Raw genomic sequence first — 57,290 nt, forward strand, 5'->3', positions numbered from 1 at the left:
TCACCGACCAAATGCACGCCGACTACCACGCGTTGCGCACGTACGCGCAGGACCACCTGAAGATCGGACCCGCCAGCCTTTAACCTCTCAAAGCCGCTGGCTATCCCTTGCATCATCCCGGCCGTAGCGCTCCCCTTGCCGTCATTCCGGCCGTAGCGGAGCGGAGAGCCGGGATCTCCACACGCGGGAACGGCCCAATGTCAGTGCCAGCTCCAAAGAAGGAGATCCCGGATAACCGCTGCGCGGTTTCCGGGATGACGAGGGCTGGGTAGTTAACCCGAGGGTTTGGTGGTCATTACAAACGTGCGTGTATCCATCCAGCCCACATCCCCTGGCCATTGTCCCAGCGGGCTACTCCCTCCCCGTCACCCCGGCCGCAGCGCTCCTCTCCCCGTCATCCCGGCCGTAGCGGAGCGGAGAGCCGGGATCTCCACACGTGTGAACACCCCGACGCTTGTGCCGGCTCCAACGACGGAGATCCCGGATAACCGCTTCGCGGTTTCCGGGATGACAAGGGCTGGGTGGTTAACCCGAGGGTTTGGTGGTCATTGCAAACGTGCGTGTATCCATCCAGCCCACATCCCCTGGCCTTTGTCCCAGCGGGCTACTCCCTCCCCGTCACCCCGGCCGCAGCGCTCCGGAGAGCCGGGATCTCCACACGTGTGAACACCCCGACGCTTGTGCCGGCTCCAACGACGGAGATCCCGGATAACCGCTGCGCGGTTTCCGGGATGACAGGTTATGGGTATTGGGGGAGCTGCAGGCAGAACGACAGGCACGACATATTCCACGGCTGGCGCGGACTAGAGCAGCCAGGTGGTGCCGATGCGGTGTTCGGGTGTGGCACCGGGGATCAGGTCCATCAGGAGCCAGCCGAATATCAGGGTGATGAAGGCGCCGCAGAAGATGGTGGCCACGAACAGGCCGATGCGGTTACCGCGGCGCAGCCCGATGATCTCGCGCAGGGACCAGTAGAGCAGCCAGAGGGAATAGAGGATCAGCAGCAACGCGATGCCGTTGCCCCAGGGCCAGGGGAACGCTGCGACCACCTTGCCGACCCAGGCGGGTAACAGCCCGACCGTGACGGCGAGCATCGCACGGTCCGGGTGCGAGTAGCCCTGGAACAGCTCGGTCAGGTAATGCGCGGACCAGGCCATCCCCAGCACCCCGATGCTCATCGCCAGCACGCTGTAGACACCAAAGCCCCAGGCATCGGGCATGGCCTCCGGCGGGAGGCCGGTCGGGATCAGCTGGTAAAGCCACTGACTCACGATCACGCTCGCCAGCAGCACCGGCAGCGCAAGCCCCAGAAACGTCTGCCACCACGGTGGGGCCGGCTCGATTGCTTGCGCATCGCGCACGGCCCTCAGGGGGTTCACGAGGGTGCGCAAGGTCATGCGGGCGGGATTGAGTCTCACGGGAACGGTCATGGCCAAAGTATGTGGCAATTACGTGACTATTCGATGACAGCTTTTACGAACTTCGAACATGCATCCTCTGGTCCTGAACGCGGAGACGCTGCATTGGCTCGATTGACGATTCGTTTGCCGGACGCCAAATAAGAACGGCTTAGGGCGCCGGCACGCGAACGGGGGACTAGCGTGAGCCGCCTTGTCGCCGAGATGGCCACGTTGATGATTGCGGAGCACGATGCGAAGACCCGGTTCCGGGTGCGCGCCCAGCGTGGCCAGGGTTGGGAAAAGGGGCGGGAACAGGAAGGTCTGGCGCTGCTGGACAAGGCGACGGGGACCGCCTCACCTGATTGAGAGGCATCTCCCTAATGCAGGGCGAGCACGAGCGCCATGGCGGTAATCGCCACCAGTTCCACCAGCTCCAGGGTGGCGCCAGCGGTATCGCCGGTAAAGCCGCCGAGCCAGCGACGCAGGAAGGCGGCGATGGCGAACACCAAGGCCAGCGCAACGGCCAGGCCGAGGATGAGGCCCCAGAGGCCAGTGATCAGTGCCATCAGGAGGATCAGCACGCCGGTGGCCACCAGCACCATCTGGGCAGGGCTGCGCGGCAGGTGTGCGGCCATCTCGGCACCCAGGCCCTGCTCCCTCACATAGGGCACCAGCAGAAACAGCCCGGTGAGCGCCGCGCGCCCCAGCACGATGGCGACCAGCAACGCGATCCAGGCACCCGTCTCCACCACGGTTACCAGGGCTGCGAACTTGATCAGCAGTACCAGGACTAGCGCTGCCACCGCCATCGGACCACTGGCCGGGTCCTTCATGATGGCCTGGGCGCGTTCCGGGTCCTGATGGCTGCCGACCCAGGCATCCACCGTGTCCGCCAGGCCGTCCAGGTGCAGCGCCCCGGTCAGGCCGACCCAGACGGTCAACACCAGTGCCGCGACCAGCAGCGGTGGCGCGCCCGGAATGGAGGACAGCGCGATTCCGACGAACACCACGATCAGGCCCAGGACCAGCCCCACCAGGGGATACGCGAGCACCGAACGGCCCAGGTCCTCGGGGCGCGGTTCCAGTTCCGGCGTGGGCAGCCGTGTGAGGAACTGGAGGGCCAGCCACAGGGGTGTCATTACAGAGATCATGCTGGTGCCCGTTCGGATTTTGCCTTCATGTGTTCGCGGCCCGGGCCGCTTCCACCGCGGAGTACCTCACCCGAATCCTCTGCCCTGCCGTAGGAGCGTGCTTGCACGCGAAGCCCCTGCCCGCGCCGGTCTCTGGCAGGGGCTTCGCGTGCAAGCACGCTCCTACAAGACCTCCCGCAAGGGCCAGGACGAGGGTTGTCACTGGGTCCTGGTGCATTGCGGGATGGAACATCATCAGTAGGGCTCCCATGGCTCGACAATATGCAGGGAGGCGAGCGGGACGTCGATCCCGAGCAGCTTCTCCAGCGGCCAGCCCTCCTGCAGGGCACGGATCAGGCGGATGACGCCGCCGTGGGCGATCACGAGTACCCGCTCGCCTTCGCTCGGCGCCAGGTCGTTCCAGCCGGCGACGACGCGGTCGCGAAACTCCTGGAGCGACTCGCCGACGGGCGGCGGGTGATTCAGCGGGTCCTGCCAGAAACGGCCCAGTGCATCAGCGTCCGTCTCCATCAGCGCCGCCGCCGTGCGGCCTTCCCAGGCGCCAAAGTCGAGTTCGGCGAGACGGTCGTCGACGGCGAGCGGTACACCGGCCTCTTCCGCAAACGCCTGTGCCGGGGCGTGGCAACGCATCAGCGGCGAGCAGACAATGCGGTCCCAGTCGCTACCCCCGGTCAGAGCATCGCGCATCGCGGTCCACCCAGCCTCGGTCAGCGGGACATCGCTGCCTCGGCCGCAAAAGCCCTGGCCGGTGGTCTCGCCGTGGCGCAGCAGACCCATGCGCGTGGGCCCGGCGCTCAAGTACCCTCTCCACTAACACCCGCCTCGGAGAAGGTGGCCATGCCGGAGTGCAGTTCGCAGGCCAGGCGCAACAGGGGCACGGCCGTGGCCGCCCCGCTCCCCTCACCCAGGCGCATGCCGAGATCGAGCAGGGGCTCGGCCTCCAGTGCCGCCAACAGGCGCTGGTGACCCGGCTCCGCCGAGGTATGTGCATAGAAGAACCAGTCCGCCGTGCCTGGGCACAGGCGCTCGGCCACCAGCGCCGCCGAGGTGCTGATGAAGCCGTCCACCAGCACCGGCAGGCCGATCTGGGCCGCGGCGATATACGCCCCGGCGAGCCCCGCAATCTCGAAGCCGCCGAGGCAGCGCAGGCTGCCGAGGGCGTCGCCCCGCACGGCCGCATGGGTCTGTAGCGCCTGTTCGATGACCTCGGCCTTGTGGCGGACGCCATTTGCGTCCAGCCCTGTGCCGGGCCCGGCCAAATCGACGGGCGGCAGGGCCAGTAGCGAACAGGCGAGTGCCGCGGCAGCGGTCGTGTTACCGATTCCCATCTCGCCGCCGATGAATATCTGCGCCCCACCCCGCCGCGCCCGTTCCGCGCACTGGCGGCCGGCGTTCAGGGCGCGTTCCAGCTGGGCCGGCGTCATGGCCGGTTCGCGTGCGAGGTTCGCGGTGCCGGCGCCCAGGTTCAGTTGCTGCACACCGCTAACGGCGGGCGGCTCCGCGACCGTGCCCAGGTTGATCACCTCGATGGAGGCGCCCAGGTGCCTCGCGAGCACGGAGATTGCCGCCCCGCCCGTGGCGAAGTTCGCGACCATCTGGGCGGTCACGGCCTGCGGAAAGCGCGAGATGCCCTCAGCCACCACGCCGTGATCGCCGGCGAACACCGCGATGTGCACCTTCTCCAGGCTGGGCTTTTCCACGCCCTGCATGCCGGCCAGGCGTTCGGCGATCGCCTCCAGTTGCCCGAGCGACCCGGGCGGCTTGGTCAGCTGGGCCTGCCGCTCCGCGGCGGCCTGGCCTGCCTCTGCATTCAGGGGCGCCGGTGGCACCTGCAGCCAGTCACAGTCTTCGGTCACTTCTTGATCCTCGTTTGTCTCTCGTGCGTGCTCTGCCACTGCCCGTCATCCCGGCCCATGACTCCTCGCCATCCCGACCGGCTACTTCCCGTCATCCCGGCCGCAGCGAAACGGAGAGCCGGGATCTCCCACGCCGGGGATACCCCCCGACGTCCGTGCCACCTTCCAACGATGGAGATCCCGGATAACCGCTGCGCGGTTTCCGGGATGACGACGTTAGGGGAAACATCCGACTGCCTGGCACACCAATCATGGCCGCCTGCCCATCTGAAATCCCAGCCAATCACTTCTCGTCATCCCGGCCGTAGCGAAGCGGAGAGCCGGGATCTCCCCACGCCAGCGATACCCCCCGACGTCCGTGCCACCTGCCAACGATGGAGATTCCGGATAACCGCTGCGCGGTTTCCGGGATGACGACGTTGGGGGCGGCATCCGACCGTCTGGAACAGGAATCCTGGCCGGCCGGTCAACTGTCATCCCAGCCCATTACTTCTCGCCCTCCCGGCTACCCATTACGCGTCATCCCGGCCGCAGCGAAGCGGAGAGCCGGGATCTCCCCACGTCGGGGATACCCCCTAACGTCCGTGCCACCTGCCAACGACGGAGATCCCGGATAACCGCTGTGCGGTTTCCGGGATGACGAGCGTTGGGTGGCCGGGATGCCAAGGGATGAGTAACGGAAATGTCGGTTGGGGCCGGAGTGTAGCGGTGGTGATGGGCGACCAGCCTCCGTGTATGCGTGCCTAGAGGGCGGAGTGTTTATATGCCGTACTGTCACAGCGGGTCTCCCTTCAGGACGTGCGGGAGGCCGGCGACGGTGAGGATAACGCGGTCCATCGTTGGCGCCAGGCGCTGGTGGAGCCAGCCGGCCTCGTCGGCGAAGCGGCGGGATAATGCGTCCATCGGCGTGATCCCCATGCCGGTTTCGTTGGAGACGAATACCAGCGTGCCCGGCAGGCGTGGAACCGTTTCGATCAGGGCCTCGCGCTCACGTTCGATCCGGCACTCGTCATCGGTACACAGGAGCTGGGTCAGCCACAGGGTCAGGCAGTCCACCAGCAGGCACTGCTCCGGTCCCGCGGCCTGCTCCAGCGCCCGGGCCAGGCCCGTGTCGGCCTCGACGAGGCCCCAGTCTGCAGGCCGGTCCGCGCGGTGGCGTTCGATCCGGCGCGCCATTTCGGCGTCATCCGCGCGCGCCGTCGCCACGTAGGTCACGGGCAGGCGGCTGGCGGCCGCCAGTTGTTCCGCCAGCCGGCTCTTGCCCGAGCGCACGCCACCCAGCACCAGGGTCTTCATGCGACCGGATCCGTCGAATCGGCTTGCAGAAGGGTCAGTATGTATTTCATATCCAGGTGTTCTTCCAGAGAATCGGCAAGGCGTTCCAGGCCGCGCTCCCGCGCCGTTGCCAGGTCTTCCCCTTTGTCCATCCCGGTACGCATTCCCGCCCAATTGAGCAAGGCCTCGGCGGCGTCCGCTGTATCGAACACGCCGTGGACATAAGTTCCGGCCACCGTGTCATCCTCGCTGCGGGCGCCATCCGGGCCGTGTTCCAGCTGCAGAACCGGACGCCCCAGGCCCGGGCCGGTCGTCACGCCCGCATGGATCTCGTAGCCTTCCACGCGGGCCTCCCGATCCAGCACGCGGTCGCCGCTCACCTGTTCCAGGTGCTTCTCCGGGGCGAGCCGGGTCTCGATATCCAGCCAGCCCAGCGCCGCGGTGGAGCCCGGCTGGCCCTCCACCCCATCGGGATCGTGCACCGCACGCCCCAGCATCTGGAAACCGCCGCAGATGCCCAGCACCTTCCCGCCATAACGCACATGCCGCTCCAGCGCGGCCTCCCAGCCCTGCTCGCGCAGCCAGGCGAGGTCACCACGCACGGCCTTCGAGCCCGGCAGGATGACCAGATCCGCCGGCTGCAGGGATTCGCCTGGACCAACAAAGCGCAGGTCCACTGCCGGGTGGAGACGCAGCGGATCGAAATCCGTGTGGTTGGAGATGCGCGGCAGTGCCGGCACGACCACCTTCAACGCATCCGCAGCCTTCTCGGGCATCGCCTCGCGCGGCAGGGCGTCCTCGGCATCCAGATAAAGCCCGTGCAGGTACGGAATCACGCCGAGCACCGGCTTTCCGGTTTCCTGTTCCAGCCAGTCCAGGCCGGGTTGCAACAGGCCGATATCGCCGCGAAAGCGGTTGATCACGAAGCCCTGTACCCGCGCGCGCTCCGTCTCGCTCAACAGCGCCAGCGTGCCCACCAGGTGCGCGAACACCCCGCCCCGGTCGATATCCGCAACCAGGATCACCGGGCAGTCCACGGCCTCGGCAAAGCCCATGTTGGCAATGTCGCCGGCACGCAGGTTGATCTCCGCCGGCGAACCGGCGCCCTCCACGAGGACGTGGTCGTACTGTGCGGTCAGTCGGCCATGCGAGGCCAGCACCGCCTCGCGCGCCACTGGCTTGTAGTCGTGGTAGGCCCGGGCATCCAGCTCCGCCGCCGGCCGGCCGTGGATGATCACCTGCGCGCCCTGGTCCGAGCTGGGTTTCAGCAGTACCGGGTTCATGTCCGTATGCGGTTCCAGGCCACAGGCCGCCGCCTGCAGGGCCTGGGCGCGCCCGATCTCGCCACCATCCATAGTGACCGCGCTGTTCAGCGCCATGTTCTGCGGCTTGAACGGCACCACCGACAGCCCGCGCCGGTACAGCACGCGCGCCAGTCCCGCCACCAGCACGCTCTTGCCGGCATCCGAGGTCGTGCCCTGCACCATCAGCGTCGTACCCATCAGGACGCCCCCAGTGCCTGTTCCAGGCGCTTCCATTCGTGTTCCTGTCCCGGCAAGCCAAAACGAAGGCTGCCCGGCTCATCAAACCGCCGAACCAGAATGCCCTGCGCGCCCAGGCGATCCTGCCAGCCCGCGGGATCGTCCACGCGGCACCACTGAAACAGCGCGGTGCCGCCGGCGGGTTCCAGCCCCTGGTCGCGCAGCAAGTCCGCCAGGCGCTGGCCACGTGCCTCGAGCATGCCGCGTGTCTCGGCCTGCCAGGCCCGGTCCGACAGCGCCTGGGTGGCGATCCAGCGAGACGGTCCGGCAAGACCCCACGGGCCCATCCGGGCGGCCAGTCGCGTGAGCAGCGTGTCCTCCGCAATGACAAATCCCACGCGCGCCCCGGCCAGGCCAAAGAACTTCCCCAGCGAGCGCAGCACCACCAGCCCCTTCCGCGGCTTTTCCTGCGCCAGGCTCGCCTCCGGTGTCACGTCCATGAAGGCCTCGTCCACGATCAGCCAGCCGCCGCGCGCGGCCAGGGCCGCATGCCACGCCAGCAGGTCCGCGCGGTCGAACCGCTGTCCGGTCGGGTTGTTGGGGTTGACCAGCACCAGCACGTCCAGGCCGGGCAATGCGGCCTCGATCGAATCCCCGTCCAGCGGGACGACGTTGTGCCCGGCCCCGTGCCAGGCGCGAGCGTGTTCGTTGTAGCTGGGCTCGAGGATGCCCACGCGCGAAGTGCCTTCCCGTAGCGCGGGCAGCAGCTGGATCGCGGCCTGGGAACCGGGCACCGGCAAAAGCGCCCCGGCCCCATAATAGGCGGCGGCCGCGGCCTCCAGGCCGTCGTCCGGTTCCGGCAGGCGCGCCCAGGCCCCTGGCGGAAGCTCGCCTGCGGGGTAGCCATGCGGGTTGATGCCCGTGGAAAGATCCAGCCAGTCGGCCTTGGGGATCCCGTAGCGCGCGGCCGCCTGGCGGATACCGCCCCCGTGCACCTGAATCAGCGCCTTCGGCTCCGGCGTCTGCATCGATTGGGCCTCAGAACAGGACAACGACAATCACCCCGGCCACAATAAAGGCCATCCAGATGGCCAGCGCACGATCCAACAGCGTAATTGCCTGGCGAATGCCTGCCGCGTCGGGCATGCGGCCCATCCCCAGGCGGGGTCGCCACTCGCGCTGCCCGCCATAGGGCGCCGCTCCGCCCAGGACCACGCCCAGCGCACCCGCCCCCGCGGCCATCACCGGCCCCGCGTTCGGGCTCTTCCAGCCGGCGGCCTGCTCGCGCCAGCACTGCAGCGCGTCCCGGCCACGCCCCGCCAGGGCATAGGCCAGTGCCGTCAGCCGGGCCGGGATCAGGTTCATGGCATCGTCCAGGCGCGCGGCGGCCCAGCCAAACGAGCGAAACCGGTCATTGCGATAGCCCCACATCGCGTCCAGCGTGTTCACCAGGCGATAGGCGACCACGCCCGGCGCGCCGGCCACCAGGAACCAGAAGATCGTGGCGAACAGCGCGTCGTTGCCGTTCTCCAGCACCGACTCGATGGTGGCGCCACTCACCCCGCGCTCATCCAGGGCCGCCGTGTCGCGACTGACCAACATGCCGACACCAGTGCGCGCCCCAGACAGGTCATCCCTTTCCAGGGCCTCGGCCACCACCTCCGCATGCTCGTCCAGACTGCGCCAGCCAATCGCCAGCGTGAGGATCACCAGCGTCAGAAGCCAGCCCCAGGCCAGCGAGGCGCCCAGTGCGGCCAGCGCCACCCAAGGCAGGACCAGCGCCGCGAGGAGAAGCGCTCCGCGTGCACGGCTCGGCGCATGCCAACGCGATTCGGCCCAGGCCGCGAGCTGGCCGAATCCGGCGAGCGGGTGGAACCACCGAGGGTCACCAAACAGTCGGTCCAGGACCAGGGCGCCCATCAGGATCAGAAAGGTACTCATGCCGGGCCGCGCCCGGATGCCCCATCCGGACCCGTGACGGATTCCCGCGCATCCGGGGACTCGACCAGCTCGCACGCCGCACCCCAGCGGTCCTGGAATACCAGGTCTTCCAGCGGGCGGCGGCTGTCCCAGCCGGCGGTCTCCAGCAGCGGCCGGTCATAGAAGCGCTCCACATGCCCCAGGCACAGCACCGCGATCGGGTACCCGCCTTCGGGCATGTCCAGCCGATCGGCCAGCCAGTCCGGATCGAACAGGGAGACCCAGCCCATGCCCAGGCCCTCGGCGCGGGCGGCCAGCCACAGGTTCTGGATCGCGCAGGCGGCGGAACACAGGTCCATCTCGGGGAGCGTCCGCCGGCCGAGCACGTAGCGCTCGCGGCCATCGGTCAGGGCCACGACCAGCAGCTCGCCCGCCTCGCGGATGCCCTCCAGCTTCAAGCGATGCACCTCCGCTGCGCGCTCGCCACAGGCTTGTGCGGTGCGGGCCTGTTCCTCCGCCGCGTGGGCATGCAGCGCCTCGCGCTCGGCCGGGTCGGTAATGCGCAGGAAGCGCCAGGGCTGCATATACCCGACGCTCGGCGCACGATGCGCCGCCTCAAGCACGCGCCGCAGCACCGCCGGATCAACCGGGTCCGGTCGAAAGTGGCGCATATCGCGGCGTTCCGCGATCACCCGGTAGACGGCCGCCAGCTCATCTTGGGCAAAGCCCGAAGCAGCCGCATCCGCATCGGGCCGGGAAGGATTCTCGTTGGCGGGCAAATCGGACTGCATCGGCTTACCGTCAGGGCGACGCGACGCGGATGCAGAAGAATCGGGGCATGGTCATGACAGATCCATGCCTACCGACCCTCGCCCACCGCGCGGTCGCAGAAAGTTCGTCCAGGCCGGTCTCCGGGCTCGCGAATCCCCGGCAATCCGGGGCGGCAAGTCGCCTTCCCGGGCCACGTGCGGCCCAGTGGCTTTCGACTTGCCGAGGTCCGCGGTGCCTGATGGAGCACCCCGCGAACCCACTCGCCTACCGTTGCGGGGGCAGCGTCGGCATGGAGCTGAGGAGGATCCCGCGCCTGCACCGACTTCCCGTTTAACCCGTGCGACCAATCACCCGGGCACCTGGCAGCGAAGCGTGAATCATACGCGGCAAGCCCACTGCCGACCAATTGACGCTCCGAGGCGCCCCAGGCTTGCTGCTATGATGCCCCGCTAGTCCAACGCCTGGTGACGGCTCACCAGCCGGCTCGAAGGCGCTTGAATAACCAATCCAATGCGACTGTAAACTCATGCAATTCTGGACTTCTCGAACTCCACTGCTCGCTTGCCTCATGGGCCTGCTCTCGACCCCGCTGCCCGCAATCGGGGACTCGATTACGGTCACCGACGACGATGACCGCGAGGTCCATCTGGAGCAGCCTGCCGAGCGCATCGTCAGCCTGGCCCCGCACATCACCGAGGTGCTGTTTGCCGTGGGTGCGGGGGACCGCATCGTGGGCGCAACGCAGTACAGCGATTATCCGCCCGAGGCGGAGGCCATCCCGCGGATTGGCGGCTACAGCCGGATTGACCTGGAACGGGTACTGGAAAGGGACCCCGATCTGGTGATCGCGTGGAAGAGCGGCAACTCCGCCTCCCAGGTCGAACGCCTGCGCGAACTGGGACTGCCGGTGTATGTATCGGAACCGCGCAGCTTCGAGGGTGTGGCCTCGAGCATGCGGCGCATGGCCACGCTGGCCGGCACGCATGACCAGGGCGAGGCCGCGGCACAGGACTTCCTGGACCGAATGGACGCGCTACGCGCCACGTACGGCGACCGGGATCCGATTCGCGTGTTCTATCAGGTGTGGGAGCAACCGTTGATGACGGTCAATGACGACCACCTGATCGCCGAGGCCATCGCCGTGTGTGGCGGCGTGAACGTGTTTGGCGATCTCGACCGCCTGGTGCCGCGCATTGGGCGCGAAGCCGTACTGGATGCCGACCCCGAGGTCATCATCGGCGGCGGCATGGGCGAGGACCGCCCCGACTGGGTGATCGCCTGGGGCCAATGGGAGGACATGACCGCGGTCCAGCGCGACAATCTCTTCTTCATTCCCCCTTCGCTCCTGCAACGCCATACCGGACGCATCGCGGAAGGCACCGCCCTGATGTGCGAAGAACTCGAACGCGCCCGCACACGCCGTCCCGCCCCATCACCATGACGGTCCGCCTCGCGGTCTCTCGCAACGGATACTGCGGGACACCAATGAAGGAGCGTTGTACGTGTGCTGAAGGCCGCGCTCCCGCCGTTCCGGCAATCCACCGCTTCGCCCGCCTGGAGCGGAGGGCTCCCGCTTGACCCGTTCGTTCCTCCTGGCCCTCGGCGTGCTGTTGCCCGCGTCTGTGCTCTCCGTCCTGGTGGCACTGGCTTACGGCAGCGTGCAGATTCCGTTCCCTGACCTGCTGAGTGTCTTCTTCGGCGAGGCCTCGCGACTGCACAGCACCCTGGTACTGGAGCTGCGCCTGCCGCGCGCGCTGGCCGCGTTCGCCGCCGGCGGGCTGCTGGGCCTGGCCGGAGCGCTCATGCAGGTGCTGCTGCGCAATCCACTGGCCGATCCCTACGTGCTGGGGCTCTCTGGCGGCGCCTCGGTGGGCGCCTTGCTGGCGATGCTGGCGGGGCTGTCTATGTTCTCGGTCTCGGCCGCGGCCTTCGTGGGTGCCCTGCTGTCCACCATTCTGGTGTTCGGCCTGGCCCACGGCACGGGCAGCTGGACCCCGACCCGCCTGCTGCTGACCGGTGTCGTGGTGGCCGCCGGCTGGGGCGCGATGATCAGTTTCATCCTCGCGGTCAGCCCCACCGCGGAGCTCCCGGGCATGCTGTACTGGCTGATGGGCGACGTCTCCCATGCCCGCAACCCCTACCCCGCCTGGGGCGTACTCGTGGTCGTCGCCCTGCTCGCCCTGCCCTTTGGGCGCACCCTGAACGTCCTGGCGCGCGGGCCAATGCAGGCCGCGGCCCTCGGAGTGGCCGTACGCCCGGTGGAATGGACGATCTATGTCGTGGCTGCCCTGATCACCGCGACTGCGGTCACCCAGGTCGGCGCGGTCGGCTTTGTCGGGCTGATCGTGCCGCACATGCTGCGTCTGATCTTTGGCAACGACCAGCGCGTGATCCTGCCGGCCTCGGCCCTGGGCGGGGGCATCCTGCTCACCCTGGCCGACACCCTGGCCCGCACGATCATCGCCCCGGAGCAATTGCCGGTGGGCGTCATCACCGCGATGCTGGGTGTCCCGGTGTTCCTGTTCCTGCTCTACCGGAGCCGCTGATGCCGCGTACACCTCCCCCAGCCCCCGCGGCGACCCAGCCACACGACACACCGGGCCTGGGCGCGCGCAGCGTCCACCAGGAACCGGGGCCCAAGACCCTGCTCGCGACGCATGACCTCGTCATCGACGTGCCCGAGCGGCCGCCCGGTTCGCCGCTGGACCTGACGGTGGATCCGGGCCAGTGCTGGGGCATCCTGGGCCCGAATGGGGCCGGCAAGAGCACCCTCCTGCAGACCCTCGCCGGCCTGCGGGCCGCGCGTGCCGGAACCATCAAGATCAAGGGACAATCCATTGCGGCCCTCGCCCGCGCGGAACTGGCCCGTCGCCTGGGCCTGGTCTTCCAGACCCACCATGACGGCTTTCCCGCCACGGTGCTGGAGACGGCCCTGATCGGACGCCACCCGTATCTGCGGCCCTGGGATATCGAGTCTTCCGAGGACTACGCCCGCGCCCGTGCGGCACTCGCGGCGATGGATCTCGCTGACCTCGAGGACCGCATGGTGGACACCTTGTCCGGCGGGGAACGCCAGCGCCTGGCGATCGCGACGGTCCTGACCCAAGATCCCAGCCTGCTCCTGCTGGACGAGCCCACCAGCCAGCTGGACCTGCATCATCAGGTGGCCGTGCTCAACCGCGTGCAGGCCATCGTCGGTCAGGAAAACCGAGGCGCAGTGCTGGTCCTGCACGACGTCAACCTCGCGGCGCGCTACTGCGATCACTTGCTTCTGCTATTCCCTGACGGACAGGCGTGCTGGGGCCCCACGGCCACCATGCTGGTGCCCAGTGCACTGGAGCGCCTGTACAACCAACGCCTGAGCGTGGGCGAGGTGGACGGCCTGCCCGTCTTCCTGCCCCGCAACGAGTAATCCCTATGGAATTCTTCCGCACCCTGCATTCCGACCTGAATGCCGAAAGCCTGCAGCGAAGCCTCACCGTGCCCGTATTACCCGACGCCAGCGGCGCGATCGATACGCTGATCGCCGACGAGGGCCCCGATGCCGGTGTCGTGTACTGCCTGTGGGGGGAGTTTCGCGTCCATCGGGAACTCATCAACGGTGGCGTTCGCTTTTCCCTGCCGGAATGCCCCAATGGCCTCGCCTGGACGCTGACCACGGGTCATCCGCCCGACCCGCAAGCCGTTGTCCTGCACCTGACCATCAGTCGCCAGGAGCACGACCCGGACTTCGTCGAGAGCCTCGAGATGTTTGCCGATTCCTGGCAGGTCCCGGCCACCTGACAGAACGCCCCATGACGGGAAACGATGCAATTTTCTTTTCGTTTCATGGTCGGTATGGTGCAGATCTGTTGCGAAGGAGAACGCCATGAACCCGACACCGCCGGACAGCGTGAAGACCTCTCATCCCACCCAGGACGGGGCCGGGGTGAAGATTCGGCGCATCCATGATTTTAGTGGCGGGCTGGATCCCTTCCTGATGCTGGACGAACTGAAGGCCAGCGCGCGCGAGGACTACATCGGTGGCTTCCCCTCGCACCCGCACCGCGGTTTCGAGACGCTTACCTACCTGGTCCACGGCGGGCTTACCCACGAGGACTCCATGGGCAACCAGGGGCGAGTGGAGGCCGGCGAGGCCCAGTGGATGAGTGCCGGGCGTGGCGTAATCCACTCCGAGATGCCGCTTTTGGACGCGGACGGCCTGCACGGCTTCCAGCTTTGGGTAAACCTGCCCGCCCGGCGCAAGATGGACCCACCGCGTTACCGCGACGTGCGCGCCGACGCGATGCGCCACCTGCCGGAAGACGACGATTCGCTGCGCTTCAAGGCCATTGCCGGCTCCTGGCAGACCAGCGCCGGGGACACCGAAGGCGCGCTGCCGCAGATCGGCGAAGGCGCCGCCATGGCCGACCTCACGCTACCGGCCGGCTATCGCCTGTCGCTTGCGGTGCAACTGGAAGATCGCGTGCTGGCCTACGTGTTCGACGGCGAGCTGACCGGCCTCGGCACGGGCCAACTGGGCGTCTGGCACGGCCACACCCAGATCCACCTGATCGCGCAGCAGGATGCCCGGGTACTGCTGTTCAAGGGGCGGCCGCTGGGCGAACCGATCGCGCACTACGGCCCGTTCGTGATGAACACCTCCGGCGAGATCGAACAGGCCATCAGCGACTACCAGTCCGGCCAGCTCGCCGCCGAACCGGCCAGCATGGACTGAGCTCGCGCCAGCGCACCATCCCACAAGTTCCGCGCGCGAATCCCCCTCTCCGTCATCCCGGAAACCGCCCAGCGGTGATCCGGGGTCTCACCGCGTGGACCAACCCCCAACCTGCCGCCTGGCACCCCCGCCAGAGATCCCGGGTCTTCGCTCCGCTGCGGCCGGGATGACGCCGAGGAAGATCACCCGACCGGTGATACTTGCACCCCCCGCCACCTACCGCTTTCGTCATCCCGGAAACCGCGCAGCGGTTATCCGGGATCTCACCGCGTGGACCAACCCCCTGACCTGCTGCCTGGCACCCGCGCCAGAGATCCCGGCTCTTCGCTCCGCTACGGCCGGGATGACGCCGAGGAAGATCACCCGACCGGTGATACTTGCATCCCCCGCCACCTATCGCTTTCGTCATCCCGGAAACCGCGCAGCGGTTATCCGGGATCTTATTGCGTGGAACGAACCCCGACCCGCTCTCTCGCACCCACGCAGATGACCCCGGCTCTTCGGTTCGCTACGGCTGCGGTGACGGGGCGCTGGGAACCCGGATCGCAATAGGCGTGGCGGGCTGCCCAGCTAGGCTTGGGAGTGGGTCCGGTGATCCCACGATCCGTTCCGTGGAGAAGGATGGCCCCGCAACGGGTGCAGGGTCGCTGGTTCTTGGCCGGCCCCCGGGTCCGGCCTCAGCCGCCTTCCTCGATCAGCTCGATGGCGTTGCCGTCGGGATCGCGCACGAATGCGGCCGGGCGCCCGGAACGACTGCGCTCCACGGGAATCCCGGCCCCTTCCAGGCGCGCCGCCAGCGCCTCCAGACCACGGACGCGCAACGCCAGATGACGGTCCTGACCGCAGCGCACGCCGCGCTCGGTCGGATCGGGGTTCGGCACCTGCAACAGATGCAGCGCCTGTCCGCTCCCCAGGTCATACCACAGGCCGGGAAAGTCGAGATCCGGGCGTTCCAGCGGCACCAGGCCGAGCTGCTCCCCGTAAAAGGCCGCCGCCACCCGTATGTCCGCAATCACCAGGCTTGCGTGATGCAGACGCAGGATGCCGGGTTCTGCCCCCTTCACCGAAGTCATACCCGCATCACCCCCGAGGCCGGTTCGAGCAACACAATAGCCTGGGCTGCCACCCCTTCCTTGCGCCCGGTAAAGCCGAGGTGCTCGGTGGTCGTCGCCTTCACGCTGACATCGGCGATATTCAGGGCGGTATCGGCTGCCAGGTTCTCACGCATCGCGCAGACATGCGGTGCAAGCTTGGGCGCCTGCGCGATCACCGTGGTGTCGATGTTGACCGGGCGCCAGCCGGACCCGGCCACTCGTTCGACCGTCTCCCGCAGCAGGACGCGGCTGTCCGCCCCTCGAAACGCCGGATCGGTATCCGGAAAGTGCAGGCCAATATCCCCCAGCGCCGCGGCGCCCAGCAGGGCGTCACACACCGCGTGGATCAGCACGTCCCCATCCGAGTGGGCCACGAATCCACGCTCGAACGGGATGCGAACGCCACCGAGCACCAAGTGGTCGCCTTCGCCGAAGGCGTGTACGTCGAAGCCCTGGCCAATCCGCAAGCCACTCATGCGCGAAACCCGCCTTCCAGGCGACCCTGCTGCATCAGATACAGGCGAGCGAGCTCAAGGTCTTCGCTGCGGGTGATCTTGATGTTCATCGCGGAGCCCTCGATCAGCCGGGGTGCCTGGCCCAGGAACTCGATGGCGCTGGCCTCGTCCGTCACCGGATGCCCCTCGGCCCGCGCCCGCGCGTTGGCCGTGCGGAGCATGCCCAGCCGGAACATCTGCGGGGTCAGGGCCCGCCAGACCCGTTCGCGATCCAGCGTCCGCTCGACCTTCCCGGCACCATCGCTCCATTTGATGGTATCGGTGCTTGGACTGGCCAGCAGCCCACCCACCGGGTCGTCACGCAACTCGTGCAGCAGTCGGTCCACATCCGCTAGCGGCAGACAAGGTCGTGCCGCGTCATGCACCAGTACCCAGTCGTCCTCGTGCGCCCGTTCGGCAAGGAAGTCGAGCCCGTTCTGGACCGAATCCGCGCGTTCCGCCCCTCCGGCCGCACGGAACAGCCGGCCGCCGGCCAGCGGCAGGTCCAGGGCATCCGGGTCGACGTCCGGACCGAGCACCAGAACCACCCCGCGAATCCGCGGGTGTTCGAGAAAGATCGACAGGGTGTGGGACAGGATCGTGTGCGATCCGAGTGTCAGGTACTGCTTCGGACGGTCAGATCCCATGCGCCGACCGATTCCAGCGGCCGGGATCAACGCCCAGAACGCTGGCTCCCGAGTCGGCACGTTTTCGGCGTTAGCCATCAAAGGGGTCCTCGGGTGGCAGGGTGTCGGTGGCGGGCTCCGCATCCTCCGGGACTTGCGCGTCCGGGCCCGGATCGGTCTCTCCAGCCGGGCCCGGTAGCGGCTCGACCTGCAGCCTCGTGGGCTCGTCCTCGCCCACCACGAAGAAGAAGATCTCGTCCTCGCGGATCATCCCCAGATCGCGCCGCGCTCGCTCCTCGACCGCCGCGGTGCCGCCGCGCAAATCGCGCACCTCGGCCTCCAGAGCCTGGTTGCGTTGTTCCAGTTCGGCATTTGCGGCTTGCTGTTGCGCGACCTGCTCGCGCAGATCGCGCACATCGCGCCAACTCCCCTCGCCCAGCCACAGGGGCCATTGCAGGGCCAGCAGCACGAGGGCCAGACCGATCAACAGGCCGCGCATCACCCGCACTCCGTATAGTTGAACAGAGAAAGCCCCCGCCCGCGCACCGCGACAGACGCGACAACGTGGAGACGAGGGCTTTCGCAAGTGGCCGGCATGCCCGGCATTCTACGAGCCCCTGACGACCGGGGACAGGAACCGCGCCGCAGGCTGAGGACTGCGTGGTGACCAAGGCCGTCCCGGGTCTCGATCAGCGCCCGAAGGTGAACGCCGACATGCCCGGATAGGTCGCTCGCGAACCCAGGTGTTCCTCGATACGGATCAGCTGGTTGTACTTGGCGACCCGATCGGAACGCGACAGCGAACCAGTCTTGATCTGGCCGGCGCGCGTGGCCACGGCCAGGTCCGCGATGGTCACGTCTTCGGTCTCGCCCGAGCGATGCGAGATCACTGCAGTGTAATTGGCCTTGCGCGCCATCTCGATGGCTTCCAGCGTCTCGGTCACGGTGCCGATCTGGTTGAGCTTGATCAGGATGGAATTCGCAACGCCCTTGTCGATACCTTCCTGCAAGATCTGAGTATTGGTCACGAACAGGTCGTCACCCACCAGCTGCACGCGATTGCCCAGGCGCTCGGTCAGCGTCTTCCAGCCGTCCCAGTCATCTTCGGCCATCCCGTCCTCGATGGTCAGGATTGGGTACTGGTCCACCCAGTGGGCGAGATACTCGGAGAACTCGTCGGCAGAGAAGGCCTTGCCTTCGGAATCGAGGTGATAGCGCCCATCACGGTAGAATTCGGAGCTGGCGCAGTCCAAGCCGATCCAGATGTCCTCGCCCGCCTTGAAGCCGGCGTTGTGAACCGCCTCAAGGATCACCTCGATCGCGGCGGAGTTGGACGGAAGGTCCGGCGCAAAGCCACCCTCGTCGCCCACCGCCGTCGCCAGCCCGCGCTTGGACAGCACCTTTTTCAGCGCGTGGAAGACCTCGGCGCCGTAGCGCACGGCCTCACGCACCGAATCCGCCCCCACTGGCAGGATCATGAACTCCTGCATGTCCACGCTGTTATCGGCGTGGGCACCACCATTGATGATGTTCATCATCGGTACCGGCAGCAGCGTGGCGTCGTCGCCGCCCAGGGTCTCGAACAGCGGCTGTTCGCGATCCGCAGCCAGGGCATGCGAAGTGGCCATGGAGACCGCCAGCAGTGCATTGGCGCCCAGGCGTGCCTTGTTGTCGGTCCCGTCCAGTTCCAGCATGCGGCGATCGACCGCGGTCTGATCCAGCTCCATCCCACGCAGGGCGTCGCGGATCTCGCCGTTCACGTGGCTGACGGCCTTCAGCACGCCCTTGCCGCCGTAACGCTTTTCGTCGTCGCGCAGTTCCAGGGCCTCGCGGGCCCCTGTGGAGGCACCGGAGGGCACCGCCGCTCGCCCCATGGCGCCGGAATCCAGGACAACATCGGCCTCGACCGTCGGGTTGCCCCGAGAATCGATGATCTCGCGGGCGTGAATCTCCGCAATCTTGGACATGCTCTCTCCTTGAAAAACATCCGCCCGGACGGGATCGCCCGGGACGTTTTATCGATTCTTTGGGTCGTTACCCGAGACCGTACTCCGCCTCCGCAAACGGCTGCGCCTTGGTCGCGGCATCCAGCGCCTTGAGCGTCTGCAACAGCTCGGCCATTTTTGGCAGCGGCCAGGCGTTGGGGCCGTCGGACAGGGCCTTCTCGGGGTCCGGATGGGTCTCCATGAACAGACCGGATACGCCAGCGGCCACCGCCGCCCGTGCCAGCACCGGCACGAACTCGCGCTGCCCGCCGGAGCACGCGCCCTGCCCGCCCGGTTGCTGCACTGAATGGGTCGCGTCGAAGACCACGGGGCAACCGGTCTGACGCATCTGGGCCAGGCCGCGCATATCGGAGATTAGCGTGTTGTAGCCAAATGAGACCCCGCGCTCGCAAACCATGATCTGATCGTTGCCGACCTCGCGGGCCTTGTCCACGACATTGCCCATGTCCCAGGGTGCAAGGAACTGGCCCTTCTTGATGTTCACCGGGCGGCCCTGGCGCGCAACGTTCTGGATGAAGTTGGTCTGCCGACAGAGGAAGGCCGGGGTCTGCAGCACATCAACGACACTGCCGACTTCGTCCAGGGCGGTGTCCTCGTGGACATCCGTCAGGATCGGCACGCCGACCTCCGACTTCACTTTGTCCAGGATGCGCAGGCCCTCTTCCATGCCCAGCCCGCGGAAGCTCTTCGTCGACGACCGGTTGGCCTTGTCGAACGAGGACTTGTAGATGAACGGGATGCCGAGATCGTCCGCCATGGTCTTCAGCGCGCCGGCCGTCTCCAGCGCCATGGCCTCGGATTCGATGACGCAGGGGCCGGCAATCAGAAAAAAGGGCCGATCAAGGCCAACTTCAAAACCGCAAAGCTGCATGCTCTGTCCTGTCTGGCGGCCGCCACCCTCCGGGTGTGACCGCATAAAACGTGAACCGGCGCTTATTCCGTCAGCGCCGTGGTGGTTTCCGGTTCGCGGGCATCCTGGTAATCCCGGGCAGCACACACGAAAGCGGTGAACAGCGGGTGGCCATCCCTCGGGGTCGAGGTGAATTCCGGGTGGAACTGGCAGCCCACAAACCACGGATGGTCGGCCAGCTCAACGGCCTCTACCAGTTCGCCGGATTCCGAGACCCCGGAGAGCCGAAGGCCGGCGGCCTCCAGGCGTTCACGATAGGCGTTGTTGAATTCGAAGCGATGACGATGACGTTCGCCCACCTCTTCGCGACCATAGGCCTCGGCAATGCGTGACCCCGGGGCCAGGCGCGCGCTCTGGGCGCCCAGACGCATGGTGCCACCAAGGTCGCTGTCGGCATCGCGCCGCTCGATGCGGCCTTCCTTGTCCTGCCACTCGGTAATCAGCGCGATGACGGGATGCGGCGTGTCGGGGGCGAACTCGGTACTGTGCGCACCTTCCAGCCCCACCACATCCCGCGCAAACTCGATGACCGCCACCTGCATACCCAGGCAGATTCCAAGATAGGGCACATCGTTCTCGCGGGCGTAGCGCACCGCGGCAATCTTGCCCTCCACGCCGCGTTCGCCGAAGCCACCCGGAACGAGGATCGCATCCAGGCCCTCGAGTTCGCGCGCGGCCTCGTTCTCGGCCCCTTCCAGCTTTTCCGAATCGAGATAGCGAATCCGGACCCGGGTACCCGCCTGGATACCCGCGTGGGTCAGGGCTTCGTTGACCGACTTGTACGACTCGGTCAGATCGACGTACTTGCCGATCATGCCGACCGTCACCTCGGACTCCGGGAACTCCATGGCATTGACCACGTGCTTCCAGTCCGAAAGATCGGCCTGCGGGACCTCGATATGGAGTTTGCGCAGCACGATCTCGTCGAGCTTCTGCGAATGCAGCCACAGCGGGATCTTGTAGATGTTGTCTACATCCACTGCAGAGATCACCGCCTTCTCCTCGACGTTGGTGAACAGCGCGATCTTGCGCCGTTCGCCCTCGGGGATCGCCTGGGTGGAGCGGCACAGCAGGATATCCGGCTGGATACCGATGGAGCGCAGTTCCTTGACCGAGTGCTGGGTCGGTTTGGTCTTGATCTCGCCGGCGGCCTCGATATACGGCACCAGCGTCAGATGCATAAACAGGGCGTTGTCATGCCCCAGCTCCACGCCCATCTGACGGATCGCCTCGAGAAACGGCAGGGATTCGATGTCACCAACCGTACCGCCGATCTCGATCAGGGCGATGTCGGCATCGCCGGCCCCCTCGTGGATCGAGCGCTTGATCTCGTCGGTGATGTGCGGGATGACCTGCACCGTACCGCCAAGATAGTCCCCACGACGCTCCTTGCGGATCACGTTCTCGTAGATCTGCCCGGCGGTGAAATTGTTGCGCCGCGAGGTGCGAATGCGCACGAAGCGTTCGTAGTGCCCGAGATCCAGGTCCGTTTCGGCGCCGTCATCGGTGACGAACACCTCGCCATGCTGAAACGGGCTCATGGTGCCCGGATCGACGTTGATGTACGGATCCAGCTTGAGCAGCGTCACCTTGAGACCGCGCGCCTCCAGGATCGCCCCCAGCGAGGCGGATGCAATACCTTTGCCCAGAGACGAGACCACGCCTCCGGTAATGAAAACAAAACGCGTCATGCGGGAAACCTGGCTGGGAGCTGACAAGCACCCTGCCCCGGGTCGCACACGCAATCCGGGGCAGGCGGAAAACCCCTGAGAGATTACCAGAGCACCCGCCCCCGCTCAATCGGAAGATGGGGGCAGTGCCTCGTTTCCAGCCTTCGATGACAACGGCCGGAACGCCACCAGGGTCATATCGTCGCGCCGCGGCTCGCCGTCGCGATAATCTTCCAGCACCCGGACCACGGCATCGATCTTGGCCGACAGATCGCGACCACTCTTGTCCGACAGCACCTGGCGCAACCGCCGCCGACCAAACAATCGCGGCGGCTCTCCGCCGACATGATCGTGCACGCCATCGGTGATCAGGAAGAATTCCGTGCCCGGCTCCACGTCGACCTCGTGGTCCACGGGCTGGGCCGGTTCCAGGCTGCGGTAGCCAAGGCCGCCGCGTACGCCCCGGATCTCCTCGACCTCGCCGCCGCGGTCGATCATCAACGGCAGCCCGACACCGGCAAAGGCCAACTTGCGATCCTCCGGCCGGTAGACACACACCGCCGCCTCGAGCCCGTCGTCGGAGTCCGAGTCATAGCCATCCTGGCGCAGCCGTGAGCGCACCAGCCGGTCCATCTCGCGCAGGATGGCCGAGGGCTCCAGCAAGCGGTGTTCGTGCAGGATGCGATCCAGCGCCGAGGCCACCACCAGGGTAATGAAGGCACCCGGTACACCGTGGCCGGTGCAGTCCGCCACCACCAGGATGCTGTGTCCGTCGATGGCCTCGACCCAGAAGTAGTCGCCCCCCACGAGGTGCAGGGGCTCCCAGTAGATCTGCACCTCGTCCATGTAACCATCGAGGGCATTCTTGTCCGGCAGCATGGCAGTCTGGATGCGGCGGGCATAACGGATGCTCTCCACCACCAAGCGATTACTGCGCTCGAGCTCACGGTTGGCCTCGTCCACCTTGGCCAGCGCCCGTTCCGTCTCGGATTTCTCGGCTTCCAGCTGCCGGGTGCGTTCCTCGACGCGCCGCTCGAGGTCTGCATTCAGCGCCTTCAGCTCGCCGCGGGCCCCGTCGCGCGCGTCCAGCCCCGCCTGAAAAGCCCCCAGCAAACGATCCAGCGAACGCCCCAGCGCCCCCAGCTCATCGTTTTCGTGATGGCCCAGGCGCGGCATCGGCCAGTGCGCGGGCTGGTCTGGGTCGGTGTCCGCCACCGCACGTGAAATCTTCAACATCGGACGGAGCATCAGCAGATAGAACAGTACAACCACCACCAGAGAGACGATCACCGCCTGGGTTACGCTGGTCACGACCCCGGTCTGCAGCCGGTTGACGAAGGCCCGCCCCAACACGCCAGGGTCCAGTTCCACGCGCAGGACGCCCACGCCCTGGATATTTCCGCGGGTATCAGGATGGCGCAGCTCACGCTCATGGGTTTGCAGATCACCGAAGAGCCAGTGCGCCCACTCGCCACCGGTCTGGGTGCGCGCCTGGGCATCTTCCGCAAGGGTGTTGCCAAAGTCGTCGAGGATCTCGACCCGCCGGATCTCGTCGAAAACCAGCAGGCCCTGGACCAGGGAATCGGCCTGGGCAGCGCTCAACTGGAAGGCCGCCTCGGCGGCGGGTGGTTCTACCAGGCGTTGCAGACGGTCGATCTGCTCCCCGGTCTCGGCACGGAAGGCATGCCAGTCCGAGGCAATGACATAGGCGCTGCTGAGAAGGCTCAGCGCCAGCGCCGCCAGCAGCGTGGCGACGGCCAGCTTGGCGACCAGGCTACGATTCCGGCGGATGCCGCCCGCCATCACCCGTGTTCGCCGTGCATTTGCACGATGACACGGTTGCGTCCCTCGTTCTTGGCCCGGTAGAGCAGGTCATCGGCCAGAGCCACCAGCTCGCCCGCATCCGGCCACGGGTTTGTGGTGATAACCAGGCCAATGGAAACCGCCAGCGCAAGCGGTTCGTCCTTCCAGTGCAGCGATGCATTCTCCACCGACGAGCGAATGCGCTCGGCCAGTGCGACTGCCTCTTCGGCATCCAGATCCGCCGCCACTACCAGGAACTCTTCCCCACCCATGCGCCCAGCGTACTGTTCCGCCCCCAGCTCGCCCCGCAGGATGTCGGCAAAGCTCTCGAGGGCGAAATCGCCGGCGGCATGGCCGTGGGTGTCGTTCAACGCCTTGAAGTCGTCGAGATCCAGCATCATCACGGTGAGCGAACGCGATTCCTCGCCAACGCTATCCGCCATGCCCTCCACGCAGTCAATCACCCGGCGACGCGAGAACAGGCCGGTCAGGGCATCCTCCAGCGCCAGGCGTTCCAGCTCGGCCGTCAGGCGCTCGCGCTCGCGTACTTCGTCGGACAATGCATTGTTGAGTTGTGCCAGATGCTCCGCCTGCTCACGCAACTGGCGGTTGGCCTCCTGCAGATCCGCTTGCATACGGTCGCTCATACGCATCATGCGACGCTGCGCCCGATAGCTCTCGGAATAGGCCTTGGCGAGCACCTTCACGCCATCGCCTACCGCATCCAGCGCCTCGAGCATCTGTTCGGAGCGCTGCATGACGGACTTTTCCTGCTCGAACAGGGAGAAGTCCGCGAGCCTCTCCATTTCCTGGCCCTCCCGTGGCCGGCTAGCAGGATTCATCGGGTCGTCTCGGGAGGGGGCCTTCATGTCAGCGGACACATTCGGAAGTCAGCGTGTTCGAAATCCTCGGAGAAGTCTTCGCCGAACTCCTCCATGGTCTCGTCGTCATCGTGGTAACACCAGTTGATCCGTACCTTCAGACCCGACTCGGCGCCGTCTTCCAGGATCTGAAACATGTTCATCAAGGCCTTCGCAGTCGAACTGTTGAAGTAGATCATTTCCACGGTGAACTCCACCTCGTCGCTGGCCCGGTCCTCGATCGCCTGCCGCAGCCCCTGAGTCAGCGGGCCGTAGAAGTTCGCGGCATCTTCCGGATACGACTCGCCGGACAGCCGGTACTGCCCCGCCGCGAAATCGAAAACGACAGCCGGGGTCCGGTCGGTTGCCTCGTGTTCAATGGTCTCGACGACTGCCATCAGATATAGGCCTTCAGGACAAAATAGGATTGCGCATCGGAAAGATGCTGAAAGTCGAACTGGATTGGCTCGCTTGCCCGGCGTGCGATCTCGATCAGCCCGATGCTGCCGCCCTTGCTGCCTTCGTCCGGTGGTTCCCGCAGCTTTTCCTTGTAAAAGCGGCGCAACTCCTCGCTGTCCATGCCCGCGAGCTCACGCAGGCGCACGGCCAGGGTGTCGGCATCCTTGCGCCCGATCACGTTGCCGCAAATGACGAAGAAGCGCCCGTTTTCCGACCCGACGGTAATCATCCCGGAGCTCAGCTCGACGGGAGGCTCCGCGTCGTGCTCGATACGCTCGGCTGAATAGCGAATCACGTTCTGCACCTGTTCCACGAACACCGAAAAGACGCGGTTCACGGTCTTCGTATCGGTGGACTCGAGTCGGATTTTCTGCCGCAGTGCATCCCCCAGGGCCTTCAGGATGCCCTCGGAAATGTAGCCAGTGAACGAAAAGATGATGCCGCGCCGCGTCATGTTGCGCTGAAAGCCCAGCACCTCCTCGGCGATCAGGGCCGACGATTCCGTCCGGGCCTCGGCTGCGTCAGTCATTGCGCTCTCCATTGCTGTCCAGGACATCCTGCACGATGGCCGCATAGCGTCCGTCCGCGCGTATCGCATCCAGTTCCTCCTGCATGCGATCCAGCGGCGCCCGCGCGGTTTCCGGGTGGCAGGCCAGGGACATCACGGTATCGTTGAACGCGAACAGGGACCGGAGCTCCCCGATGCCCTCCTGGCGGGCATACCAGGGGGCCAGATGTTCGCCGCTGACCCACACATCGATCCGGTTGGCCGCAAGCTTGCGGGCGTTCAGCCGGTCATTTGGTGCAGTATCCACGGGGATGCCCCGGGCCTCCACATAGAGCGCCACGGCATCGTCCCGATAGCCCCCGACACGGTAGAGCTCCAGATCTTCCAGCGACCCTGCGTTCACCTCGGCGTCTGCCAGCACGAACGCATGCCACTGGTTTTCCACCAGAGGGCCGACCCAGGTGAACAGGTCTTCGCGTTCGGAGGTGCGCGTAGTGGAAAAGACGCAGGTACCCGGTTCCGACTGCGCCTCGGCGTAGGCCCGACTCCACGGCAGCAGGCGGATCTCGGCGTCCACCTGGGCGACATCCAGCAGGGCATCTATCACCCGAATGGAGATCCCGTCCAGCTCGCCGGTTTCCGTCTCGAAATTGAACGGGGGGTAGCTCTCGGTCGTGAGCATCAGCGAATCCGCGCCCAGAGGCGCGGCCAGCAGCATCCCGGCCACCAGCACCCCCATGCCCGTACGTCGTCCGCATTGTGCCGCGAAACCTGTCACGTACCGCTCACCCGCACCCCTGAATACGACCCAAGAATTGTCCGATTTGGACGGGCGCGTCAACTCCCAGCGTGCACCAACCCGGGCCAGAGCACCGCCACAATCGCTCCATCCAGCTGACACAAAAGCGGAATCCGGTTGCGTTCCCAGGGGGCGACCCCGCGCTCCTGCATCAGCTTTTTCAGCGATCGACGCCCGGCGGGGGTCGCGACCATCTCGCCCCCGCTTCGATAGCTAACGGTGAGAGCGGCCTCGGGGTCAACGCCGAGCCGCGGCAGCATCTCCCGGGTCAACCGGCGTCCGTCTACCAAAATCAGTTCCGGCTGATCGGCTGGCCAGGGCTGTTCGGGCGGTGGACCCGCACGCACCCTCTCCTCCTCCGGCCCGGCATGCAGCTGATCGCGATAGCGCCGAATCCAGCCGCCATCCCATTCCGCCACAGGGGACGCCTCGGGGTTGTCCACTAGGGCTTGGCGCAGGAATTCGCCCAGGCGTTCGTGGCCCGGCGGACGGAGCCCCTGCTCGCGCAGCCAGTGCCGCAGCAGGCCACGCTGGTTATCCGCGTCGAGCCCGCGCAAACCTTGAAGGCCCAGGCTGCCGGTCAGCGGATCCCGCACTTCTTCCAGCAGCTCGCCGAAATGCTGACGGAGCTGCCCAACCGCCTCCTGCTGCCAGCCGGCCGCGCGCGCCAGCCCGGCCGCTCCATCGAATCGCTCCCGCAACAAGGGCAACACCGACTGGCGCAGGAAATTGCGGTCGAATCGGGGATCTTGATTGCTGGGATCGTCATACCAGTCGAGGCCCTCCTGCTCCGCATAGGCGACCAGGGCCTCGCGTGACAGGCCCAGCAACGGCCGGCCCAGCCAGGTCTCGCCCTCGCGGCGCAGCGGCCGCATGGCCTGCAGCCCTTCGGGCCCGCTGCCACGCAGGGCAGCCAGCAGGAACGTTTCGGCCTGATCATCCGCATGCTGCCCAGCAAGGATGATGCCCGTCTCACCCAGCCCTTCGCGCAGCATCGCGTAGCGTGCCTCGCGCGCCGCGGCCTCCACGCCGAAGCCACGGGTGTCGAGAGAATCGAGGGTACGGAGCCGGAACGGGCAGTTCAGTGCCTGTGCAAAGGCGCGGCAGTGCTCGACCTGCTGGCCGGAGTCCGGACGCAGGCGATGATCCACGTGCATGGCTTCGAGGTTGGGGATACCCAGGCGCACCGCGGCGTGGAGCAGGACGGTCGAGTCGAGACCGCCGCTGAAGGCGATGCGCACGTGACGATAGCCGGGATGCGCCTGGAGGAAGTCCCGCAGCGCCGCGGCTACAGGATCGAGCGCCCCGGCACCGCGATCAGGAAGCGGCTTCCTGGAAGGCACCGTAGTCCATCAGCCGGCGATAGCGCCGTTCCAGGCGCTTGCCCGGGTCCAGCCCTTCCAGGCCGTCCAGGGTTTCCAGAAGCGCGGCGCGCAGACTGGAGGACATGGTGTCGGGATCGCGGTGGGCACCGCCCAGGGGTTCCGGCACGATGCGGTCGACCAGCCCCAGCTCGCGCAGGCGTTCCGACGTGATGCCCAGGGCCTCCGCGGCCTCCGAGGCCTTTTCGGCGCTCTTCCAGAGGATGGAGGCACAACCCTCCGGCGAAATCACCGAGTAGGTCGAGTACTGCAGCATCAGGGTGGCGTCGCCCACCCCGATCGCGAGGGCCCCACCGGAGCCGCCTTCGCCGATCACCGTGGCAATGATCGGCGTGTCGAGGCGCGCCATCACTCGCAGGTTGCGCGCGATCGCCTCGCTCTGGCCACGTTCTTCCGCCCCCACGCCCGGGTAGGCACCCGGCGTGTCGATGAAGGTGAGCACGGGCATGCGAAAGCGCTCGGCCATCTCCATCAAGCGCAGGGCCTTGCGGTAGCCCTCCGGACGCGGCATGCCAAAGTTGCGGTAGACCTTGTCGCGTGTCTGGCGCCCTTTCTGGTGCCCGATCAGCATCACCGGCCGACCGTCCAGGCGTGCCACGCCGCCCACGATCGCCGGGTCGTCGCCAAACGCCCGGTCGCCATGCAGTTCCTCGAATTCGTCAAACAAGTCGGGAATGTAGTCAAGGGTGTAGGGTCGCCGCGGATGCCGCGACATCTGCGAGACCTGCCACGGGGTCAGCTTGGCGAAGATGCTCTCGGTCAAAGACCGGCACTTGCCTTCCAGGCGCTGGATCTCTTCCTGGATGTTGACCTCGGCATCGTCGCCGACATAGCGCAGATCGCGGATCTTCGCTTCCAGTTCGGCAATGGGCTGTTCGAAGTCGAGAAAGTCCGGATTCATGCAGGGTCCCGAAGACTTGGTTGTGGATACCGACGAAGGATGCGAATTGTAACCAATTGCGGCGATCCCCGCTCCCGGACCGGTGCGGTGATGCCTTGCATCAATCAGTGTTTCCCTATCGGCCGTAGAGCACCTCGGCCTCGCAACCCGGACCCAGGGACTGCTGGATGCCACGCAACAGCCGCTCGTCCGGGCGGATGGTCCATCCCTCCGGCAGGCTGATATCCGCCTCCAGCCCGTCACGGCGATAGCACAGGTGCACGCGGCAAGGCCCCTCACGATGCGGCTCCATCAGCCCGCGCAAATGGGCCACCTGCTCGGGAACCACCCCTTCCAGGCACAGGTGCAGCGCGCGGGCCCACTGGACCCGCGCTTCATCCAGGCTGTACACGGTACGGGCCCGCATACGGATCCCGCCGGCATAGTCGTCGAGCGTGACCGTGCCCTCCGCGACCAGCAGGGCATCCGGCTCCAGACGGTCCTTGTAGGTGGTGAAGTCGTCGTTGAACAGCACCACCTCGGCCCGCCCGCTGCGATCGTCCAGGGTGACGATGCCCATGCGTCCGCTCTGCGTGTTGCGCACCCGCACCCCGACAATCAGACCGGCGATGCGCACGGTTTCCTGCTTGCCGCGCCACTTCTGGCCCTGGGGCTCGTCCGGGCGATCCTCCAGCTTGGCCTCCAACGCCTGCAGCGTGGTGCCGGTCAGGCGCAGCAACTCGGCGCGGTAGCGCTCCACCGGGTGGCCGGTCAGATAAAGCCCCAGGGTGTCCTTCTCGCCGCGCAGACGATCGTCGTCCTCCATTTCGGCGAGGGTCGCGCTATCCGGGATCACGGCCGCGGCTGGATCCCCGAACAGGTCCACCACACCCAGATTGGCATTGCGCACGCTCTGTTCGGCTGCCGCGACCGCCATCGGGATGTCGTTCAGCAGCGTCGCTCGGTTGGCGCCGATCCGATCCATCGCGCCGGCGCGCACCAGCGTCTCCAGCACACGCTTGTTCAGCTTGCCGAGATCCACGCGCTGGCACAGGTCCACCAGCCCGTGGAACTCGCCGCCCTCGCCGCGCGCCTTGAGCAGGGTGTCGATGGCCGATTCCCCAACGCCTTTGATCGCGCCCAGGCCGTAGACCACGGTCTGCGCGTCATGGCAGGTAAAGCGGTAGTCCGACTGATTGACGTCCGGCGGCAGGACCTCCAGGCCCATGTTGCGGCATTCCTCGATCAGCCCCACGACCTTGTCGGTGTTGTCCATGTCCGCGGACAGCACCGCCGCCATGAACGGCGCCGGATAATGCGCCTTGAGCCAGGCGGTCTGGTAGGCAACCAGGGCATAGGCCGCGGAGTGCGACTTGTTGAAGCCGTAGCCCGCGAACTTCTCCATCAGATCGAAGATGTAGGTCGCAACCCCTTCATCCACACCGCGCCCCAGCGCCCCCTCGAGGAAGATCTCGCGTTGCTTGGCCATCTCTTCGGGCTTCTTCTTGCCCATCGCGCGGCGCAACAGATCCGCACCACCCAGGGTGTAATTGCCCAGCACCTGGGCGATCTGCATCACCTGCTCCTGGTACAGGATCACGCCGTAGGTGGGCTGGAGAATGGGTTCCAGATCCGGATGCGGATATTCCACCTGGGCACGACCGTGCTTGCGGTCGATGAAGTCGTCCACCATGCCCGACTGCAGCGGGCCCGGGCGGTAGAGCGCCACCAGCGCAATGATCTCCTCGAAGCTGTCCGGCTGCAGGCGGCGAATCAGGTCCTTCATGCCACCGGATTCCAGCTGGAACACGGCGGTGGTCTGATAGTCCTTCAGCAGCCGGAAGGTCTCGGCGTCATCCAGCGGGATGGCGTCGAGATCGACCTGTACCGCGGCATCCATCTTGCGGATGTTGTCCACCGCCCAGTCGATGATGGTGAGCGTGCGCAGACCGAGGAAGTCGAACTTCACCAGGCCGACCGCCTCGACGTCATCCTTGTCGAAGTGGGTCACCAGCGAGCCGCCGTCGTCCTCGCAATACAGCGGCGAGAAGTCGGTCAGCGCCGAGGGCGCAATGACCACCCCGCCGGCATGCTTGCCCGCGTTCCGGGTGAGCCCCTCGAGTTTCTGCGCGAGATCGATGATCGCGCGCACCTCCTCGTCTTCGTCATATTGCGTCTTGAGGTCCGCGCTCTCGGTCAGGGCCTTTTGCAGGGTCATGCCCAGCTCGAACGGGATCAGCTTGGCAATGCGGTCCACGAAACCGTAGCCATGGCCCAGCACACGCCCGACGTCGCGCACCACCGCCTTGGCGGCCATGGTGCCGTGGGTGATGATCTGCGAGACTTTGTCGCGCCCGTAGCGCTCGGCGACATAGTCGATGACGTCGTCGCGGCGCTCCATGCAGAAATCGACATCAAAGTCGGGCATGGAGACACGTTCGGGATTTAGAAATCGCTCGAACAGAAGATCGTAACGCAATGGATCCAGGTCGGTAATTCCCAGCGCATAGGCCACCAGAGAGCCCGCACCGGAACCACGACCCGGGCCCACGGGAATGCCATTGTCCTTGGCCCACTGGATGAAGTCCGCCACGATCAGGAAGTAGCCGGGGAAACCCATCTGGCAGATCACGTCCAGCTCGCGCTGCAAGCGCGCCTCGTAATCCGCCGCCGGCGCGAAGCAGAAGCGCTCCAGGCGACCCGCCAACCCCTGCGCCGAGGTCTCGCGCAGGTGATCTTCGACCGTATAGCCCTCGGGAACCGGGAAGTCCGGCAGCACCGATTCGCCCAGGGTCAGGCTCACCGAACAGCGCCGGGCGATCGCCACGCTGTTGGCCAGGGCCTCGGGAATGTCCGCGAACCGCTCCGCCATCTCCTCCGGTGTACGCAGGTACTGCGCCTCCGAGTAACGACGCGGGCGTCGCGGGTCGTCCAGGGTCACGCCGTCATGGATGCAGACGCGCGCCTCGTGGGCCTCGAAGTCCTCGGGCCGCAGGAAGCGAACATCATTGGTGGCCACCACCGGCAGATCGAAGGCCTCGGCCGCGGCCAGCGCCTGTTCGATCCAGGCCTCTTCGCCCGGGCGGTCGCTGCGCACCAGTTCCAGATAGAAGCGACCCGGGAAGCGCTGCATCCACGGCTCGAGATCCTCGGCCAATAGCGCGCGCGCGGCCCCCGAACCGTTCACGAATAACCCGTCGATCCCGCCAGACAATGCGATCAAACCCTCGGCGGCCGCATCCAGCCAGGCGCAGTCCACCCGCGGAATGCCCTTCTCCTGGCCCTCCTGCCAGGCGCGCGAGATCAGACGGGTCAGATTGCGGTAACCCGGGTCGTTCTGCGCCAGCAGGGTCATGCGTGCAAGACTGCCGTCGGCACGGGCATCGCGCACCAGAACGTCCGCACCGATGATGGGCTGCACACCCTTTGCGATCGCTGCACGGTAGAACTTCACCAGCCCGAACAGGTTGCAGTGATCGGTCACTGCGACGGCGGGCATCCCGCCCTCGGCCACCGCGTTCACCAGTGGCTTGAGGCGGACCAGCCCGTCGATCAGGGAATACTCCGAATGCACCCGCAGGTGCACGAAACCGGTATGGCCTTCGCTCATGCCCCCATTTCCTGTTCACGCGCCGCCAGCGCACGCGCTACCGGGCCGAAACTACGGCGGTGTTGCGGGCACGGCCCCAACCGTTCCAGGGCCTCGCGATGCGCCACTGTGGGGTAGCCGGAATGGCGGTCGAAGCCGTAATCGGGGTAGTCGTGATGCAGATCGCGCAACCAGCCGTCGCGCGCCACTTTCGCGACGATGGAGGCGGCGCTGATCGCAGCCACCGAGCCATCCCCACCGACGATCGCCTCGGCAGTCCAGGGGCCCTGCGGTGTGAAGCGCCCGTCCACCAGCAGATGTGCCGGCGCGATGGCGAGCCCGGCCGCCGCCCGCTGCATGGCGAGCAGCGTCGCATGGTGGATGTTCAGTTCATCGATCTCCGCCGCCTCGGCCCGGCCCAACGACCATGCCAGCGCGTCGGCACGGATCTGCACGTCCAGCGTCTCGCGACGTTTCGCGCTGAGCTTCTTGGAGTCGGTCAAACCGGGGCAGGTGTAGCCTTCCGGCAGGATGACGGCGGCCGCCACGACCGGCCCGGCCAGCGGCCCGCGCCCCACTTCGTCCACGCCGGCGACGTAGCGCTGCGTTGCCTCTAAATCGGACATGGAGTCTCCACCACGGTGAACTGCGGGCAATCGCCCGAACGCGAACATGCGCCGCGCCGGGGATCCGTTACAATAGCGCCGAAAATCCTAGCACACCCCCTCCGGATCCGAGCCTACTCATGTCCCAATCTCCGTTACGCTGCGCCGCCATCGGCGTGGGCCATCTTGGCAAATGGCATGCCGCCAAATACGCCGCGCTGCCGGACACCGAACTGGTTGCCGTGGTCGATGCCGATTCCGAAACCGCCAGCCGCGTCGCGGCGGAGCACGGCTGCCGCGCGGAGACCGACCATCGCGCCCTGATCGGTCAGGTCGATGCGGTCTCCATCGCCGCGCCGACTACCCTGCATTTCGACATCGCCCGGGACTTCCTCGAGGCCGGTTGTCATGTCCTGGTCGAGAAACCGATTACCGCCACCCTGGAGCAGGCCGAGACGCTGAACCAGATCGCCGAGCAGCAGGGCGTCGTCCTCCAGGTCGGGCACCTGGAACGCTTCAATGCCGCACTGCGCCGACTGACCGAGACCCCGCTGCACCCGCGGTTTATCGAGTCGCACCGCCTGGCACCCTACAAGCCGCGCGCCACCGACGTGTCGGTCGTGCTCGATCTGATGATCCACGACATCGACATCATCCTGTCGCTGGTGGATGCCCCGCTGACCGAGATTCGCGCCTCCGGCGCACGCGTGCTGACCGGCGACATCGACATCGCCAATGCCCGGCTGGAATTCGCGGACGGCTGTGTAGCCAACGTGACCTCCAGTCGCATCAGCACCAAGTCCGAGCGGCGCATGCGCATCTTCCAGTCACATGCCTACGCCTCGGTGGACTTCCAGAACCGCATCCTGTCGCTGAACCACATTGGCGAACCCGATCCGGAGACGGGAGCCCCTGCGATTCACCGCACGGAGAGTGTCTTCGACGAGGCGGATGCCCTGCTAGCCGAGATCCAGGCCTTTGTCGCCGCCGTGCGCGGTCAGGGACCGGTCGTGGTCAGCGGCCGTGACGGCCAGCGCGCCCTGGAAACGGCCAGCCGCATCACCGACCTGGTCTACGAGAACCTGAACATCATGAGCCGGGCCGACGGTCCGCACAGCCACCTCGACGCGAACCCCACAGGAGTCAAGCCGTGATCCCGATGGTCGACCTGCAGCGCCAGTACCAGACCCTGCGCCCCGAAATCGATGCCGCGCTACAGGACGTGCTGGCCGGTGCGCGCTTTATCCTCGGCCCCAACGTCCAGACCCTGGAGCAGGAGCTCGCCGAGTACCTGGGCGTGGAACACGCGATCACCTGTGCCTCCGGCACGGATGCCCTGCATCTGGCGCTGGCCGCGGCCGGCATCGGCCCGGGCGACGAGGTCATCACCACCCCGTTTACCTTCATTGCCACGGCCGAGGCGATCCGTTATGTCGGGGCCGACCCGGTATTCGTGGACATCGACCCGCGCACCTTCAACATCGACCCGGACCAGGTCGAGGCGGCCATCACCGAGCGCACCCGCGCGATCCTGCCGGTCCACCTGTTCGGCCAGCCGGCCGACATGCCGCGGCTTCAGGCCATCGCCGAGAAGCACAAGGTGATGATCGTCGAGGATTGTGCACAGTCCTTCGGCGCAACGGTCGATGGCGTACAGACTGGCGCGGCCACCGCCTTCGGCTGTTTTTCGTTCTTCCCCAGCAAGAACCTCGGGGCCTTCGGCGACGGCGGTCTGGTGACCACCAACTGCCCGTCTGCCGCTGACACCCTGCGCCGATTGCGCAACCACGGCTCCAGCGTGCGCTATTACCACGACGAGATCGGCTACAACAGCCGGCTGGACGAGATGCAGGCCGCCATCCTGCGGGTGAAGCTCCCCCACATCGACACCTACAACGCCGAACGCCGCCGGGTGGCGGCACGTTATCGCGACGGTCTGGCCGGGCTGCCGGTCGAAGTGCCGTTCGAGGATGGCATCGGGGTCCACGTCTACCACCAGTACACGCTGCTGACCGATCATCGCGACGCGATCATGGAGGCCCTCAAGGCCGCTGACGTGGCCTGCGCAATCTACTACCCGGTACCCCTGCATCAGCAAAAGGCCTTCGCCGATCTCCCGAACCGGCCGGAATCGCTGCCCGTCACCGAAGACGTCGCCGCGCGCTGTCTGTCCCTGCCGGTGTTCCCGGAACTCGAGGACGCCACCATCGACATGATCTGCGGGAAGATCCGCGACGCCCTCGCGTGACGCCACGCGACATCGCTTCCACAGGGGGCCTCAACCGGTCATGACGCAGCATGTCGTGATCTGCGCCGGCGAGAGCTCCGGTGACGCACTCGGGGCGGGACTGGTTCACGAACTCTCGGCACTGGAGCCGGGTCTCCGCTACACGGGCATGGGCGGGACGCAGATGCGCGCCGCCGGGGTCGACACCCTGATCGACGTCTCCGAACTGGCCGTGGTGGGCCTGGTCGATGTGCTGGTCAACTACCCGCGCCTGCGCCGCCTGTTCCGGCGCATGTGCCAGCACCTGGAGACCCATCGCCCGGACCTGCTGATCCTGGTGGACTATGTGGAGTTCAACCTGCGCCTGGCCGCCCACGCCCGCCGCCTCGATATCCGCGTGCTGTTCTATGTCAGCCCGCAGCTGTGGGCGTGGCGTTCGGGCCGGATCAAGCGGATCCAGCACAGCGTGGACGCGATGGCGGTACTTTTTCCCTTCGAGACCGACGTCTACGAGAAGGCCGGGGTGCCAGTCCGCTATGTCGGAAACCCGCTTGTGGATCGGGTTCAGCCGCCCAAACAGCCGATTCGCGAACAGCTTGGCCTCGCGGCCAATACGCGCCTGATCGGGCTTCTCCCCGGCAGCCGCAATGGCGAACTGAAGCGCCACTGGCCCATGCTCCTGGACACCGCCCGCCGCCTCCACGGATCGCACCCGGACATCCAGTTCGTGGCCTCCATGGCGCCGGGGGTCACCACGGAAGACCTGGGGGCCCTCGCCACCTGTGACGATCTCCCCGTGCATTTCGTGGGCGGCGACGCGGCCACCCACTCCCTGATGGCGGGGGCCGATCTATTGCTGATCGCCTCGGGCACGGCAACCCTGGAGGCCGGTCTGCTCCAGGCCCCGATGCTGGTGTTCTACCGCATGGGCACCCTGAGCCACGCAGTCTTCTCGCGTCTCGTGCGGGTCGAGAACATCGCCCTGGTCAACATCGTGGGCGGCGAGCGCCTGGTGCCCGAATACCTGCAACAGCATGCCACCGCCGAGCGCCTGGCCCGCGACGCAGCGGATCTGCTCGACCGCCCCGCGGCTCTGGAAGCGATGCGCGATCGCCTGGCGCAGGTGCGCGATCGCCTGGGCAATGGTGGAGCCGACCGCCGCGTGGCCGAAATGGCGCACGAACTCCTGCGCCACGGCCAACTAAGGGACAGCGAGAAGCCGATCTAAGGGCGACGGTTCGTTTGGGGAGCAACCGATTGGGCAGCACGCTGGGCCCTGTCCCGAGGCGACCGCGTCAGTGCGGACGACCGCCGCGCAGAATGCCGCGACGACTGCCGCGCACGAAACCGATCAGATTGCGCACCTCGGGCACCTCGGTCTCCTCGAACATGGCGTCCAGATGACTCTCGCGCCCGGCACGTCCACGCATTCCCTGGATGAATACCCGGTGGAGCGCCTGAATGGCGTCATTGGAGAAACCGTTGCGCTTTAGGCCAACCTTGTTGATCCCGATCAGCCGCGCATAGTTGCCGCTCGCCAGGCAATACGGCGGGAGGTCACGGTTCAGCGCCGCACCCATGCTGGTGAAGGCGTAGGTACCCACGCGACAGAACTGATGCACCAGGGTGAAACCACCCAGCGTTGCGTGATCCTGGATCTCCACGTGCCCCGCAAGCGAAGTAGCATTGGAGAAGATGATGCCGTTCCCGATCGTGCAGTCGTGCGCGATGTGGACATACGCCATGATCAGGTTATCGTGCCCGATGACCGTCTCACCCAACCCCTTCTCGGTTCCGCGGTGCAGCGTTACCGACTCCCGAATCACGTTGCGATCGCCGATGATCAGCCGCGTGGGTTCACCCCGATAGCTGGTGTCCTGAGGCTCCTCCCCGATCGAGGAGAACTGAAAGATTCGGTTTTCCCGCCCGATCTCGGTCGGTCCGTTGATCACCACATGCGGGCCCACCCAGGTATCCGCGCCGATCTTCACATTGGCACCGATGACCGAGAACGGCCCGATCGTCACCGAGCTGTCGATCTCGGCGCTGGGGTGGACGTCCGCGCGCGGATCGATCACGCCGGGATTTCCTGACCGGAACACATGAGCTGCGCCGTCGCGCACACGTCGTCGCCCACCTTCGCGACCGCGTCGAAGCGCCAGATGCCCCGCACCGTACGCTTCAGATCCACCCGCAGGTGGAGTTGATCCCCGGGTACCACCTGGCGCCGGAAGCGCGCCTCGTCGATCCCGACAAACAGGTATAGCTGCTGCTTGTCCTGGTTCTCGTTACGCGCCTCTTCGGTCTTGAACGCAAGCAGGCCAGTCGCCTGTGCCAGGGCCTCGAGGATCAGAACCCCGGGCATCACCGGCTTGATCGGGAAGTGCCCCTGGAAATACGGTTCGTTGATGCTGACGTTCTTGATCCCCGTCAGATAGCTGCCCGCCTCCCACTCCAGCACCCGATCCACCATCAGGAACGGGTAACGATGCGGCAGGTAGCGCATGATCTCCTGGACATTAAAGTCATCCACGCCGGTGTCCTTTCTCTTGATCTTGTTGTGCCGCATCCGGACCGCTGCGCGGGACGTGCAATACGACGTTCGACTCGGCCTCCCCACACGCGGCAAGGCCAGTTACTACCAGGGCCGATTAATCGCCCCTCGATCGCCTAACGCGCCAGACGGCGCAGTCGGGCCAGCATGCGATTCCACAACCGGGCCTCTTGATGCGGGACGCCCGAGGCGTAGTGACCCGGCCGCGTAATGGAGCGCGTGACCAGGGTCATCGCATGAATGGTGACGTGATCCACGATGGACAGGTGGCCCAGGATCCCGGCACCACCCCCGATTGCGCAATGTGCGCCGATCCGGGCACTGCCCGCGATCCCCACACAGCCGGCGATGGCTGTATCGTCGCCAATCTCGACGTTATGGGCAACATGAACCAGGTTGTCGATCTTCACACCCCTCCCGATCCGCGTCGCGCGCAACGCCCCGCGATCGATGGTCGTGTTTGCTCCAATTTCCACATCGGAACCGATCACGACATGGCCCAGCTGTTCGATCTTCTCCCAACCGTGGTCGCCCGCGGGGGCGAAACCAAAGCCATCAGCCCCGATCACGCAACCACTGTGCAGGATGCAGCGATCCCCCACCACAACCCCTTCGAGCAGGGTCACACGGGGGTGCAGGAAGGTATCGGCCCCCACCGTCACCCCCTCGCCCACCACGCAGTGCGCCCCCACGACACTCCGGGCTCCCACCGTCGCCCCCGCGCCGATCACCGCCCCAGGCCCCACGCAAGCGTCGGGAGCAACCGCGGACTCGGGATCCACAAACGCACCCGGATGGACACCCGCAGCTCGGGCGCGACGTGGCCTGCCCAGCCACTGACTCGCTCGGGCATAGCCCAGGTAGACATCATCCAGGTGGATCAGGGTTCGGGAAGACGTCGCTTGCAGCCCCGCGGCCACCGGTACCAGGATCACACCCGCGGCACTCGCCGCCAGGGCCTCGGCATGACGCCCGGCGTCCGTCACAAAACTCAAATCGCAGGGGCCTGCGGTGGCCAGCGGGCTCAACCCGGTGAAGCGGCGTTCGTCATCGCCCGTGAGCTGCCCGCCCAGCGCCTCCGCCAGCTCGCGGGCCGAATACCCGCCGTCAATCTCGCTGCATTGTGGCAAGGATGTCGTCCGTGATGTCGATGCGGTCACTGGCATACAGCACGTTGCGCTCGGTCAGGATCAGATCAATGTCGCGTTCCCGGGCGAGATCGACGATGGCATCGTTGATCCGTCGCTGCAGTTTGGCCAGCTCTTCGTTGCGGCGTACGTTCAGGTCTTCGCTGAAGCTCTCCTGCGCCCGCCGGAATTCGCGCGAACGTTGCGAGAACTCCCGCTCCAGATCCGCCCGTTCCGATGGGTTCATCAGGTCGCCGTCACGTTCCAGCCGGTCACGCAGCCGCTGCAGCTCTTCACGCTCCGCCACCAGCTCCGAATCGCGTGGCGAGAACTCGCGCTCCAGTTCGCGCATCGCCTCTTCGGCCTGCGGCGAATCCTCGAGAATCCGGTTCATCGTCACGAATGCCACGTTTTGCGCCCCGGCGACAGCGGGTACCACCAGCCATCCGCTGGCAACGAGAATCACCGCCGCGAACCAGGCCATCCCGGATCTCATGACGCCTCCCGATGCGCTTGCATCGATCATCCTCAGAAACTGGCCCCCAGCAGGAACTGGAAGCGCTGCAGCTCGTCACCCGGCTGATTGTTGAACGGCTCGGCCACGCTGAAGCTCAGCGGCCCCACTGGCGAGAACCAGGTCACCGCCACACCCGCCGATGCCCGCAACTCGCTGGTATCAAAGTCCGACACATCATGGAACACATTCCCCGCGTCCACAAAGGTGCTCATGCGGACTGCATCGTTGTCGGCCGCAAACGGCATCGGGAAGAACAATTCCGCGGAAAGCGTAGTCCGGAAACGCCCACCGTAGGGATCATCATTGGAATCACGTGTCGCCACCTGACCATCGCGGATCGGTCGCAGATCGCCCAGCTGGTTGTCCTCGTAACCGCGAACCGAGCGAATGCCCCCGGCAAACAGCCGTTCATAGAACGGGACGTCATCCCCTCCGTAGCCGTCCGCATACGCGAGCCCGGCGGAGAGGCTGAAGGAGTACCGATCGGACAACCGGAAGATCTCCTGACCCGAATAGGTGAGCTTGTAGAACTCGCGGTCACTGCCCGGCACCGTGACTTCCAGGCCGACCCGATGACGACGGCCTTGCGAAGCGAAGGTCGTGCTGTCCCGAGTGTCGTGAATATAGCTGGTCTCCAGCTTGTAGAGGTTCGCGGAATCGCCGAATTCGTCCAGCTCGTCGATGATCTCGTCCGGGGTTCCGATACGAGTGTCGGAGCGTTCGACCGTCTCGATTTCGATGTTCTCGAAACCCGGGCGCACCTGAATCCGGTCGAACTCCGACAGCGGAATCCCGTAGGTCACATCGAAGCCAAAGCGGTTAGATGAATACCGCGAGATGTTGGCCTCCTCGGCATCGATCTTGCGATAGAACACGGAGAACCCGCGACTCGCACCGGAGGGGGTGAAGTGCGGATTGGTGACGCTCATCCGGAACAGCTGGTTGACCTTGCTGGTACTCACCTCGGTGGAGAAGCGGTTGCCGGTCCCAAGGAAGTTGTCCTGTGTCAGGCTCGCGGTCAGCAGCAGCCCCTGGTTCTGCGAGAACCCGGCGCCCAGCGACAAGGCCCCGGACTGCTGCTCGGTCACGGTGATATTCAGGTCCACTTCGTCATCGGTGCCGGCGACCCGCTCGGTCTCCACGTTCACGCTCTGGACGAACGGCAGCCGCTGGACACGCACCCGGGAACGTTCGACCAACGCCCCGTTGTACCAGGCGCTCTCCATCTGCCGCATCTCGCGGCGATACACCCGTTCCTCGGTGTTCTGATTGCCGGTGATCCGGATGTTCCGAACATAGACGCGCGGACCCGGGTCGACGAAGAACGTGATGGCCACTTCGCGGTTGTCCTCGTCCACGTCGGGCACCGGGTTCACGTTGGCGAACGCGAAACCCTCCCGGGTCAGGCGTTCGCTGATCCGTTCGGCCGATTCGGTCACCTGGCTACGCGAAAACGGCGCATCGATGTCCACGTCGATAAGGCTTTCCAGCTCCTCCCGCGGGATCACGAACTCCCCGGCGAGGTCCACACCCGTCACCGTATAGCGATCACCCTCGTCGACGTTGATCGTGATGAACAGATCCCGCCGATCCGGCGTCAGCGTCACCTGAGTGGAGTCGATATCGAACTCCAGGAAACCCTGATCCAGATAATGCGAACGCAACTGTTCCAGATCCCCGGACAGCTTCTCGCGCGAGTAGTTGTCACGCCGACTGAAAAAGGCCCACCAGCGTGGCACGCCGGACTCGAAACGCCGGGTCAGTTCACGACCCGAGTAGCTCTCGTTGCCCACCACATTGACCTGGCGGATTTTGGCCACCGGCCCTTCGGTAATGTCGATCTCGATGTCCACGCGGTTACGCGGCAGTTCCACGATCTCCACATCGACCTGGACGTTGTAGCGCCCGCGCGCGAAATACTGCTGGCGCAGCTCGCTCTCGATGCGGTCCAGCATCGTGCGGTTGAACACCCGCCCGGAACGCAGGCCGGCCGAATCCAGCGCCTCGCGCAAGCCCTCGTCGGGGATATCCCGGTTCCCGGAAAAATTGATCTCGTTGATCGCGGGGCGTTCCGAGACGATCACAACGAGGACGTCCCCGCGCCGGGCAATCTCCACATCGTCGAAGAAGCCGGTCTGGAACAGCTCGCGGATCACCTCCGGACTGCGATTGTCGTCGAAGGTATCCCCAACCTGCACGGGCAGATAACTGAGCGCGGTACCGGCGGTGATCCGTTCCAGCCCCTCGATCTCGATATCCTCGATCTCGTAGGCCTGGCCCCAGGCCGTCCCCGCCAGGCTCATCAAACCGACCAGGGCCATTCCTCTCAAGCTGTTTCGCGCCATGCTCTCCGCCAAAAAATAGGCCGTTCGGTGGGCTGATCGAGGCACCCGGGGTGCGCTCCAGCGTGACTTCGCCTAACCGAACAGTCGTGTCAAATCATTGTACAGGGCCAGTATCATCAGCCCCGCGATCGCCAGCAGACCCACCTGCTGACCGATTATCTGGGTGCGCTCCGACACCGGGCTGCCCTTCACCGCCTCGGCGGCGTAGTACAGCAAATGGCCGCCATCCAGCATCGGGATCGGCAGCAGATTGATGATCCCGAGCGACACGCTCACCAGCCCGAGAAATCCCAGGAACGCCGAAATCCCGATCACTGCCGAGACCCCCGCAAACTCGGCTATGGTAACCGGTCCGCTGATATTTTTAACCGACGCATCACCGGTGAGCATTCGCCAGAGGATGCCAAGTGTCAGGACGGTCACATCCCACGTCCGCTCCGCCCCCGAGACAAATGCCGATCCCGGACCCTGGCGCACCAGTACGGCCATGTCCCGTGCCGCCGATTGATCCGTATCCACGCCCGCGCCGATACGACCGATGGCCAGCCCCTCGTGATCCGTCGCCTCCGGCGTCATCCATAGTTCCAGGGTCCGACCGTCGCGCTCCACGGTGACCCGCAGGTCGGCTTCTGGATGCGCACGCACAACCTCGACCCAGCGATTCCAGTCCGCGAGCGGCTCGCCGTCCACTGCCAGCACACGATCCCCGACCTCCAGTCCGGCCGCCGCCGCCGGGCTCCCACCCTCGACGGCACCGATCCGCGGTTCCAGCCTCGGCCGATAGGGCTGCAAACCCAGCTTGTCGAGGAACTGCCCCTCCGCCAGCAACGCCTGGCGATCCCGCAGGTCCACCTCCCGCTCGATCTCTCGACCGTCCGTGCCGCGCAGCAGCAGGGTGACGGCCTCGCCGCGAACCGCGTGGTCCAGCAGTCGCAGGTTGGCCTGCTCCCAATCCACCACTTCACGATCGCCCACCCGCAGGATCTCCTGCCCCCGCTCGAGGCCCGCCTCGGCGGCCGGCGTATCCGGCGCGACCTCGCCCAGAATGGGCTTGATCCCGCCCACGCCCACCATGAACATCACGGCGTATACCAGGATCGCAAGCAGGAAATTCGCCGCCGGGCCGGCCGACACCACGAACGTACGGGCCCCAAGACCTTTCTGGTTGAAGGCGCGCGTGACCTCCTCCTGCGCCACCGGACCCTCGCGCTCGTCGAGCATCTTCACGTAGCCACCCAGCGGCAACGCGGCAATCACGAATTCCGTCCGGTCCCGCCCGAAGTAGCGCTTGAAAATCGGCCGGCCGAAACCCACCGAGAAGCGCAGCACCTTCACCCCCATCAGACGGGCGGCGAGGTAGTGCCCATATTCGTGCACGGTCACCAGTACGCCAATGGCCACCGCAAACGCCAGAAGGCTCGTCAGGAACGTCATGACAGGACGGATCGTGCGTTCGCGACATACTCGCTCGCGACCTCGCGAGCTCGCCGGTCCGCACCCAGGACGCGCTCCAGCGAATCGACCGCCTCCGCCTCGATCGCCTCCAGGGTCGTGGCGATCACCCCCGGGATCTCGCTGAAGGCCAGACGTTCTCCCAGGAAGGCATCCACCGCCACTTCATTGGCCGCATTGAGAACTGCGGTGGCCGTCCCTCCACGCTCCAATGCGGCGTAGGCGAGACCGAGCGCCGGGAAACGCGCGGCTTCCGGCTCGGAGAACTCCAGCTTGCCCATCGTGAGCAGATCCAGCGGTTCAACGCCCGACGCCATGCGCTCGGGCCAGGCCAGCGCATGGGCGATTGGTGTGCGCATGTCGGGGTTGCCGAGTTGCGCGAGCACCGACCCGTCATCGTAGGCCACCATCGAATGCACGATGCTCTGCGGGTGCAGTACAACCTGGATTGTCGAGGGCGCCACGGCAAACAGCCAGCAGGCCTCGATCACCTCGAGCCCCTTGTTCATCATCGTCGCCGAGTCCACCGAGATCTTGCGCCCCATATCCCAGTTGGGGTGGGCGCAGGCTTCGTCCGGCGTAATCCCGGCAAAACTGTCCAGCGGACGGTCGCGAAACGGCCCCCCCGATGCGGTGAGCCAAATCCGGCGTGCCCCGTGCGGTGTCACCGACTCGGCACAGACGTAACCATTGGGAAGGCACTGAAAGATCGCGTTGTGCTCGGAATCGATCGGCAGCAGACAGGCACCGGAGCGGCGCACGGCATCCATCAGCAAGGCCCCGGACATGACCAGCGCCTCTTTGTTGGCGAGCAGCACTCGTTTGCCCGCCTCGGCCGCGGCCAGCGTCGGCAACAGCCCGGCTGCGCCCACGATCGCCGCCATCACCGCGTCGACCCGGGGTTCCCGGGCGACCTCCGCCAGGGCCTCCGCACCCGCCCGCACCTCGGTGCGCGAGCCGACCGCCGCCAAAGCCGTGCGCAGGGCCTCGGCGGCATCGGGATCGACCATCACCGCCACCTCCGGGTGATGCGCCAGGCACTGCGTGCGCATGCGCTCCACATTGCGATGCGCCGTCAGGGCATACACGCGGAAGCGTTCCTGCTGACGCGCCACGACATCGAGCGTACTCAACCCGATGCTGCCGGTTGATCCGAGAATGGTGATCTGCGTCGTCTTCATGGGTACCTGCTTCCGTTCGCGCTATGCCGCCACCGGCGGGGCCGGGATCAGCGCCAGCCACAGCAACCCCGCCAGGAAAACCGGAGCCGCCGCGACCATGCTGTCGAACCGGTCCAGAATACCCCCGTGGCCCGGCAGCAAGGAACCACTGTCCTTCTCGCCAGCCTGTCGCTTCAGGATGCTCTCAAACAGGTCCCCCACGACCGAGACCAGCCCGATCAGCACCGACAGCAACAGGAATACCATCGCGTCCATCGGCTCGAGGCCCCAAACGGCCGCCACCACGATCGCGAAGGCCAGCACCGTCACTAGACCACCAAGCAAGCCCTCGCGGGTCTTCCCGGGACTGATATGCGGCGCCAGCGGGTTGCGCCCGAACGCCTTCCCGGCGAAATACGCCCCGGTGTCGGCCAGGCCAACCAGCACCACCAGATAGACCACCAGAAAAGGCGCCAGGGCATGCAGCCAAACCAGGCCCATTCCAGCCGGCACCAACGTCATGATCGCGGCCACCGCAAAGAGGGTCCGACTGGATGCCGGTGCGGCCGTGTCGCGCTCGCGATAAAACGGCAACAGCAACAGGATCACCAGCCACCACAGCAACACCAGACCCAGGATCAGGTAGTGCAACCCCGCAATCGGCGCCAGCCCGAGCGCGAGCACGGGAACCACCACGGCCGCCACCAGCGCACCGCGTGCCAACGGGTTTTCGAGCCCGGCCAGTCCACCCCACTCCCAGGTCGCCAACCCGAGGACCAGCGCGACCAACGCCAGCACCGCCCAGTTCGGGCCCCAGGCCACCAGGGCCAGCGCCGGCAAACCCAGTGCCGCGGCGGTCAGAATCCGTTGTTTAAGCACTCGGCACCTCCCGCGCACTTGCCTCGGCGGCTCCGGTCACGCAGCCGAAACGCCGCTGGCGACTCGCATACCACGCCAGCCCCTGTCGCAGATCATCGGCTGTGATGTCCGGCCAGAACGTCTCGATGAAGAGCAACTCGGCATACGCCGCCTGCCACAGGAGGAAATTGCTGATGCGGCGTTCGCCGCCGGTGCGGATCAACAGATCGACGTCCGGCATCCCGGCCGTGCTCAAATAGCCGGCAAAAGAAGTCTCGGGATTCGCCCCTTCATCGCCGGCGGCTACCCAGCGGCGTGCCGCCTGCAGGATGTCCCAGCGGCCACCGTATCCCAGCGCCACGACAACCCGCATCGCTTCGTTGGCGGCAGAGGCCTGCTCGGCTTCCGCCATCCGCGTCTGCAGATCCGACGGGAAGCTTGCACGATCGCCAATAAAGGTGAGCGCGATACCGCGCTCGATAAGCTCCGGGAGTTCCGCCTCGATGGCGGACACAAACAGATCGAACAGTGCCTCGACCTCTTCGCGCGGGCGGCCCCAGTTCTCGCTGCTAAAGGCAAACAGCGTCAGGGTGCCCACGCCTTGTTCGGCGAAAAACCGCACGGCATGCCGCGTCGCCTCCAGCCCCGCCCGGTGGCCTTCGGAACGACTCAGACCTCGAGCCTCGGCCCAACGCCCGTTGCCGTCCATGACGATGGCCACGTGCGCAGGGAGCGCCTCGCTGGGTGAAGTAGTAACCGGCATCGCCTGCGCCGGTCAGACTTCCATCAACTCGGCTTCCTTGTCCGCAAGCATCGCGTCCACCTTGGCGATGTGGTCGTCGGTCAGCTTCTGGATCTGATCCTGCGCCTTGTGCTCGTCGTCTTCGGACATCTCCTTGTCCTTGACCAGCTGCTTGAAGGCGTTGTTGGCATCCCGCCGGATATTGCGCACGGCTACCCGCGCGTGCTCGGCTTCAGCCCGGACCACCTTGACCAGGTCACGGCGACGTTCTTCGGTCAGCGCCGGCAGCGGCACACGGATGGTCGTCCCCATGCTCGCCGGATTGAGTCCCAGATCCGAAGTCATGATGGCCTTTTCGATCTTGCCGACCATGTCCTTCTCGTACGGCACCACGGAGAGCGTGCGTGCGTCCTCGGCATTGATGTTCGCGACCTGGTTGATCGGCACATCCATGCCGTAGTACTCCACATGCACATGTTCGAGCAGCGTGGGGTGCGCACGGCCGGTTCGAATCTTCGATAGCTCGTTGCGCAGCGCTTCCAGGCTCTTGTCCATGCGTTCGCGCGCATCTTTCAGGGTGGCGTCACTCATTACGGGCTCCCTCGACCAAGGTGCCGACCGCCTCGCCCATCACGAGCCGTTGCAGGTCGCCCTTGGCAAACATGTTCATTACACGGATCGGCAGGCCATTGTCTCGGCACATCACCAGAGCCGTGGTATCCATTACACCCAGACGCTGTTCCAGCGCATCGTCGAACGTCAGCCGCTCGTAGCGTCGGGCATCCGTGGTGGTCATCGGATCGGCATCGTAGACCCCGTCGACCTTGGTCGCCTTGATCATGATGTCCGCGTTGATCTCGATCGCTCGCAGGCTGGCCGCCGAATCGGTGGTGAAGAACGGATTGCCGGTTCCGGCCGCAAACACCACGATGCGCCCCTTTTCCAGGTGCCGTACCGCGCGCCGGCGGATGTAGTCCTCGCACACCTGGTTGATGCGGATCGCCGACATCACCCGCGAAAAACGCCCGGCGCGCTCGATCGCATCCTGCAGCGCCAACGCATTGATAACGGTTGCCAGCATGCCCATGTGGTCGCCGGTCACCCGGTCCATGCCGCCTTGTGCCAGACCCGCACCCCGGAAGATGTTGCCGCCACCGATCACGATGCCGACCTCGACCCCCATGCGGGAGAGCTCCGAGACCTCTTCGGCCACCTGCGCCAGCACATCCGGGTCAACCCCGTAGGATTGCTGACCCATCAGGGCCTCCCCACTCAACTTCAGAAGGATGCGCCGGAACGCGGGCTGGCTGTCCTGACTCATGGGGTTCCTTATCTCGGGCTCGGTTGTTCTCGCTTGCCAGTTTTTTCTGGCCCTTTTATCCGGAAGCGGCCGCATCAAGCGGCCGCCCCGGAGTCCTTCTGGATCAGGCGCCGCGCGCCTGAGCCATTACCTCTTCGGCAAAGTTCTCGGTCTTCTTCTCGATCCCCTCGCCCACCTCGAAGCGGATGAAGCCGGAGACCGAGGCACCCTTGCTTTCCAGCAGCTGTGCGACCGTCTGATCGGGATCCTTCACAAACGGCTGGCCCACCAGGGTGATCTCGCCCAGATACTTGCGGATACGCCCCTCGATCATCTTCTCGATGATGTTCTCCGGCTTGCCCGATTCCTCGGCCTGGGCCTTGAAGATCGCACGTTCCTTGTCGAGCATTTCGGTCGGCACCTGACTCTCGTCGATGCACACCGGATGGCTCGCCGCGATATGCATCGCGATATCCTTGGCCAGCTGTTCGTCACCACCGTTCAGGCCAACCAGCACGCCGATCCGGGCACCATGCTGATAGAAACCCAGCGCACCTTCCGCGGTCATGCGTTCGAAACGGCGGACCTGGACGTTCTCGCCAACCTTGGCGATCAACTGAGTACGCTGTTCTTCCAGGGTCTGTCCATCGACGGTCTCGGTCATCAGGCCTTCCACCGAATCGGCGGCGGTGTTCAGCGCCACATTGGCGCAGGCGCTGGTGAAGGCACGGAAGTTGTCGTCATTGCCAACGAAGTCCGTCTCGCAGTTGATCTCGACGATCACCGCGCGCGAACCGTCGCTGGCAATCTCGACACGACCTTCGGCCGCGACACGATCCGCCTTCTTGTCGGCCTTGGCCATGCCGGACTTGCGCATTGCCTCGACCGCCGCTTCCAGATCGCCGCCGGTTTCGGTCAGGGCCTTCTTGCATTCCATCATGCCGGCGCCGGTGCGCTCGCGCAGTTCTTTTACTTGTGCAGCAGTAATCTGCATCGTTGCTTGCTCCTGAATCATGCTCGAGCCGGCCGCCAGCGTGGCGACCGGCTCCTGTTATCAAGCGGGGTTGGCGGGCGACGCGGTGTCGGGGGCGTCAGTCGTTGCAGCGGCCGGCTCGGCGGCTTCTGCTTCGCCCATGCCGCCCGTGGTCACCGCACCCTTGGCCTCGATGATGGTATCGGCGATCGCGGCCACATAGAGCTGAATCGCACGCATCGCGTCATCGTTGCCCGGGATCACGTAATCCACGCCTTCCGGGGAATGGTTGGAATCCACCACGGCGACAACCGGAATGCCGCGCTTCTTCGCCTCGGCCACCGCAATCTTCTCGTAGCCGACGTCGATCACGAACATCGCATCGGGCATGCGGTTCATGTCCTTGATACCGCCCAGGCTGCGATCCAGCTTGTCCTTTTCGCGGCGACGGCTCAGGGCCTCGCGCTTGTTCAGGACCTGGAAGCTGCCATCGGCGTCCATCGTCTCGAGGTCCTTCAGGCGCTTGATCGACTGCTTGACGGTGTTGAAGTTGGTCAGCATGCCGCCCAGCCAGCGGTGGCTCACGTGCGGCATGCCGCAACGGTTTGCCTCTTCGGCCACCACGTCGCGGGCCGAGCGCTTGGTGCCGACGAACATGATCTGGCCACCGTCGGCAGCGATCTTGCCGAGGAAGTTCAACGCATCGTTGAACATCGGCAGGGACTTCTCGAGGTTGATGATATGAATCTTGTTGCGTTCCCCGAAGATGTACGGGGCCATCTTGGGATGCCAGTAACGCGTCTGGTGGCCGAAGTGCACGCCGGCCTCCAGCATCTGTCGCATAGTCACGAGGGACATGAGTTTTCTCCTGTAACGGGTTGAGCCTCCACGCATCCCGATCTGAAACCCGAACCGAATTTTCTTCGAGGGCGGGCACCCGACAGATCGTGCCGATGCGTGTGTGGATTAAGGTTTCGGGAGTCGCCCCGCAAAAGGCGGCTTCCGGCCCCGCCGAATTGCCAGCGAGGCGCGCGCTTTATAGCATAGGACACTTACCCGAACCAAACGCCGAGCCCCTCCGGGCGCCGCGGCGGGAGCCCCCATGTCCGTTTCCATCAAGACCCCCGAAGAGATCGAACACATGCGCGTCGCCGGCCGCCTGGCCGCCGAAGTCCTCGAGATGATCGAGCCTCACGTGCAAGCCGGCGTGACTACCGGGGAACTGGACCGGATCTGTCACGACTACATCGTGAACACCCAGGACGCGATCCCGGCCCCACTCAACTATCGCGGCTTCCCAAGGTCGATCTGTACCTCGGTGAACCATCAGGTCTGCCACGGCATCCCGGGGGATCGCAAGCTGAAGAACGGCGATATCCTCAATATCGATATCACCGTGATCAAGGACGGCTTCCACGGCGACACCAGCCGCATGTTCGTGATCGGCAAGGCCGGCATCCAGGCCCAGCGGGTGATCGACGTGGCACGTACCAGCATGTACCTCGGCATCCAGCAGGTTCGCCCGGGCGCAACGCTGGGCGATATCGGCCACGCGATTCAGGTGTACGCCGAGGCACAACGCTGCTCCGTGGTGCGCGAGTTCTGCGGCCACGGGATCGGGCGCGGCTTCCACGAGGATCCGCAGGTCCTGCACTATGGCAAGCCTGGCACCGGCATGACCCTGAAAGAAGGCATGTGCTTTACCATCGAGCCGATGATCAATGCCGGCCGCCGCCACACCCGCATCCTCGCGGATGGCTGGACCGCCGTGACCAAGGATCACAGTCCGTCGGCGCAGTGGGAACACACACTGCTGGTCACCGCCGACGGATACGAGATCCTGACCCTGCGCAAGGACGAAACCCCACCGCAGGAGATCGCGGCCTGATCGAAGGCCATCACGCCTGTTCCCCGCTGATTCGAACCGCCCAACCCACGGAGCTCCAATGAATCCTGCGGGCAGCACCCCCGGCGAACTCGATACCCCGGCGTTCACCCCGGACTGGGGCGAGGACTATCAGCGCCTCAGCCGCAACCCGGGGAACATCGCCCTGTTCCGGGACCGCCGGCGTGCCATCCTGGAACAGCAATACCAGGGCTTTCGCGACGGCATGCCGATTGCCGAGCTGATCCATGGCCATGCCCGGCGCATCGACGAGCTGCTCAAGCTGATCTGGGCCCAGAAGGGCCTCGCGGATGACGCCCAGCTATGCCTGATCGCGGTCGGTGGCTATGGCCGCGGCGAACTGCACCCGGCCTCCGATATCGACATCCAGATCATCCTCGAGGGCGAACATGACCCCGCCCTCTTCGACCGGATCAGCGACTTCGTCACGTTCCTCTGGGACATCGGCATCGAGGTCGGGCACAGCGTGCGCAGTATCGACGACTGCACCCGCGAGGCGCGCGACGACATCACCGTCGCGACCAACCTGATCGAAGCCCGCTACTTGGCCGGCCATCTCAGCCTGTTCAACGACTTCCGCGGCGCCATCGAGCCCGACCGCATCTGGGACTCACGCAGTTTCTACGCCGCCAAGCTGGCCGAACAACAGGCGCGCCATCGGCGTTTTGGCGAGACCGCCTACCGCCTCGAGCCGAACGTCAAGGAAGGCCCTGGCGGCCTGCGCGACATCCAGATGATCGGCTGGGTCACCAAGCGTCATTACGGCGCCGAACGCATCGAGGAGCTGGTGTCACTGGGCTTCCTGCGCGAGGGCGAGTTCCGCGAGATGATGGAGGGTCAGAACTTCCTCTGGCGCGTGCGCTTTGCCCTGCACATGCTCGCTGGCCGCCGCGAGGACCGCCTGCTTTTCGATCTGCAGCGCCAGCTTGCCAACACCTTCGGCTTCGTCGACCAGAACCACAACCGGGCGGTCGAGCAGTTCATGCAGCGCTACTTCCGCACCATCAACGATCTCGAACGGCTGAATGAACTGCTGCTGCAGCACTTCAACGAGGCCATCCTCGACGATCCGGAAGCCCTGCAGGACCCCATACGCATACACCAGCGTTTCCAGGTCCGTGGCGGCTACCTCGAGGCGGCGCACGATCAGGTCTTCATGATCTATCCACCGGCGCTGCTGGAGGTCTTCCGCCTGCTCCAGGAACACCCGGAGATCCAGGGCATTCGCGCCTCCACCATCCGCCTGATCCGGGCCCATCGCCACCTGATCGACGGCCATTTCCGCCGCAATCCGGTGTGCCGCGAGCTGTTCATGGACATCCTGCGCGCCCCGCGCGGGATCACCAGCCAACTGCGCCGCATGAACCGCTACGGCGTGCTGGGCAACTACCTGCCGGCCTTCGGGCGCATCATCGGACGCATGCAGTACGACCTGTTCCACGCCTACACCGTGGACGAGCACACCCTGAACGTGGTGCGCAACGCGCGCCGCCTGGCGCTGCCCGAGTTCGCGCACGAACAGCCACTGGCGCACCAGATCTACTCCGGACTGGTGCGTCCCGAACGTCTGGTGCTGGCCGCCCTGTTTCACGACATCGCCAAGGGTCGTGGGGGTGATCATTCCGAGTTGGGGGCCCACGATGCCCTGCATTTCTGCCAGCATCACGGCCTGTCGGACGCGGATGCCGGCCTGGTCGCCTGGCTGGTGCGTTCCCACCTGCTGATGTCGCTGACGGCCCAGCGCAAGGACATCTCCGATCCCGAGGTCGTCATGGGTTTCGCCCGCGAGGTGGTCACCCGCGAACGCCTGGACTTTCTCTATCTGCTGACCATTGCCGATATCCGCGGAACCAATCCGGAGCTGTGGAACAGCTGGAAGGATTCCCTGCTCCAGACCCTTTATCACGCCACCCGCAATGTCCTGGACCGGGGTCTGGATACCCCGCCGGACATGGACGAACAGATCCGGCAAACCCGCACCGAGGCACTCACGTTAATCGAACAACAAGGCTTCGATACTGATCAGGCCCGGAAGCTGTGGGACGAACTGGACGACGAATACTTCCTGCGCCACTCCGCTGACGAGATCGCCTGGCACGGCCGGGCCCTGCTGCCACTCCCCCCGGACGCCCTCCCCCTGATCCTGGTGCGCCCGAAGACCTCGCGCGGGAGCACCGAGATCTTCGTCTACGCCAGCGATCATCCGCGGATCTTCGCGCGCATCACCAGCGCCCTGACCCAGTTGGGACTGGACATCGTGGACGCACGGATCATCACGACCGCGGGCGGCCGCACGCTGGATACCTTTCTGGTTCTCGAAAGCGGCGGAGGCCAGACCGTGGATGCCGGTTATCGCTCCGAAGAGATCCGCCAGAGCCTCGAACGCGAACTAGAACGCGAACACGAAGGCACCATCCCCAACCCGGCCTCACGCCAGCTTCCACGCCGCCTCAAGCACTTCGACGTGGATACGCAGATCGAATTCGAACCGGCTGCGGGCGGCCAGGCAACGCGCATGCGGCTGCGCGCTTTGGATCGACCCGGCCTGTTGTCGACCATCGGGCATGTCCTTGCCGAGCAGGGAATCGACGTGCGGACTGCACGCATCGCCACGGCCGGGGAACAGGTCGAGGACAGCTTTCTCCTCAGCCGTCCCGGCTCGGCTGCACTCGACGCCGAGGATCAGGCCGGCCTGCGCAAGGCCCTGCTCGGCGCCATCTGACGGCAACCGGGTCAGCGGGCGCGCGCCTCCAGAGGTCGGGGCCCTGCCTCGTCCGACGCCGTCCCCCCGCCCAGCAGGCGCGCCTCGAAATCGGTCAGGACACTGAACTCGACTCGGCGGGATGCCCGACGATCCTCCTCGCCGCGCTCGTCCAGCACCCGGCGTGATGAGGACAGCCCCACGGCCGCGACCCGCGAGCGGAACCAGTCCGCTTCCTGCAGGGGCTCCAGCTGATAGGCATATTCCAGCACCGCGCGCGTGCGGCGCTGACTAAGATCCATGTTTCCGAAATAGGCCTCCAGCGCATCGTCGCTGCCGGCCCACTCGCTGGAGGTGTGACCCTCGATCCGCACCTCCCGAATGACCTCGGCGAACGGACGCAACTGTGCCGCGTAGCGCGGCATGAAGTCCTCGAGAATCGCCTCGAAGCGCGGCCGGATGCGTGCAGAACTGCGCTCGAACAGGACCTCCGGCTCGCGAAAGCGCAAGGTCAGGCTGTCGCGGTCCAGTTCCGCATTCCAGCGCGGCAAATCCTCGCGAAACTCCTCCTCCAGAACCGAATAGATCGCCGCGCGCAAGGCGGCCGCCTCGTTGCGAACCTCGGTATGCACCGCGCTCTCGCGCTCCACCTGAACCATGTGCAGCAGCGCGAGGAACAGGAAGATCATCATCAGCGCGGCCATCAGGTCCGCCACGGCCAGCCAGTGCGAACCCTGGTCGGACTCGTGTCCCGCGGTCACACCTTGTCGCCGACGGCGTCGCGCCAACCAGGAAAACATCAGTTACGCCCGCCCGCGGAGGCGATGGCGGCGGAGCGTTCCCCACCCCAGCGTGTCTCCGCCGCGAGCCCCGCCTGGACGGCATTCTCGATACTCTCGAGCATCGCCTCCAGCCGTGCGTCCATCGCCGGGAAGGCCTCGGTGGCGCGATCCCGCAGGGCCGCGATGCTCCCCAGCAGGGCCTCCAGTTCCACCGTCTCGCGCCGCAGACTGGAGAGCGTCGATTCCTGATCCTCCACGTGCCGGGTGATCTGCAAGGCCTGCCCGGTCATGCGCTCCAGGGTCTGCTCGGTCTGTTCGACCCCGGCACGGGCCTGGTCGAAGGCCCGATGCAGGGCGTCCATCTGCGCGCGATACTGATCCTGCCACTCCACCAGGCGGGCGACCGAGTCATCCAGACGCCGGAAGTTCTCGCCAAACTGTTCACCCAGGCGATCGTTGAAATCGTGGATCACCCGCTCCAGGGCCTCTACCAGGTGTCCGCTGCTCATCTCGGTGATGCGCTCGGCCATGCCATCGAGCGCGCCGGTCAGTTCGCGGTGCTGTTGCTCCAGCCGGGCATCCAGGCGCTGATCGAGGGCCCGCACCGCCTCCACTACGGCGAGCGAGGCATCCCGTTGTTGTGCCGCCAGGTGCGCATTATCCAATGGTGCATCCGACGCACCCTCCGCAGACGGTTCGGGGGATGCCGCCGGTGCCGGTACGATCACCTGAACCATCCGCAACACCGCCGCCAGCAAGATGCCCACGATACTGGTCACGAAGGCCAGCTTGAGCCCCTCCAGCAAGGCCGGGATACTGGCCTCCACCCGTCCAGCGTCAAAATCCAGCAGCCCAATGGCGACCCCGAGGAAGGTGCCGAGAATCCCCACGGTGGTCAGCAGCGCCGGCGCCGCTCCCTGCAAGGACTCGGCGCGGCGCAATGCCGTCGCCGTCAACGCCGCCAGGAACAGACCAAACAGCAACAGCGCGAACAAGCCAATCACGCTTAATGGACTGAGCCCCTGCAACGTGGCCAACAGCGCCTCGGCGACCCGATCGAAAATTCCGGTCATGTGCTTCCTCCGTCCCGCGGCGCCGGTAGCGCCCGCGCGGTCGTGCGATTCGTAAGAACCGAACGCAAGCAAAAACAACGCCAGACCCGCCAAAGACCCGTGGAAGGGGCTTTCGGGCACGACCGGACCGGGCGCGCCACAAGGTGACGACGGATTCCCGACGACCACACGCCAGGCAGCGAACGGCAACCAGAGCCCAATCGTCCATTCTTTGACGCTTCGAACGGGACGAAATCGCACGCCTGATCCGTCTTACCCAGTGAAGCCCAATAGACGGTGGCTCCATGCCTGCGACGGTCACGCCTGCTGCGAACGTGTCATGCAAGCCCATCGGCCAGCCCCGGCGGCGGCCGGCAATCGTCTGGCTGGCACTCGCCATCCTGCTCTGGTTGCTGAGCACCCCGGCTCAGGCGCAAGCCCCATTCACGTTCGGGATCCAGCCATTTGCCAGCCCACCAGCGCTGTTCACACGCTACGCACCCCTGCGCGACTGGCTGGGAACCGAACTTGGCCAGCCCGTTCAGCTGGAGTCCGCACGCGACCTGCCGACGCTACTCGAACGCAGCCGGGAGGGCCGTTACGACTTGGTCCTCGTGGCACCGCAGGTAGTGCCACTCCTCACGGAAAACGGGCCCTACCGCTTACTGGCCCGCAGCGAGGAAGAGCTGGCGATGGTCCTCCTGGTGCGGCCCGGGGGTGACATCAGTTCGCTTGCCGGCCTTGCAGGCCGATCCCTCGCAGTGCCGTACAAGGAAAGCCGCGCCGCGACCCTCGCACGCAGCCTGACTGACGCCGAGGACTGGCCCGACCCACCCGGCCCGCCCCGCTACCTGCACTATCACCACAACAACGCGGCAGTGGCCGCATTCCAACGCGGAATCGCCGATGCCCTGGTCATGATCATCGAAGGCAACGTATTACCGGTACGACCGGATATGGAGGGCGACCGCGAACGCCACATGTCGCTGGGCGACGGAAGCCTGGTACGTATCCTCGCCCAATCCGAACGGTTCCCGGGACTGACCCTTCTGGTCCACAAACGTCTGGATAGCGACACCCCGCGGTTGCACCATCGCCTGATCACGCTGCAGCAGAGCCCGTCCGGCACGGCACTCCTGAGGCATATCGGACACCGCGGATTCATCGCGGCGCATGCCGGCGAGTACGCGGCCTTCCAGGGTGCGCTGGATGAGTTGGAAACCAAATTCGATCTCCGCGCCCCCATCCCGGCCGCGAACCCGACCCCGTAAGTCCAACCCGCAGCCTCCGTCACGCCCGCCGCGCGGGCGCGGACCGCTCCTGGGCTTTCGGCTTCTCCCCCGCCACCTCGCCATCCACCCACCCCAGTGATCGCCACCGCCCCCGTGGCCTTCCCCTCATTTCAAAGCGGGACGGGCATCCTTCGTCCAGTACCGTTAAAATGGGAGCGATACATCCATGGCCGCACCACGCGGTGACTCTGGCGCGCACGCAACCCGGATTCCGTCGATGCCCCTTCCCGGCCCGGCTCCAACCAGCTCTGGCCCCACCCCTGCCGGCATCGCCCCACAGGCGTCGGCGCCCCCAACATGCGCCTGAATTTCGCCTGGCAGATCATTATCGGCACCGTCGCGATCCAGGTCGCGATGGTTGCAGCGCTGATGATCAGCGGCATCTCTCAGGTACAGCAGAACCAGTCGCAGATGCTGGAGCGCTTTGCCGAACAGCAGGGCCGCCTGCTCTCCAGCGCCCTGACCCCCGGCCTGGCCTACGCGGATCCGGCGATGCTGCAGGACCTGCTCGAGCTCGTCGCGGACGACTCCCATGTCCGCTATGCCGTGGTACTCGATGCCCAGGACCAGCCGATGGCGTCGGTGGGCATCTCGCCCGACACCATCCCCGGACGCACAGACGGCACGCGCACCACGCCCGGGCAGATCGAGATCCTTCGCGACATTGAGCTGGCCGGGCAACCGCTCGGGACTCTGGCGGTGGGCTATTCCACCGATGCGATCGACGCACTGTCCGCCACCCTCCTGCAGCGCAACGTCCTGCTGGCGCTGGGCGTGCTCGTGTTGTCCATGCTGGCCGCGGTGGTCTTCAGCCTGGTTATTACTCGCCGCCTGCGCCTGCTGAACCAGGGCGGCAAGGCGTTGCAGGGCGGCCGTCTGGACCATCGCATCCCGGTGCGCTCGCACGACGAATTCGGCGACCTCGCGCGCACCTTCAACGACGTCGCCGCCCACCTGGGGTCCACCCAAACAACCCTGGAACAGCAGAACCAGCAACTGAACCGCTCGGTCGCACGCCTGGAGTCCATGCTCGGCGGTGCCAACGCGATCTTGTGGGAGGCTGATCCGCGCACCCACGAATGGGAGTTCGTGTCCGGCGACACCCGCCGTCTGCTGGGCTTCCCGGCCCACAACCTGGGCCGGGGCGAGCTGCGCGCCCGGCATATCCACCCTGCGGACCTGCCGCGCGTGCAGAATGCCGCCCGCGAGAGCCGGACCAGCCCGCGCACGGTGGACTACCGCTTCGCCCATCGCGACGGCCAGTGGCTGTGGCTGCGAGACATCCTCTCCTGGGCCCGTGACGCGGACGGCCGGGAGAGCCTGCGCGGCCTGACCCTGGATATCACCACCCACCGACGCACCACCGATGCTCTGGCGGAAAGCGAGAACCGCTACCGCGACGTGGTGGACCACATCTCCGAGGTCATCTTCCGTACCGACGCCGAAGGCCACTGGACCCTGCTGAATCCAGCCTGGGAGGCCCTGACGGGTTTCAGCGTGGAAGAGACTCTCGGCAGACCGTTGTGCGACTTTGTAGCCCCCGAGGACCACGACGACGCCCATAGCTTCTGTGCCACCCTCCTCGAAGGCGGCTCCCATTCCCAATCCGAGGAGATCCGTCTGCGCACCCGCGACGGTGACATCCGCTGGGTCAGCATCTACGCCAGTGCCCGCTTCGATGACCACGACCAGGTGACGGCGACCTTCGGCACGATGACCGACATCTCCGATCGCAAGGAGGCCGAAGACGAGATCCGGCGTCTCGCCTTCTTCGACGGGCTGACCCAACTGCCCAACCGCACGCTGCTGCACGACCGGCTGGGTCAGAGTCTCGCCAATACCGAACGCACCCGCCTGCATGGCGCCTTGCTGTTCATCGATCTCGACAACTTCAAGGACATCAACGACACCCTCGGCCATGCGGTCGGCGATGACCTGCTACGCCAGGTCGCCGAGCGCATGCTGAACTCCGTGCGCGAGGCGGACACCCTCGCCCGCCTCGGGGGCGACGAGTTCGTGATCATTCTCAACGATCTACACCCGGAC

The 57,290-nt window shown here is 65.9% G+C and carries 54 protein-coding genes and 1 riboswitch (2 of these 55 cut by a window edge); of the genes, 14 read left to right on the top strand and 40 right to left on the bottom strand.

The annotated features are described in order from the left end of the window. Positions 1-83, top strand: the 3' portion of a protein-coding gene (locus F816_RS0101285) for a hypothetical protein (RefSeq protein WP_019593202.1). The gene continues 415 nt to the left of window position 1, outside the view; 83 of the gene's 498 nt are visible here — the last part of the coding sequence; its start codon lies off the left edge, out of view; its stop codon occupies positions 81-83. Positions 84-803: 720 nt separating this feature from the next. Here F816_RS0101285 and F816_RS0101290 read toward each other — a convergent pair. Continuing rightward, positions 804-1,430, bottom strand: coding sequence for a YIP1 family protein (locus tag F816_RS0101290; RefSeq protein ID WP_026333081.1), 627 nt, complete (start codon positions 1,428-1,430; stop codon positions 804-806). A gap of 171 nt (positions 1,431-1,601) precedes the next feature. On the opposite strand from F816_RS0101290, the gene F816_RS14810 reads away from it, so the two are divergent. Then, positions 1,602-1,766, top strand: a complete 165-nt coding sequence (locus tag F816_RS14810; protein ID WP_019593204.1) for a hypothetical protein — start codon at positions 1,602-1,604, stop codon at positions 1,764-1,766. Between the two features lie 11 nt (positions 1,767-1,777). Here F816_RS14810 and F816_RS0101300 read toward each other — a convergent pair whose 3' ends face one another. The 8 genes from F816_RS0101300 to bluB form a co-directional block, all read right to left on the bottom strand. Continuing rightward, entirely contained in the window at positions 1,778-2,551 is a 774-nt protein-coding gene (locus F816_RS0101300; RefSeq protein ID WP_026333082.1) for an adenosylcobinamide-GDP ribazoletransferase, read from the bottom strand. A gap of 234 nt (positions 2,552-2,785) precedes the next feature. Further along, positions 2,786-3,349 carry a histidine phosphatase family protein gene (locus tag F816_RS0101310; RefSeq protein ID WP_026333083.1) on the bottom strand — a complete coding sequence of 188 codons (564 nt, stop codon included), beginning with the start codon at positions 3,347-3,349 and terminating at the stop codon, positions 2,786-2,788. Then, entirely contained in the window at positions 3,346-4,407 is a 1,062-nt protein-coding gene (gene cobT, locus F816_RS0101315; RefSeq protein WP_019593208.1) for a nicotinate-nucleotide--dimethylbenzimidazole phosphoribosyltransferase, read from the bottom strand. The genes F816_RS0101310 and cobT overlap by 4 nt, the downstream gene beginning before the upstream one ends. Before the next feature lie 774 nt (positions 4,408-5,181). Continuing rightward, positions 5,182-5,703, bottom strand: a complete 522-nt coding sequence (gene cobU / locus F816_RS0101320) for a bifunctional adenosylcobinamide kinase/adenosylcobinamide-phosphate guanylyltransferase (RefSeq protein WP_019593209.1) — start codon at positions 5,701-5,703, stop codon at positions 5,182-5,184. After that, positions 5,700-7,184, bottom strand: a complete 1,485-nt coding sequence (locus F816_RS0101325; protein WP_019593210.1) for a cobyric acid synthase — start codon at positions 7,182-7,184, stop codon at positions 5,700-5,702. The genes cobU and F816_RS0101325 overlap by 4 nt, the downstream gene beginning before the upstream one ends. Next, a complete protein-coding gene (gene cobD, locus F816_RS0101330; protein WP_019593211.1) occupies positions 7,184-8,191 on the bottom strand; it encodes a threonine-phosphate decarboxylase CobD in 1,008 nt (335 codons plus the stop codon). The genes F816_RS0101325 and cobD overlap by 1 nt, the downstream gene beginning before the upstream one ends. A 10-nt stretch (positions 8,192-8,201) precedes the next feature. Beyond that, positions 8,202-9,104 carry an adenosylcobinamide-phosphate synthase CbiB gene (gene cbiB / locus F816_RS0101335; protein WP_019593212.1) on the bottom strand — a complete coding sequence of 301 codons (903 nt, stop codon included), beginning with the start codon at positions 9,102-9,104 and terminating at the stop codon, positions 8,202-8,204. Further along, a complete protein-coding gene (gene bluB / locus F816_RS0101340) occupies positions 9,101-9,874 on the bottom strand; it encodes a 5,6-dimethylbenzimidazole synthase (protein ID WP_019593213.1) in 774 nt (257 codons plus the stop codon). Before bluB ends, cbiB begins: the two co-directional genes overlap by 4 nt. A gap of 93 nt (positions 9,875-9,967) precedes the next feature. Next, a riboswitch (cobalamin riboswitch) is annotated at positions 9,968-10,232 on the bottom strand. A gap of 190 nt (positions 10,233-10,422) precedes the next feature. Between bluB and F816_RS0101345 the strand changes: the two genes are divergently transcribed. From F816_RS0101345 to F816_RS0101365, 5 genes are all read left to right on the top strand, one after another. Then, a complete protein-coding gene (locus F816_RS0101345) occupies positions 10,423-11,295 on the top strand; it encodes a cobalamin-binding protein (protein ID WP_019593214.1) in 873 nt (290 codons plus the stop codon). A 133-nt stretch (positions 11,296-11,428) separates the two neighbouring features. Then, positions 11,429-12,400: an iron ABC transporter permease gene (locus tag F816_RS0101350; RefSeq protein WP_018949419.1), complete on the top strand. Its 972-nt coding sequence runs from the start codon at positions 11,429-11,431 to the stop codon at positions 12,398-12,400. Next, positions 12,400-13,266, top strand: a complete 867-nt coding sequence (locus tag F816_RS0101355) for an ABC transporter ATP-binding protein (RefSeq protein WP_019593215.1) — start codon at positions 12,400-12,402, stop codon at positions 13,264-13,266. Before F816_RS0101350 ends, F816_RS0101355 begins: the two co-directional genes overlap by 1 nt. A gap of 5 nt (positions 13,267-13,271) precedes the next feature. Then, entirely contained in the window at positions 13,272-13,637 is a 366-nt protein-coding gene (locus F816_RS0101360) for a hypothetical protein (RefSeq protein ID WP_019593216.1), read from the top strand. 85 nt (positions 13,638-13,722) lie between these two features. Next, positions 13,723-14,571 (top strand): pirin family protein, encoded by an 849-nt coding sequence (locus F816_RS0101365; RefSeq protein WP_019593217.1) that lies wholly within the window; start codon positions 13,723-13,725, stop codon positions 14,569-14,571. 677 nt (positions 14,572-15,248) lie between these two features. Here the strand turns inward: F816_RS0101365 and F816_RS0101370 are convergent. From F816_RS0101370 to rnhB, 16 genes are all read right to left on the bottom strand, one after another. Continuing rightward, positions 15,249-15,644: a VOC family protein gene (locus tag F816_RS0101370; protein ID WP_019593218.1), complete on the bottom strand. Its 396-nt coding sequence runs from the start codon at positions 15,642-15,644 to the stop codon at positions 15,249-15,251. Continuing rightward, the gene (gene ispF, locus F816_RS0101375; protein WP_019593219.1) at positions 15,641-16,141 is read right to left on the bottom strand and encodes a 2-C-methyl-D-erythritol 2,4-cyclodiphosphate synthase; all 501 of its coding nucleotides are present in this window, start codon (positions 16,139-16,141) and stop codon (positions 15,641-15,643) included. The genes F816_RS0101370 and ispF overlap by 4 nt, the downstream gene beginning before the upstream one ends. Beyond that, a complete protein-coding gene (gene ispD / locus F816_RS0101380) occupies positions 16,138-16,884 on the bottom strand; it encodes a 2-C-methyl-D-erythritol 4-phosphate cytidylyltransferase (protein WP_026333085.1) in 747 nt (248 codons plus the stop codon). The genes ispF and ispD overlap by 4 nt, the downstream gene beginning before the upstream one ends. Next, the gene (gene ftsB / locus F816_RS0101385) at positions 16,877-17,284 is read right to left on the bottom strand and encodes a cell division protein FtsB (RefSeq protein WP_018145600.1); all 408 of its coding nucleotides are present in this window, start codon (positions 17,282-17,284) and stop codon (positions 16,877-16,879) included. The genes ispD and ftsB overlap by 8 nt, the downstream gene beginning before the upstream one ends. Positions 17,285-17,474: 190 nt before the next feature. After that, positions 17,475-18,752 (bottom strand): phosphopyruvate hydratase, encoded by a 1,278-nt coding sequence (eno, locus tag F816_RS0101390; RefSeq protein ID WP_018145599.1) that lies wholly within the window; start codon positions 18,750-18,752, stop codon positions 17,475-17,477. Positions 18,753-18,819: 67 nt separating this feature from the next. Then, entirely contained in the window at positions 18,820-19,662 is an 843-nt protein-coding gene (gene kdsA, locus F816_RS0101395; RefSeq protein ID WP_019593221.1) for a 3-deoxy-8-phosphooctulonate synthase, read from the bottom strand. 62 nt (positions 19,663-19,724) lie between these two features. After that, a complete protein-coding gene (locus F816_RS0101400; protein ID WP_019593222.1) occupies positions 19,725-21,392 on the bottom strand; it encodes a CTP synthase in 1,668 nt (555 codons plus the stop codon). 105 nt (positions 21,393-21,497) lie between these two features. After that, positions 21,498-23,174 carry a SpoIIE family protein phosphatase gene (locus tag F816_RS0101405; RefSeq protein ID WP_019593223.1) on the bottom strand — a complete coding sequence of 559 codons (1,677 nt, stop codon included), beginning with the start codon at positions 23,172-23,174 and terminating at the stop codon, positions 21,498-21,500. Beyond that, positions 23,174-23,980, bottom strand: a complete 807-nt coding sequence (locus F816_RS0101410; RefSeq protein ID WP_019593224.1) for a GGDEF domain-containing protein — start codon at positions 23,978-23,980, stop codon at positions 23,174-23,176. The genes F816_RS0101405 and F816_RS0101410 overlap by 1 nt, the downstream gene beginning before the upstream one ends. Before the next feature lie 59 nt (positions 23,981-24,039). Further along, on the bottom strand, positions 24,040-24,432 hold the full coding sequence (locus F816_RS0101415) for a DUF1987 domain-containing protein (protein ID WP_019593225.1): 393 nt from the start codon (positions 24,430-24,432) through the stop codon (positions 24,040-24,042). Next, positions 24,432-25,022: a SiaB family protein kinase gene (locus tag F816_RS0101420; protein WP_019593226.1), complete on the bottom strand. Its 591-nt coding sequence runs from the start codon at positions 25,020-25,022 to the stop codon at positions 24,432-24,434. Before F816_RS0101420 ends, F816_RS0101415 begins: the two co-directional genes overlap by 1 nt. Further along, the gene (locus tag F816_RS0101425) at positions 25,015-25,740 is read right to left on the bottom strand and encodes an ABC transporter substrate-binding protein (RefSeq protein WP_019593227.1); all 726 of its coding nucleotides are present in this window, start codon (positions 25,738-25,740) and stop codon (positions 25,015-25,017) included. The genes F816_RS0101420 and F816_RS0101425 overlap by 8 nt, the downstream gene beginning before the upstream one ends. Positions 25,741-25,838: 98 nt before the next feature. Next, on the bottom strand, positions 25,839-27,041 hold the full coding sequence (tilS, locus tag F816_RS0101430) for a tRNA lysidine(34) synthetase TilS (protein ID WP_019593228.1): 1,203 nt from the start codon (positions 27,039-27,041) through the stop codon (positions 25,839-25,841). Positions 27,042-27,117: 76 nt separating this feature from the next. Continuing rightward, positions 27,118-28,083: an acetyl-CoA carboxylase carboxyltransferase subunit alpha gene (locus tag F816_RS0101435; RefSeq protein WP_018145590.1), complete on the bottom strand. Its 966-nt coding sequence runs from the start codon at positions 28,081-28,083 to the stop codon at positions 27,118-27,120. 115 nt (positions 28,084-28,198) lie between these two features. Beyond that, a complete protein-coding gene (gene dnaE / locus F816_RS0101440; RefSeq protein WP_019593229.1) occupies positions 28,199-31,672 on the bottom strand; it encodes a DNA polymerase III subunit alpha in 3,474 nt (1,157 codons plus the stop codon). After that, the gene (gene rnhB / locus F816_RS0101445) at positions 31,669-32,277 is read right to left on the bottom strand and encodes a ribonuclease HII (protein WP_019593230.1); all 609 of its coding nucleotides are present in this window, start codon (positions 32,275-32,277) and stop codon (positions 31,669-31,671) included. The genes dnaE and rnhB overlap by 4 nt, the downstream gene beginning before the upstream one ends. A 119-nt stretch (positions 32,278-32,396) precedes the next feature. Here rnhB and F816_RS0101450 point away from each other — a divergent pair, with 119 nt between their 5' ends. From F816_RS0101450 to lpxB, 3 genes are read left to right on the top strand one after another with little or no spacing between them, the layout of a single operon-like run. After that, the gene (locus F816_RS0101450; RefSeq protein WP_019593231.1) at positions 32,397-33,410 is read left to right on the top strand and encodes a Gfo/Idh/MocA family protein; all 1,014 of its coding nucleotides are present in this window, start codon (positions 32,397-32,399) and stop codon (positions 33,408-33,410) included. Next, positions 33,407-34,504 carry a DegT/DnrJ/EryC1/StrS aminotransferase family protein gene (locus tag F816_RS0101455; protein WP_019593232.1) on the top strand — a complete coding sequence of 366 codons (1,098 nt, stop codon included), beginning with the start codon at positions 33,407-33,409 and terminating at the stop codon, positions 34,502-34,504. Before F816_RS0101450 ends, F816_RS0101455 begins: the two co-directional genes overlap by 4 nt. A 40-nt stretch (positions 34,505-34,544) precedes the next feature. Next, on the top strand, positions 34,545-35,711 hold the full coding sequence (lpxB, locus tag F816_RS0101460; RefSeq protein WP_019593233.1) for a lipid-A-disaccharide synthase: 1,167 nt from the start codon (positions 34,545-34,547) through the stop codon (positions 35,709-35,711). 67 nt (positions 35,712-35,778) lie between these two features. Here the strand turns inward: lpxB and lpxA are convergent, their stop codons facing one another. From lpxA to rpsB, 13 genes are all read right to left on the bottom strand, one after another. Next, positions 35,779-36,561 (bottom strand): acyl-ACP--UDP-N-acetylglucosamine O-acyltransferase, encoded by a 783-nt coding sequence (lpxA, locus tag F816_RS0101465; protein WP_018145584.1) that lies wholly within the window; start codon positions 36,559-36,561, stop codon positions 35,779-35,781. Then, positions 36,558-37,052: a 3-hydroxyacyl-ACP dehydratase FabZ gene (fabZ, locus tag F816_RS0101470; RefSeq protein ID WP_018145583.1), complete on the bottom strand. Its 495-nt coding sequence runs from the start codon at positions 37,050-37,052 to the stop codon at positions 36,558-36,560. Before fabZ ends, lpxA begins: the two co-directional genes overlap by 4 nt. A 101-nt stretch (positions 37,053-37,153) precedes the next feature. Then, positions 37,154-38,167, bottom strand: coding sequence for a UDP-3-O-(3-hydroxymyristoyl)glucosamine N-acyltransferase (gene lpxD, locus F816_RS0101475; RefSeq protein WP_019593234.1), 1,014 nt, complete (start codon positions 38,165-38,167; stop codon positions 37,154-37,156). Continuing rightward, positions 38,145-38,648, bottom strand: a complete 504-nt coding sequence (locus tag F816_RS0101480) for an OmpH family outer membrane protein (RefSeq protein WP_019571340.1) — start codon at positions 38,646-38,648, stop codon at positions 38,145-38,147. Before F816_RS0101480 ends, lpxD begins: the two co-directional genes overlap by 23 nt. A 44-nt stretch (positions 38,649-38,692) precedes the next feature. Beyond that, positions 38,693-41,026: an outer membrane protein assembly factor BamA gene (gene bamA, locus F816_RS0101485; RefSeq protein ID WP_369773221.1), complete on the bottom strand. Its 2,334-nt coding sequence runs from the start codon at positions 41,024-41,026 to the stop codon at positions 38,693-38,695. A 72-nt stretch (positions 41,027-41,098) separates the two neighbouring features. Continuing rightward, the gene (gene rseP / locus F816_RS0101490; RefSeq protein ID WP_019593236.1) at positions 41,099-42,460 is read right to left on the bottom strand and encodes an RIP metalloprotease RseP; all 1,362 of its coding nucleotides are present in this window, start codon (positions 42,458-42,460) and stop codon (positions 41,099-41,101) included. After that, complete coding sequence (ispC, locus tag F816_RS0101495; protein ID WP_019593237.1) at positions 42,457-43,659, bottom strand: 1-deoxy-D-xylulose-5-phosphate reductoisomerase; 1,203 nt, start codon at positions 43,657-43,659, stop codon at positions 42,457-42,459. Before ispC ends, rseP begins: the two co-directional genes overlap by 4 nt. Before the next feature lie 21 nt (positions 43,660-43,680). After that, on the bottom strand, positions 43,681-44,517 hold the full coding sequence (locus tag F816_RS0101500) for a phosphatidate cytidylyltransferase (RefSeq protein WP_019593238.1): 837 nt from the start codon (positions 44,515-44,517) through the stop codon (positions 43,681-43,683). Further along, positions 44,510-45,259 (bottom strand): polyprenyl diphosphate synthase, encoded by a 750-nt coding sequence (gene uppS / locus F816_RS0101505; RefSeq protein WP_019628130.1) that lies wholly within the window; start codon positions 45,257-45,259, stop codon positions 44,510-44,512. The genes F816_RS0101500 and uppS overlap by 8 nt, the downstream gene beginning before the upstream one ends. A gap of 12 nt (positions 45,260-45,271) precedes the next feature. Further along, complete coding sequence (gene frr / locus F816_RS0101510) at positions 45,272-45,829, bottom strand: ribosome recycling factor (RefSeq protein WP_018145575.1); 558 nt, start codon at positions 45,827-45,829, stop codon at positions 45,272-45,274. Continuing rightward, positions 45,822-46,559 (bottom strand): UMP kinase, encoded by a 738-nt coding sequence (pyrH, locus tag F816_RS0101515; RefSeq protein WP_019593240.1) that lies wholly within the window; start codon positions 46,557-46,559, stop codon positions 45,822-45,824. The genes frr and pyrH overlap by 8 nt, the downstream gene beginning before the upstream one ends. A gap of 103 nt (positions 46,560-46,662) precedes the next feature. Next, positions 46,663-47,532, bottom strand: a complete 870-nt coding sequence (gene tsf, locus F816_RS0101520; RefSeq protein WP_018145573.1) for a translation elongation factor Ts — start codon at positions 47,530-47,532, stop codon at positions 46,663-46,665. A gap of 60 nt (positions 47,533-47,592) precedes the next feature. Beyond that, complete coding sequence (rpsB, locus tag F816_RS0101525) at positions 47,593-48,369, bottom strand: 30S ribosomal protein S2 (protein ID WP_018145572.1); 777 nt, start codon at positions 48,367-48,369, stop codon at positions 47,593-47,595. A 244-nt stretch (positions 48,370-48,613) separates the two neighbouring features. Here rpsB and map point away from each other — a divergent pair, with 244 nt between their 5' ends. Both map and glnD read left to right on the top strand, forming a co-directional pair. Beyond that, positions 48,614-49,399: a type I methionyl aminopeptidase gene (gene map / locus F816_RS0101530; RefSeq protein WP_019568290.1), complete on the top strand. Its 786-nt coding sequence runs from the start codon at positions 48,614-48,616 to the stop codon at positions 49,397-49,399. Positions 49,400-49,457: 58 nt separating this feature from the next. After that, positions 49,458-52,139, top strand: coding sequence for a [protein-PII] uridylyltransferase (glnD, locus tag F816_RS0101535; RefSeq protein ID WP_019593241.1), 2,682 nt, complete (start codon positions 49,458-49,460; stop codon positions 52,137-52,139). An 11-nt stretch (positions 52,140-52,150) separates the two neighbouring features. On the opposite strand, the gene F816_RS0101540 is transcribed toward glnD, so the two are convergent. Both F816_RS0101540 and F816_RS0101545 read right to left on the bottom strand, forming a co-directional pair. Next, the gene (locus tag F816_RS0101540; RefSeq protein WP_019593242.1) at positions 52,151-52,918 is read right to left on the bottom strand and encodes an OmpA family protein; all 768 of its coding nucleotides are present in this window, start codon (positions 52,916-52,918) and stop codon (positions 52,151-52,153) included. After that, entirely contained in the window at positions 52,918-53,973 is a 1,056-nt protein-coding gene (locus tag F816_RS0101545; protein ID WP_019593243.1) for a hypothetical protein, read from the bottom strand. Before F816_RS0101545 ends, F816_RS0101540 begins: the two co-directional genes overlap by 1 nt. Before the next feature lie 389 nt (positions 53,974-54,362). On the opposite strand from F816_RS0101545, the gene F816_RS0101550 reads away from it, so the two are divergent. After that, positions 54,363-55,223 carry a PhnD/SsuA/transferrin family substrate-binding protein gene (locus F816_RS0101550; protein WP_026333086.1) on the top strand — a complete coding sequence of 287 codons (861 nt, stop codon included), beginning with the start codon at positions 54,363-54,365 and terminating at the stop codon, positions 55,221-55,223. A gap of 318 nt (positions 55,224-55,541) precedes the next feature. Further along, positions 55,542-57,290, top strand: the 5' portion of a protein-coding gene (locus F816_RS0101555; RefSeq protein ID WP_019593245.1) for an EAL domain-containing protein. The gene runs 1,044 nt beyond the window's last position; the window shows 1,749 of its 2,793 coding nt (coding positions 1-1,749); its start codon is at positions 55,542-55,544; its stop codon lies beyond the right edge, outside the window.

The organism is Thioalkalivibrio sp. ALM2T, from assembly GCF_000381505.1.
GTDB lineage: Bacteria > Pseudomonadota > Gammaproteobacteria > Ectothiorhodospirales > Ectothiorhodospiraceae > Thioalkalivibrio > Thioalkalivibrio versutus.

What these genes read in the sequence shown, in the direction of transcription:
- cobU (WP_019593209.1), bottom strand. Translation starts at nt 5,703, where the DNA reads ATGAAGACCCTGGTGCTGGGTGGCGTGCGCTCGGGCAAGAGCCGGCTG.
- glnD (WP_019593241.1), top strand. Translation starts at nt 49,458, where the DNA reads ATGAATCCTGCGGGCAGCACCCCCGGCGAACTCGATACCCCGGCGTTC.
- cobD (WP_019593211.1), bottom strand. Translation starts at nt 8,191, where the DNA reads ATGCAGACGCCGGAGCCGAAGGCGCTGATTCAGGTGCACGGGGGCGGT.
- cbiB (WP_019593212.1), bottom strand. Translation starts at nt 9,104, where the DNA reads ATGAGTACCTTTCTGATCCTGATGGGCGCCCTGGTCCTGGACCGACTG.
- F816_RS0101415 (WP_019593225.1), bottom strand. Translation starts at nt 24,432, where the DNA reads ATGGCAGTCGTCGAGACCATTGAACACGAGGCAACCGACCGGACCCCG.
- lpxB (WP_019593233.1), top strand. Translation starts at nt 34,545, where the DNA reads ATGACGCAGCATGTCGTGATCTGCGCCGGCGAGAGCTCCGGTGACGCA.
- F816_RS0101425 (WP_019593227.1), bottom strand. Translation starts at nt 25,740, where the DNA reads ATGGGGGTGCTGGTGGCCGGGATGCTGCTGGCCGCGCCTCTGGGCGCG.
- F816_RS0101355 (WP_019593215.1), top strand. Translation starts at nt 12,400, where the DNA reads ATGCCGCGTACACCTCCCCCAGCCCCCGCGGCGACCCAGCCACACGAC.
- F816_RS0101480 (WP_019571340.1), bottom strand. Translation starts at nt 38,648, where the DNA reads ATGGCCTGGTTCGCGGCGGTGATTCTCGTTGCCAGCGGATGGCTGGTG.
- dnaE (WP_019593229.1), bottom strand. Translation starts at nt 31,672, where the DNA reads ATGAGCGAAGGCCATACCGGTTTCGTGCACCTGCGGGTGCATTCGGAG.
- bluB (WP_019593213.1), bottom strand. Translation starts at nt 9,874, where the DNA reads ATGCAGTCCGATTTGCCCGCCAACGAGAATCCTTCCCGGCCCGATGCG.
- F816_RS0101325 (WP_019593210.1), bottom strand. Translation starts at nt 7,184, where the DNA reads ATGGGTACGACGCTGATGGTGCAGGGCACGACCTCGGATGCCGGCAAG.
- map (WP_019568290.1), top strand. Translation starts at nt 48,614, where the DNA reads ATGTCCGTTTCCATCAAGACCCCCGAAGAGATCGAACACATGCGCGTC.
- uppS (WP_019628130.1), bottom strand. Translation starts at nt 45,259, where the DNA reads ATGCCGGTTACTACTTCACCCAGCGAGGCGCTCCCTGCGCACGTGGCC.
- fabZ (WP_018145583.1), bottom strand. Translation starts at nt 37,052, where the DNA reads ATGCGGCACAACAAGATCAAGAGAAAGGACACCGGCGTGGATGACTTT.
- ftsB (WP_018145600.1), bottom strand. Translation starts at nt 17,284, where the DNA reads ATGCGCGGCCTGTTGATCGGTCTGGCCCTCGTGCTGCTGGCCCTGCAA.
- pyrH (WP_019593240.1), bottom strand. Translation starts at nt 46,559, where the DNA reads ATGAGTCAGGACAGCCAGCCCGCGTTCCGGCGCATCCTTCTGAAGTTG.
- F816_RS0101545 (WP_019593243.1), bottom strand. Translation starts at nt 53,973, where the DNA reads ATGACCGGAATTTTCGATCGGGTCGCCGAGGCGCTGTTGGCCACGTTG.
- frr (WP_018145575.1), bottom strand. Translation starts at nt 45,829, where the DNA reads ATGAGTGACGCCACCCTGAAAGATGCGCGCGAACGCATGGACAAGAGC.
- ispD (WP_026333085.1), bottom strand. Translation starts at nt 16,884, where the DNA reads ATGGCTAACGCCGAAAACGTGCCGACTCGGGAGCCAGCGTTCTGGGCG.
- F816_RS0101435 (WP_018145590.1), bottom strand. Translation starts at nt 28,083, where the DNA reads ATGAATCCGGACTTTCTCGACTTCGAACAGCCCATTGCCGAACTGGAA.
- eno (WP_018145599.1), bottom strand. Translation starts at nt 18,752, where the DNA reads ATGTCCAAGATTGCGGAGATTCACGCCCGCGAGATCATCGATTCTCGG.
- ispC (WP_019593237.1), bottom strand. Translation starts at nt 43,659, where the DNA reads ATGAAGACGACGCAGATCACCATTCTCGGATCAACCGGCAGCATCGGG.
- F816_RS0101345 (WP_019593214.1), top strand. Translation starts at nt 10,423, where the DNA reads ATGGGCCTGCTCTCGACCCCGCTGCCCGCAATCGGGGACTCGATTACG.
- F816_RS0101290 (WP_026333081.1), bottom strand. Translation starts at nt 1,430, where the DNA reads ATGACCGTTCCCGTGAGACTCAATCCCGCCCGCATGACCTTGCGCACC.
- F816_RS0101450 (WP_019593231.1), top strand. Translation starts at nt 32,397, where the DNA reads ATGTCCCAATCTCCGTTACGCTGCGCCGCCATCGGCGTGGGCCATCTT.
- F816_RS0101365 (WP_019593217.1), top strand. Translation starts at nt 13,723, where the DNA reads ATGAACCCGACACCGCCGGACAGCGTGAAGACCTCTCATCCCACCCAG.
- F816_RS0101360 (WP_019593216.1), top strand. Translation starts at nt 13,272, where the DNA reads ATGGAATTCTTCCGCACCCTGCATTCCGACCTGAATGCCGAAAGCCTG.
- bamA (WP_369773221.1), bottom strand. Translation starts at nt 41,026, where the DNA reads ATGGCGCGAAACAGCTTGAGAGGAATGGCCCTGGTCGGTTTGATGAGC.
- F816_RS0101420 (WP_019593226.1), bottom strand. Translation starts at nt 25,022, where the DNA reads ATGACTGACGCAGCCGAGGCCCGGACGGAATCGTCGGCCCTGATCGCC.
- rseP (WP_019593236.1), bottom strand. Translation starts at nt 42,460, where the DNA reads ATGACGTTCCTGACGAGCCTTCTGGCGTTTGCGGTGGCCATTGGCGTA.
- ispF (WP_019593219.1), bottom strand. Translation starts at nt 16,141, where the DNA reads ATGAGTGGCTTGCGGATTGGCCAGGGCTTCGACGTACACGCCTTCGGC.
- rnhB (WP_019593230.1), bottom strand. Translation starts at nt 32,277, where the DNA reads ATGTCCGATTTAGAGGCAACGCAGCGCTACGTCGCCGGCGTGGACGAA.
- rpsB (WP_018145572.1), bottom strand. Translation starts at nt 48,369, where the DNA reads ATGTCCCTCGTGACTATGCGACAGATGCTGGAGGCCGGCGTGCACTTC.
- tsf (WP_018145573.1), bottom strand. Translation starts at nt 47,532, where the DNA reads ATGCAGATTACTGCTGCACAAGTAAAAGAACTGCGCGAGCGCACCGGC.
- F816_RS0101405 (WP_019593223.1), bottom strand. Translation starts at nt 23,174, where the DNA reads ATGGCGGGCGGCATCCGCCGGAATCGTAGCCTGGTCGCCAAGCTGGCC.
- kdsA (WP_019593221.1), bottom strand. Translation starts at nt 19,662, where the DNA reads ATGCAGCTTTGCGGTTTTGAAGTTGGCCTTGATCGGCCCTTTTTTCTG.
- F816_RS0101540 (WP_019593242.1), bottom strand. Translation starts at nt 52,918, where the DNA reads ATGTTTTCCTGGTTGGCGCGACGCCGTCGGCGACAAGGTGTGACCGCG.
- F816_RS0101410 (WP_019593224.1), bottom strand. Translation starts at nt 23,980, where the DNA reads ATGGAGAGGCTCGCGGACTTCTCCCTGTTCGAGCAGGAAAAGTCCGTC.
- F816_RS0101300 (WP_026333082.1), bottom strand. Translation starts at nt 2,551, where the DNA reads ATGATCTCTGTAATGACACCCCTGTGGCTGGCCCTCCAGTTCCTCACA.
- F816_RS0101370 (WP_019593218.1), bottom strand. Translation starts at nt 15,644, where the DNA reads ATGACTTCGGTGAAGGGGGCAGAACCCGGCATCCTGCGTCTGCATCAC.
- F816_RS0101400 (WP_019593222.1), bottom strand. Translation starts at nt 21,392, where the DNA reads ATGACGCGTTTTGTTTTCATTACCGGAGGCGTGGTCTCGTCTCTGGGC.